The 57,671-nt window shown below is 36.3% G+C and carries 53 protein-coding genes and 6 pseudogenes (1 of these 59 running past the window's edge); 53 read left to right on the forward strand and 6 right to left on the reverse strand.

Annotated features, from left to right (window positions below; translation table 11 throughout):
• The first annotated feature begins 211 nt into the window (after positions 1 to 211).
• The 8 genes and pseudogenes from CP366_RS03640 to pepT all read left to right on the forward strand — a co-directional run bounded on the left by CP366_RS03640 (position 212) and on the right by pepT (position 7,485).
• A pseudogene (locus CP366_RS03640) lies at positions 212 to 660 on the forward strand (GNAT family N-acetyltransferase).
• Between the two features lie 16 nt (positions 661 to 676).
• Entirely contained in the window at positions 677 to 1,291 is a 615-nt protein-coding gene (locus CP366_RS03645) for a sugar O-acetyltransferase (RefSeq protein ID WP_005719579.1), read from the forward strand.
• A 181-nt stretch (positions 1,292 to 1,472) separates the two neighbouring features.
• Positions 1,473 to 2,543, forward strand: a complete 1,071-nt coding sequence (locus CP366_RS03650) for a serine hydrolase (protein WP_005722311.1) — start codon at positions 1,473 to 1,475, stop codon at positions 2,541 to 2,543.
• A gap of 65 nt (positions 2,544 to 2,608) precedes the next feature.
• Positions 2,609 to 3,439 (forward strand): pyridoxamine kinase, encoded by an 831-nt coding sequence (locus CP366_RS03655; RefSeq protein ID WP_089147946.1) that lies wholly within the window; start codon positions 2,609 to 2,611, stop codon positions 3,437 to 3,439.
• Between the two features lie 2 nt (positions 3,440 to 3,441).
• Complete coding sequence (locus CP366_RS03660; RefSeq protein WP_089147911.1) at positions 3,442 to 4,008, forward strand: ECF transporter S component; 567 nt, start codon at positions 3,442 to 3,444, stop codon at positions 4,006 to 4,008.
• Between the two features lie 74 nt (positions 4,009 to 4,082).
• Positions 4,083 to 5,288 (forward strand): L,D-transpeptidase family protein, encoded by a 1,206-nt coding sequence (locus CP366_RS03665; RefSeq protein WP_013086342.1) that lies wholly within the window; start codon positions 4,083 to 4,085, stop codon positions 5,286 to 5,288.
• Positions 5,289 to 5,733: 445 nt separating this feature from the next.
• Positions 5,734 to 6,189, forward strand: a complete 456-nt coding sequence (locus CP366_RS03670; RefSeq protein ID WP_089143509.1) for a GNAT family N-acetyltransferase — start codon at positions 5,734 to 5,736, stop codon at positions 6,187 to 6,189.
• Positions 6,190 to 6,201: 12 nt separating this feature from the next.
• A complete protein-coding gene (gene pepT, locus CP366_RS03675; RefSeq protein WP_005723045.1) occupies positions 6,202 to 7,485 on the forward strand; it encodes a peptidase T in 1,284 nt (427 codons plus the stop codon).
• A gap of 352 nt (positions 7,486 to 7,837) precedes the next feature.
• Here pepT and CP366_RS03680 read toward each other — a convergent pair whose 3' ends face one another.
• Complete coding sequence (locus tag CP366_RS03680) at positions 7,838 to 9,100, reverse strand: replication-associated recombination protein A (RefSeq protein WP_089147912.1); 1,263 nt, start codon at positions 9,098 to 9,100, stop codon at positions 7,838 to 7,840.
• A gap of 141 nt (positions 9,101 to 9,241) precedes the next feature.
• Between CP366_RS03680 and spx the strand changes: the two genes are divergently transcribed.
• Complete coding sequence (spx, locus tag CP366_RS03685) at positions 9,242 to 9,643, forward strand: transcriptional regulator Spx (RefSeq protein ID WP_023488757.1); 402 nt, start codon at positions 9,242 to 9,244, stop codon at positions 9,641 to 9,643.
• A 64-nt stretch (positions 9,644 to 9,707) separates the two neighbouring features.
• Here the strand turns inward: spx and CP366_RS11120 are convergent.
• A pseudogene (locus CP366_RS11120) lies at positions 9,708 to 9,893 on the reverse strand (hypothetical protein); the annotation flags it as partial.
• On the opposite strand from CP366_RS11120, the pseudogene CP366_RS03690 reads away from it, so the two are divergent.
• Positions 9,873 to 11,213: pseudogene (locus tag CP366_RS03690) on the forward strand (alpha-amylase family glycosyl hydrolase); the annotation flags it as partial. The pseudogenes CP366_RS11120 and CP366_RS03690 sit on opposite strands and share 21 nt — an antisense overlap.
• Before the next feature lie 177 nt (positions 11,214 to 11,390).
• Positions 11,391 to 11,828 carry a hypothetical protein gene (locus CP366_RS03695; protein ID WP_023488760.1) on the forward strand — a complete coding sequence of 146 codons (438 nt, stop codon included), beginning with the start codon at positions 11,391 to 11,393 and terminating at the stop codon, positions 11,826 to 11,828.
• A 268-nt stretch (positions 11,829 to 12,096) separates the two neighbouring features.
• Here CP366_RS03695 and CP366_RS03700 read toward each other — a convergent pair whose 3' ends face one another.
• Positions 12,097 to 13,374 (reverse strand): extracellular solute-binding protein, encoded by a 1,278-nt coding sequence (locus CP366_RS03700; protein WP_089147914.1) that lies wholly within the window; start codon positions 13,372 to 13,374, stop codon positions 12,097 to 12,099.
• A gap of 361 nt (positions 13,375 to 13,735) precedes the next feature.
• On the opposite strand from CP366_RS03700, the gene CP366_RS03705 reads away from it, so the two are divergent.
• The 14 genes and pseudogenes from CP366_RS03705 to CP366_RS03765 all read left to right on the forward strand — a co-directional run bounded on the left by CP366_RS03705 (position 13,736) and on the right by CP366_RS03765 (position 28,401).
• Positions 13,736 to 14,101 (forward strand): pyridoxamine 5'-phosphate oxidase family protein, encoded by a 366-nt coding sequence (locus tag CP366_RS03705; protein WP_089147120.1) that lies wholly within the window; start codon positions 13,736 to 13,738, stop codon positions 14,099 to 14,101.
• A gap of 103 nt (positions 14,102 to 14,204) precedes the next feature.
• Entirely contained in the window at positions 14,205 to 15,431 is a 1,227-nt protein-coding gene (locus CP366_RS03710; protein ID WP_089147915.1) for a metallophosphoesterase, read from the forward strand.
• 34 nt (positions 15,432 to 15,465) lie between these two features.
• Positions 15,466 to 15,624 carry an LPXTG cell wall anchor domain-containing protein gene (locus tag CP366_RS03715; RefSeq protein ID WP_005719604.1) on the forward strand — a complete coding sequence of 53 codons (159 nt, stop codon included), beginning with the start codon at positions 15,466 to 15,468 and terminating at the stop codon, positions 15,622 to 15,624.
• A 145-nt stretch (positions 15,625 to 15,769) separates the two neighbouring features.
• Positions 15,770 to 17,863 carry an SLAP domain-containing protein gene (locus CP366_RS03720; protein ID WP_089147916.1) on the forward strand — a complete coding sequence of 698 codons (2,094 nt, stop codon included), beginning with the start codon at positions 15,770 to 15,772 and terminating at the stop codon, positions 17,861 to 17,863.
• A gap of 138 nt (positions 17,864 to 18,001) precedes the next feature.
• Positions 18,002 to 21,220: a type I restriction-modification system endonuclease gene (hsdR, locus tag CP366_RS03725; RefSeq protein WP_089147917.1), complete on the forward strand. Its 3,219-nt coding sequence runs from the start codon at positions 18,002 to 18,004 to the stop codon at positions 21,218 to 21,220.
• A gap of 95 nt (positions 21,221 to 21,315) precedes the next feature.
• The gene (locus CP366_RS03730; protein ID WP_089147918.1) at positions 21,316 to 22,617 is read left to right on the forward strand and encodes an ATP/GTP-binding protein; all 1,302 of its coding nucleotides are present in this window, start codon (positions 21,316 to 21,318) and stop codon (positions 22,615 to 22,617) included.
• Positions 22,598 to 23,179 (forward strand): RloB family protein, encoded by a 582-nt coding sequence (locus CP366_RS03735; RefSeq protein ID WP_089147919.1) that lies wholly within the window; start codon positions 22,598 to 22,600, stop codon positions 23,177 to 23,179. Before CP366_RS03730 ends, CP366_RS03735 begins: the two co-directional genes overlap by 20 nt.
• A 14-nt stretch (positions 23,180 to 23,193) precedes the next feature.
• Positions 23,194 to 24,645 (forward strand): N-6 DNA methylase, encoded by a 1,452-nt coding sequence (locus CP366_RS03740; RefSeq protein ID WP_089147920.1) that lies wholly within the window; start codon positions 23,194 to 23,196, stop codon positions 24,643 to 24,645.
• Positions 24,635 to 24,812: pseudogene (locus tag CP366_RS11125) on the forward strand (restriction endonuclease subunit S); the annotation flags it as partial. The gene CP366_RS03740 and the pseudogene CP366_RS11125, both read left to right, overlap by 11 nt.
• 8 nt (positions 24,813 to 24,820) lie before the next feature.
• Positions 24,821 to 25,399: a restriction endonuclease subunit S gene (locus CP366_RS03745; protein WP_369823051.1), complete on the forward strand. Its 579-nt coding sequence runs from the start codon at positions 24,821 to 24,823 to the stop codon at positions 25,397 to 25,399.
• 236 nt (positions 25,400 to 25,635) lie between these two features.
• On the forward strand, positions 25,636 to 26,322 hold the full coding sequence (locus tag CP366_RS03750; RefSeq protein WP_089147947.1) for a restriction endonuclease subunit S: 687 nt from the start codon (positions 25,636 to 25,638) through the stop codon (positions 26,320 to 26,322).
• Between the two features lie 131 nt (positions 26,323 to 26,453).
• Entirely contained in the window at positions 26,454 to 27,077 is a 624-nt protein-coding gene (locus CP366_RS03755) for a TIR domain-containing protein (protein ID WP_098043577.1), read from the forward strand.
• A 10-nt stretch (positions 27,078 to 27,087) separates the two neighbouring features.
• Positions 27,088 to 27,516, forward strand: coding sequence for a hypothetical protein (locus tag CP366_RS03760; protein WP_013086359.1), 429 nt, complete (start codon positions 27,088 to 27,090; stop codon positions 27,514 to 27,516).
• A gap of 33 nt (positions 27,517 to 27,549) precedes the next feature.
• The gene (locus tag CP366_RS03765; protein ID WP_013086360.1) at positions 27,550 to 28,401 is read left to right on the forward strand and encodes a hypothetical protein; all 852 of its coding nucleotides are present in this window, start codon (positions 27,550 to 27,552) and stop codon (positions 28,399 to 28,401) included.
• An 81-nt stretch (positions 28,402 to 28,482) separates the two neighbouring features.
• On the opposite strand, the gene CP366_RS03770 is transcribed toward CP366_RS03765, so the two are convergent.
• Positions 28,483 to 29,403, reverse strand: coding sequence for a hypothetical protein (locus CP366_RS03770; protein ID WP_089147922.1), 921 nt, complete (start codon positions 29,401 to 29,403; stop codon positions 28,483 to 28,485).
• Positions 29,404 to 29,532: 129 nt separating this feature from the next.
• Between CP366_RS03770 and CP366_RS03775 the strand changes: the two genes are divergently transcribed.
• The 5 genes from CP366_RS03775 to CP366_RS03795 all read left to right on the forward strand — a co-directional run bounded on the left by CP366_RS03775 (position 29,533) and on the right by CP366_RS03795 (position 33,860).
• On the forward strand, positions 29,533 to 31,320 hold the full coding sequence (locus CP366_RS03775; protein WP_089147923.1) for a DUF262 domain-containing protein: 1,788 nt from the start codon (positions 29,533 to 29,535) through the stop codon (positions 31,318 to 31,320).
• 39 nt (positions 31,321 to 31,359) lie between these two features.
• The gene (locus CP366_RS03780) at positions 31,360 to 31,848 is read left to right on the forward strand and encodes a DUF3841 domain-containing protein (protein ID WP_089147924.1); all 489 of its coding nucleotides are present in this window, start codon (positions 31,360 to 31,362) and stop codon (positions 31,846 to 31,848) included.
• 211 nt (positions 31,849 to 32,059) lie between these two features.
• Positions 32,060 to 32,755 (forward strand): DUF6557 family protein, encoded by a 696-nt coding sequence (locus CP366_RS03785; protein WP_089147925.1) that lies wholly within the window; start codon positions 32,060 to 32,062, stop codon positions 32,753 to 32,755.
• A gap of 8 nt (positions 32,756 to 32,763) precedes the next feature.
• Positions 32,764 to 33,339 carry a tetratricopeptide repeat protein gene (locus tag CP366_RS03790; RefSeq protein WP_054832822.1) on the forward strand — a complete coding sequence of 192 codons (576 nt, stop codon included), beginning with the start codon at positions 32,764 to 32,766 and terminating at the stop codon, positions 33,337 to 33,339.
• Positions 33,340 to 33,413: 74 nt separating this feature from the next.
• Positions 33,414 to 33,860 carry an HIRAN domain-containing protein gene (locus CP366_RS03795; protein ID WP_089147926.1) on the forward strand — a complete coding sequence of 149 codons (447 nt, stop codon included), beginning with the start codon at positions 33,414 to 33,416 and terminating at the stop codon, positions 33,858 to 33,860.
• A gap of 36 nt (positions 33,861 to 33,896) precedes the next feature.
• Here CP366_RS03795 and CP366_RS03800 read toward each other — a convergent pair whose 3' ends face one another.
• Positions 33,897 to 34,109 carry a hypothetical protein gene (locus CP366_RS03800; RefSeq protein ID WP_089147927.1) on the reverse strand — a complete coding sequence of 71 codons (213 nt, stop codon included), beginning with the start codon at positions 34,107 to 34,109 and terminating at the stop codon, positions 33,897 to 33,899.
• Between the two features lie 174 nt (positions 34,110 to 34,283).
• Between CP366_RS03800 and CP366_RS03805 the strand changes: the two genes are divergently transcribed.
• The 20 genes and pseudogenes from CP366_RS03805 to CP366_RS03890 all read left to right on the forward strand — a co-directional run bounded on the left by CP366_RS03805 (position 34,284) and on the right by CP366_RS03890 (position 52,524).
• Positions 34,284 to 35,312 (forward strand): hypothetical protein, encoded by a 1,029-nt coding sequence (locus tag CP366_RS03805; protein ID WP_061204712.1) that lies wholly within the window; start codon positions 34,284 to 34,286, stop codon positions 35,310 to 35,312.
• A gap of 1 nt (position 35,313) precedes the next feature.
• Positions 35,314 to 35,886 carry an AAA family ATPase gene (locus tag CP366_RS03810; RefSeq protein WP_089147948.1) on the forward strand — a complete coding sequence of 191 codons (573 nt, stop codon included), beginning with the start codon at positions 35,314 to 35,316 and terminating at the stop codon, positions 35,884 to 35,886.
• Between the two features lie 40 nt (positions 35,887 to 35,926).
• Positions 35,927 to 36,181: a hypothetical protein gene (locus CP366_RS10885; protein ID WP_233197967.1), complete on the forward strand. Its 255-nt coding sequence runs from the start codon at positions 35,927 to 35,929 to the stop codon at positions 36,179 to 36,181.
• Complete coding sequence (locus tag CP366_RS10895) at positions 36,085 to 36,507, forward strand: tetratricopeptide repeat protein (RefSeq protein WP_369823052.1); 423 nt, start codon at positions 36,085 to 36,087, stop codon at positions 36,505 to 36,507. Before CP366_RS10885 ends, CP366_RS10895 begins: the two co-directional genes overlap by 97 nt.
• 269 nt (positions 36,508 to 36,776) lie before the next feature.
• Entirely contained in the window at positions 36,777 to 36,914 is a 138-nt protein-coding gene (locus CP366_RS03820; RefSeq protein ID WP_233186520.1) for a hypothetical protein, read from the forward strand.
• A 184-nt stretch (positions 36,915 to 37,098) separates the two neighbouring features.
• Positions 37,099 to 37,233: a hypothetical protein gene (locus tag CP366_RS11055; RefSeq protein ID WP_255404449.1), complete on the forward strand. Its 135-nt coding sequence runs from the start codon at positions 37,099 to 37,101 to the stop codon at positions 37,231 to 37,233.
• Positions 37,178 to 37,588, forward strand: a complete 411-nt coding sequence (locus tag CP366_RS10755) for a hypothetical protein (protein ID WP_167309361.1) — start codon at positions 37,178 to 37,180, stop codon at positions 37,586 to 37,588. The genes CP366_RS11055 and CP366_RS10755 overlap by 56 nt, the downstream gene beginning before the upstream one ends.
• Positions 37,589 to 38,203: 615 nt before the next feature.
• Entirely contained in the window at positions 38,204 to 40,126 is a 1,923-nt protein-coding gene (tet(W), locus tag CP366_RS03835) for a tetracycline resistance ribosomal protection protein Tet(W) (protein WP_089147928.1), read from the forward strand.
• A 2-nt stretch (positions 40,127 to 40,128) separates the two neighbouring features.
• Positions 40,129 to 40,326 carry a helix-turn-helix domain-containing protein gene (locus tag CP366_RS03840; protein ID WP_001909500.1) on the forward strand — a complete coding sequence of 66 codons (198 nt, stop codon included), beginning with the start codon at positions 40,129 to 40,131 and terminating at the stop codon, positions 40,324 to 40,326.
• 131 nt (positions 40,327 to 40,457) lie between these two features.
• The gene (locus CP366_RS10900) at positions 40,458 to 40,649 is read left to right on the forward strand and encodes a hypothetical protein (RefSeq protein WP_000841357.1); all 192 of its coding nucleotides are present in this window, start codon (positions 40,458 to 40,460) and stop codon (positions 40,647 to 40,649) included.
• Between the two features lie 646 nt (positions 40,650 to 41,295).
• Positions 41,296 to 41,694: a plasmid mobilization relaxosome protein MobC gene (locus tag CP366_RS03850; RefSeq protein WP_001126628.1), complete on the forward strand. Its 399-nt coding sequence runs from the start codon at positions 41,296 to 41,298 to the stop codon at positions 41,692 to 41,694.
• A pseudogene (locus CP366_RS11130) lies at positions 41,666 to 42,583 on the forward strand (relaxase/mobilization nuclease domain-containing protein); the annotation flags it as partial. The gene CP366_RS03850 and the pseudogene CP366_RS11130, both read left to right, overlap by 29 nt.
• Positions 42,566 to 43,459, forward strand: a pseudogene (locus tag CP366_RS11135) (DUF4368 domain-containing protein); the annotation flags it as partial. The pseudogenes CP366_RS11130 and CP366_RS11135, both read left to right, overlap by 18 nt.
• A 135-nt stretch (positions 43,460 to 43,594) precedes the next feature.
• On the forward strand, positions 43,595 to 44,737 hold the full coding sequence (locus tag CP366_RS03860) for a phosphatidylserine decarboxylase family protein (RefSeq protein ID WP_233197970.1): 1,143 nt from the start codon (positions 43,595 to 43,597) through the stop codon (positions 44,735 to 44,737).
• Positions 44,738 to 44,873: 136 nt separating this feature from the next.
• On the forward strand, positions 44,874 to 45,209 hold the full coding sequence (locus tag CP366_RS03865; protein ID WP_005719623.1) for a hypothetical protein: 336 nt from the start codon (positions 44,874 to 44,876) through the stop codon (positions 45,207 to 45,209).
• Positions 45,209 to 46,891, forward strand: a complete 1,683-nt coding sequence (locus CP366_RS03870) for a formate--tetrahydrofolate ligase (RefSeq protein WP_089147929.1) — start codon at positions 45,209 to 45,211, stop codon at positions 46,889 to 46,891. The genes CP366_RS03865 and CP366_RS03870 overlap by 1 nt, the downstream gene beginning before the upstream one ends.
• 5 nt (positions 46,892 to 46,896) lie before the next feature.
• Complete coding sequence (gene lspA / locus CP366_RS03875; protein WP_013086376.1) at positions 46,897 to 47,361, forward strand: signal peptidase II; 465 nt, start codon at positions 46,897 to 46,899, stop codon at positions 47,359 to 47,361.
• The gene (locus CP366_RS03880; RefSeq protein ID WP_005719627.1) at positions 47,354 to 48,265 is read left to right on the forward strand and encodes an RluA family pseudouridine synthase; all 912 of its coding nucleotides are present in this window, start codon (positions 47,354 to 47,356) and stop codon (positions 48,263 to 48,265) included. Before lspA ends, CP366_RS03880 begins: the two co-directional genes overlap by 8 nt.
• A 4-nt stretch (positions 48,266 to 48,269) precedes the next feature.
• Complete coding sequence (locus CP366_RS03885; protein ID WP_068813643.1) at positions 48,270 to 49,325, forward strand: carbamoyl phosphate synthase small subunit; 1,056 nt, start codon at positions 48,270 to 48,272, stop codon at positions 49,323 to 49,325.
• Between the two features lie 4 nt (positions 49,326 to 49,329).
• A complete protein-coding gene (locus tag CP366_RS03890; protein ID WP_089147930.1) occupies positions 49,330 to 52,524 on the forward strand; it encodes a carbamoyl phosphate synthase large subunit in 3,195 nt (1,064 codons plus the stop codon).
• A gap of 74 nt (positions 52,525 to 52,598) precedes the next feature.
• On the opposite strand, the gene CP366_RS03895 is transcribed toward CP366_RS03890, so the two are convergent.
• Positions 52,599 to 54,290: an NFACT family protein gene (locus CP366_RS03895; protein ID WP_089147931.1), complete on the reverse strand. Its 1,692-nt coding sequence runs from the start codon at positions 54,288 to 54,290 to the stop codon at positions 52,599 to 52,601.
• 282 nt (positions 54,291 to 54,572) lie between these two features.
• Between CP366_RS03895 and CP366_RS03900 the strand changes: the two genes are divergently transcribed.
• The 3 genes from CP366_RS03900 to CP366_RS03910 all read left to right on the forward strand — a co-directional run.
• Positions 54,573 to 54,989, forward strand: a complete 417-nt coding sequence (locus CP366_RS03900) for a MarR family transcriptional regulator (RefSeq protein ID WP_005719632.1) — start codon at positions 54,573 to 54,575, stop codon at positions 54,987 to 54,989.
• Between the two features lie 69 nt (positions 54,990 to 55,058).
• A complete protein-coding gene (locus CP366_RS03905) occupies positions 55,059 to 55,937 on the forward strand; it encodes a DegV family protein (RefSeq protein ID WP_013086380.1) in 879 nt (292 codons plus the stop codon).
• A 336-nt stretch (positions 55,938 to 56,273) separates the two neighbouring features.
• On the forward strand, positions 56,274 to 57,671 hold the 5' portion of the coding sequence (locus CP366_RS03910; RefSeq protein ID WP_089147932.1) for a DNA mismatch repair protein MutS. Its footprint extends 480 nt past the window's final position; only the first 1,398 of its 1,878 coding nucleotides appear in the window; its start codon is at positions 56,274 to 56,276; its stop codon lies off the right edge, out of view.

A 57,671-nucleotide genomic window follows, 5' to 3' on the forward strand; every position in this document is an offset into this window, starting at 1 on the left:
CTTGAGCAAAATCTTTGGTAAAATCATTCATGAAGGAGTTCTTCTTTCTGTATGTGTTTTTTTGTTCAAACCAATCATACGAGAAAGGAACTCCTTTTTCTAATGTTTAAAGAAATAAATTTAAGGAATCATTCATCCTTACACAAACTATTTTACAGTCTCTAGAATATGAGTAGAAAGAGAAAAATTTTAAATTAATTGGAAAATAATCATGGAAATTAAAGAGATAAAATCTAATAAGAAGCAGTATATAGACTTACTTTTGTTAGCTGATGAACAAGAGAGTATGATTGATCGCTATTTAGAACGTGGAATTATGTATATCTTGATTGATAAAGGAAAAGTTAGATCTGAATGTGTTATTACGGTTGAAAATGGTAATACAGTAGAAATAAAAAATATAGCCACTTATCCAGAAGATCAAGGTAAAGGGTATGCTAAACATTTGATTAATTTTATTGCTAAGAAGTATCAAAATAAATATCAAATTTTGCAAGTTGGAACGGGTGATAGCCCCTTAACTATTCCTTTTTATGAAAAATGTGGTTTTAAACGCTCAGGTAAGATCAAAGATTTTTTGTAAAAAATTATGATCATCCGATTTTTGAAGCTGGACATCAGCTAGTAGACATGATTTATTTAAGTAAGCGATTAAATTAGAAAGTAGGCTTTATCGATGGAAGAAAATACTAAAAAAATGTTGGCAGGCAAACCATATCGCCCAGATACTGAAGAACTGAAAAAGATTTCCAGTTTAGCTCATCGCTTATCACGTGATTACAACATGACTACTGATGAAGATGAGGTAGAACGGAAAGCAATTATCGATCGTCTTTTTCCGAATCATGGTCAAAATGTATATTTACAAGGACCAATTGAAGTGGATTATGGCCAATTTACACACTTAGGAGATAATTTTTATTCTAATTTCAATTTGACTATTTTGGATACTTGTCCCGTAACAATTGGAAATAATGTAATGTGTGGACCTAACGTAACATTTGCGACTCCATTGCATCCTTTGTTGCCAACTCAAAGAAATGCTCGCAAGCAATCAGACGGAAAAATAGCCGATATTGAATATGGAGCAGCTATCACTGTTGGCGATAATTGTTGGTTAGCCAGCAATGTTACTGTTTGTCCCGGCGTAAAAATTGGTAAAAATTGTGTTATTGGAGCTGGATCGGTAGTTACTAAAGATATTCCAGATAATTCATTGGCACTAGGGGTACCGGCTAAAGTAATACGTCAGATTACTGATCAAGACCATTTAAATAATTATCCATATTAGAAAAAGAAAATGTATACGTTCTCATTGATTCTTTATCAAAATTGTAACCCCAATGAAAAAAATAAATGCTAATATTATGGATAGAATTTACATAACATTGCTGGGGGAATTTAAAACGAAACGTATTAATTTAAAAAAAACATTAATCAAATCAACCATTTGGTTAACTATAGCTGCTTCAATGCCTGTTGGAATGGCAATTGCTAATGCCAATAGCTCGACAGTTCAGGCAGCAAGTTATAACAAAACTGAAATGCGGAGCTTTGTTAGAAATACATTAGCTAGTTATTATGCTCGTGGTACCGTAGTTATAGTAAAAGATGGACAACCACAACAAATTTCTTATGGTTACGGTTATTATGGCAAGCGATTAGGTGCGGGAAACAGTAAGGTAGTTTATCCTGTTTGTTCTTTGCAAAAAGTAATTACCGGCGCAATTATCACTCAATTAATTTCTGCAGGGAAGTTTACACAGTATACTAAGATCTCTAAGTGGTATCCTAATTTAAAAGGTGCTGATAATATTACCGTCGGCAACTTGATGACGCATACTTCTGGATTGACAGCAGCTGATACTGAAGTAAATAGAGGACGTGTTTATTCAGAAGCTGATGCAATTAATTGGGTTGTTAATAAGCTAAACTCAACTACGCAAAATCAACCTGGTAATTTTTCATACAATAATACCAACTATATTTTGTTAGCTGGAATTATACGTCAAGAAACTGGACAAAGCTACAAGCAAAATGTGCAGGAACGAATTATTAATAAGCTTGGCTTAAAGCGAACTTATTTCTTGGAAGATATTCCAGCCGGGATGACGGATGGTATCTCATATACCTGGAATCAAAAGAATTACCAATGGGCTCAATATGTTAAAAAGACTCAAGCTTCTCAATTGGTAGGTGCTGGTAATTTGTTCTCAGCTCCAATGGACTATTACCGTATTCAACTTGGTTTAACCAATGGGCAAATTTTGAGTCGAACAGACTTTGATTATATGACTCATTTAACATCACGTTCATCAAATGGTTATTCAGGTGGTTTATATATGAAAAATAATGATAACTTGAAGTTAGCATATGGTAACTTATATAATACTCACTTTGGTAACTGGATTCAGATGACTACAGATAATCAAAATGGTTTGATTATGTTCTTAAATCAAACTCAAAATGATGAAAACAGAAATAAACAAATTGGTTATCAAATTTTGAATCATATCAAGGCTAATACATTTAGCGCAAAATAAAATTTTTCCTGCTTTAAACTTCATGTTAAGCTTAAAGCAGGATTTTTTTGATTGGAGTAAAAAAGATGGTTAATGGTGGCGTATTAGTTAGCCAAGATTTATCTTGTGCTGGTCAAGTATCACTTAGTGCAGCTTTACCCGTTTTAGGAGCATGTGGCTTGAGCCCGACCGTATTGCCTACTGCAATTTTGTCTACACATACGGGTGGCTTTGGTGAGAATACTTTTTTAAGTTTGAATAATGAAATGGCTAAGATTATGGCCCATTGGCAAAAGGTTGGTTTTGATTTTTCAGCTGTATACTTAGGCTATTTGGGCAAAAGTGCATTAGATTTTTGGACAGAAAAGATTAGCTATTTTAAACAAAAAAATAAATTGATCTTGATTGATCCAGTAATGGGTGATCACGGTCAACTTTATCGTGGCATTGATGAAAACTATGTAATAAAGATGCGAAATCTAGTTAAGTCGGCTACGATTTTAACGCCGAATATGACAGAAGCAGCATTTTTATTAGGCAAAAAGGCAACTAGTAATTCATTGAAAACAGCAACAGAATTTGCGGCTGAATTATCTAGTCAATTTGGTGTCCCGAATGTCATAATTACCGGTATTTCACTTAATAAGGAAAAAATTGCGGAAGTTGGAATTACAGCCGATCATAGTTGGTCTTTAATTCAGAAAAAACTCCCAGGTAATTATTTTGGTACGGGAGATTTGTTTGCAAGTGCATTTTTTGCTGCTGTAATGCATAAAGAAAATTTAGAAAAAGCGTGTTCAATTGCGGCCGATTTTGTTGCACAAGCAATCAGGGAAACACCCAAGCAAGATTCACGTCTAGGACCAAATTATGCAGCAGCTTTACCAGATTTACTGAAGAGATGGAGTAATAATTAATAATGCAGATATTTAGAGAAAACAAGAATTCTTTACAAGCTTTAGTTTTAACGGGACTTTTTGCGGCAATTATTTATATTGGGATCTGGGTGTTAAGAATCCCCGTTCCTGCTATGGTAGGACGCCCATTTATTCATTTTGGAAATACGCTAACTGCTGTAGCAATTTTATATTTAGGTTATCGTAATGGCATGATTGCGGGAATTATTGGTCTAGGTGGTTTTGATTTGTTAAATGGCTATGCCGCAACATCATGGTTAACTATGCTTGAGGTAGTAGTAGTGGCTTCGGTTTTGACAGCAGTTTATCGAGGAATGCACTATCAAGATAGTAAAAGAAATATTATTATTTTAGGTATTATTGCAGGGGTAACTAAGATATTCACTACTTATTGCGTTTCGATTGTTGAAGCTTTAATGGTGGGGACGAGCTTTAAAGTAGCGTTAGTTGGAGCCTTTGTTAGTTTGTCTGCAACTGTAATCAATTCAATTTCTACTGCAATTTGTACACCAATTTTATATTTTGCTTTGCGGGATGCTAGTCGTCTAATTATAAAAAAGGTTAGATAAATCAATAGATTTTACACGAAATCTGCAAGGTGCTATATTAAAGATATTATTACTGACATAAAAGGTAGGATAGTATGAACGAAGACCTAAAGAAAAAGAATAAACGAAACAATATTATTATTTTAACGATTGCAGTTTTAATTATCGTTGGGGTAATCGCGGGTTTTGGCATTCATAATCACCGTGTGGCAACACAAGCTGCAGCAGAAAAATATGCTAAAACTCACTTTAACCCTAATGTTACAATCGATGGAGTTAAAGTAGGAAAGCTAACCGTTACTAAGGCAATGGCTAAAGTTAACCAAAAAGCTAAAAATCAAGTTGAGTTAAAAAATAACGAACTGGTTTATAGCTATAACACTACAGTCCAATCATTAGATGAGTCCGAGACAAAGGCCTTTTTTAAGAAGCAACAAACTAAAACTCCATCGACTCAGACTTATAAGTTTACTACTAGTAATTTAGCTACAGCTAAAAAGAAACTAACTGACTTAAGCAAAGCAGAGATTACTTATAAAATTAATGGCAAAAATTATCAATTAAAGGCCAAAGATTTATTGAATAATGTGACTTATCGAGATAATCGCTATCAATTTGGTGATACTAGTAAATTAACGACTAAGTTAAATCAAATTGATAAAGAAGTTTCAACATTACACAAGAGCTATAAATTTACAGTGCCAAAGGGCAATAAAGTTAAAGGCAAAACGATAACGGTAAAGAATAAGACTTGGGGTTGGGGCGTTTATGTTAAAAAGACGCAACGCTTACTTCTCGAAGCATTTGCCAAAGGCCAAAAAAACTTTGATGGTGCAGATGCACTTTACGGTTTAGGCTACAGCACTTATCCTCACGGCTATGGTTATTCAAATAAAGAGATTGGTGATACTTATGCTGTTGTATCATTGAAAAAGCAAGAAGTATGGTTGATCAAAAAGGGTAAACTGGCCGTTCATCTTCGTGATGTTGTTACCGGTACTATGGAAGGTTCTAAGGGTGATCAAACTCCGCGTGGGGTGTGGTATATCCACTATAAGGAATCACCAAGTACATTGCGCGGGACCAATGATGATGGTTCAAGTTATGCTTCTCCAGTTAAGTATTGGATGCCATTTACCTTAAGTGGCTGTGGTTTTCACGATGCCTCTTGGCGGACTGATTGGAGCAAGACCGCTTACCTAAAGGGTGGCTCACATGGTTGTGTTAATGTTAAACCAAGTGAGATTCGAAGCGTTTGGAACAATATTAAAAAGGGCGAACCTGTAATTATTTACGAATAACATGTTTAAGGGATCCATTAAGTTGGATCCTTTTTTATGAAACAATTTTTATAAGGTGAAAAGCTATTTGATTACTTGGAAAAACAGCTAAATGTAAACAATAAACGTGAAACATGGCTCTGAAGCCCGATATTATCGCGATTGTGGATAAAAATATAGGTAATTCACATCTATTACTAACTCAATTAATATTTTTTTGAAAAAGAGTAGAAAGATGAACCTTTGTTTGATATAATTTCTATACGAACTAATGGTCTGAAAATAGAAAGATGAGATGATAATAGCTATGATGCAACAAGAGGAATTAGAATCACAGGAAGAAAAAGTTAAGTTTTTTGATGAAGACTGGTTGAATTGGAACTAAAATCTTTAAATGTATAATTCACTTCTGTATAATTAAAGAAAAATAAAAATTTATTAACTCTTTCACCTAAAGGAGTAAATTATGCAAGTAAGAACTAGATGTTTTCAAAGTTTAGATTACGAAGATTTGTGCCGGGTTCATGATGCGGCTCGTTTGCAAGAAATGAAAATAGGCGGAGTGGAGAAATATTTTATTCCGTTTAAGGAAGCACCATACTGGTATAATTTCTTTGATTCTGAGATTAGGATTGTAGAAGTTAATAATGAATTTGCTGGCTTTGCTGCGTATAAGCCACATAATTTAGCTTATTTTTATATTGATCCTCAATTTCAACGACGTGGTATTGGTGATCATTTGTTAGCTTCAGTGTTACCAAATATTAGACGGCCGATTAGGCTAGAAGTCTTTAGCGCAAATATAGCAGCTAAAGCGCTGTATGCAAAGCATGGTTTTAAAATTATCAAAACAGTTAAAGAGCCGTGGTGGTCAGACCCCAAGTCTGAGCCAGTTTCAAGTGATACGATGGAATTAGTGTAAGAGGCAATATTAATGAGTTTTTATAATTTAGATTATGAAGAAAAACGGTTTATTCAGTTAGCTAAAAAGAATACTCGCTCATATTATGAACATCATGATCAGATTCCTTCCTCACCTGGCCAAGTTGAGCTGGCCAAGGAACTAGTAAAGGAAATGAAAGAGCTTGGGCTTGATGCTTACTATAATGAAAAAACAGCTTTTGCAATTGGAAAGTTAAGTGCAAACACAGCAGAAAAGGTAACGCCTATTGGCTTCTTTGCTCACGTGGATACTGCAGACTTTAACGCAGTTAATATTAAGCCACAAATTCACGAAAATTATGATGGTCAGAAAATTATCCTAGATGAGAAAGATAATATTGTTCTTGATCCAACTGAGTTTCCAGACTTATTAAATCTAAAAGGACAAACCTTAATTACTTCTGATGGTCATACTTTGCTAGGAGTTGATGATAAGGCTGGAATCACTGGGGCATTAGCAATGCTTAAATATTTAACTGAACATCCTGAAATTGAACACGGTGATGTTTTTGTTGCTTTTGGTCCAGACGAAGAAATTGGCTGTGGTGGTCAATATTTTGATCCAGCTGATTTTCCTAATGTAGAATTCGCTTATACATTAGACAATGGGCGGCCAGGAGATTTTGAATACGATACCTTTAATGCGTCAGAGATTACGATCCATATTAAAGGGACTGTAGTTCACCCTGGTGAAGCATATGGTCTGATGGTTAACGCAACAACTTTGATGAATGATTTTTTGTCTAATTTACCTCAGGATCAAGTGCCTGAAAAGTCACGTAATCATGATGGTTATTTCTTGGTTCTACATGCTCAAAGCAATGTTGATCATGCCGATATTAGCATGATTATTCGTGATTTTGATCAAAGTGAATATAACCGTAAAGAACAGTTTATTCGCGATCTAGTTAAAAAGATGAACAAAAAGTATGGCAATAGATTTACTGTAAATATTCGTGAGCAATATGAAAATATCTACAACTATATTAAGGACAAGCCATATATTGTAAATCTGGCTCTTGATGCTTATCGCAAGTCTGGACTAAAGCCAAATGTACAATCCTTTAGAGGTGGAACTGATGGAAACTTTATTTCGCCTAAAGGAATTCCTACACCTAACTTATTTAATGGTGGTGGCAATTATCATGGCCGATACGAATATGTGACTGTTGAGCAGATTGATAAATTAGCCGAAGTGTTGACTAATATTGTGACTGAACATTTGCGTCAAACTCGCACTGGTAGGAATGAAAAGCCACTAGAAAAATATTGGTAGATTTAATAGCCGTTTTATTTAACAAATTAATACTGTAGCATTAGGATATAAGTGGCTAGATGAAATATCCTTCCTCCTTAGAAGTGATAAATACCGTTTTCTTCATTGATAATCTTGCTACATATTGCAGTGACGCTGTATTTGCGCCGCTGCTTTTTTGTTATTATTGGTAATAAAATACGTAAAAAGTACGTAAAGTTTTTTCGATTAGCATTTAACAAATAACTTAAATAGAACTACCATATAGGTGGCTGGACGAGAATCTTCTCTCGTAGAAGCAATTAATAAACCAATTTTCTTCATTTATAATCTAACCAAAAAGGACAGGGATGCTCAATTGCATTGCTGTCCTTTATTTTTGATAATCTTCGCCGTAAATATAACGATGTAATTTTAGGTATTGCTCATATAATCTGCGTTCATTTTGATTGTCTTTTGGGAAATAATATTGTTTGCCTTTGAGTCCCTTGGGCATATAATTTTGCTTGGCGATTTGATGCGGAGCTTGAAAAGGTGACTCAGCTAGGCCAGCTCCCGTGATTTCTTTAGCGTGTTTATAATGAAAGTCACGCAAACTATTAGGCATGGGATACCGATTGGGATGATCACTATCTTGATCAAGTCTTTCCCAAATTTCCTCAAATGCTCCTGATTTTGGCGAAATACACATTAACATTGTTGCAAACATTAGTGGATATTTAGCTTTAGGCATTCCTATCTTTTCAGCTTGATTAGCTGCAGTAACAATTTGAGTTACTTGTTGCGGATTAGCTAAGCCAATATAAGTATATGGAATCTCACGCAGACGCCGTACAACCGAAGCTAAATCTCCATTTTTTAGCAAAATAGCAAGATAATAAAGTGCAGCATCTGTGTCAGAGCCAGCCATAGAGTCAGAATATGCAGCTAAATAATCGTAATGTTTAGTGGCTTTCTTATCATAGCTAAAGAATTGCTGCTTAGTAACCGATTTAACATTTGCTAAGGTGATCTTTTTAGGATTAAGTGCATGAACAGTCTCTAAAATGTTTAAAGCAATTCGTAGGTCGCCATCAGCTGCGGCTGCTATCAAATTTAACGAATTTTTTTCAACTTGGTGATCTACTAATTTAAGGACCTTAGTACATGCCTTGTTCAAAACAGCTGCAATATCGTCTTCTGTTAGAGGATTGAACTCAAAGATTTGACAACGTGACCGCACAGCTGGCACAATCGACATAATTGGATTTTCAGTGGTAGAGCCAACAAGTAAAACGTGACCATTTTCTAAATGAGGTAATAAAAAATCTTGTAGATTTTTGGTCATACGGTGGATTTCATCAATTAAAAGAACGAAGGTCTGATACTTATAAGCATTAATAATGTTGTTCAACTGTGCTTTATTATCAATTGAAGCATTAAAGGAAGCAAAGGGATAATCGTTCTCTTTAGCAATAATTTGAGCTAAGCTTGTCTTTCCGGTACCAGGAGGCCCCCAGAGAAGTAAAGAAATATTAACATGCTGCTTGATAATATTTCTTAAAGCCTTTCCTGGTCCCAGCAACTCACTTTGGCCTACCATATCCGCCAGTGTTTGCGGCCTCATTTGTTCGGCAATTGGTGTTTTAAAATTCATCAAATTCCTTCTTTCAGTAAGGTAAGTATACTATTTTCTACAATTTTTTTGTAAAAATAGCTTGCACTATCAAAAAGTAAGTTGTACAATAGAACTAATGTACGAGAAGTTAACGAGTTTTTTTAGAAAGAGGCGTATTGTATGATTACTCTTTATATGTCAACAAGTAGTGCATCTTCACGTAAGGCGAGAGCATGGCTTAACAAATATCATCTTTCTTTCAAGGAAAAGAACGTCTTTAAGGAATTATCTAAAGAAGATGTCCTTCATCTGTTGTCTTTAACTGAAAATGGAACTGAGGATATTTTATCTACTCGTTCACAGTCTTTCAAACAATTAAAGAATAAGTTGAATGAAGACTTGTCATTGTCTAAAATGGTTGATTTAATTACTCAGAATCCAGGATTATTAAAGAGACCTATTATTGCAGACGACCATCGGATGCAGGTGGGCTATAATGAAGAAGATATTCGGCAGTTCTTGCCTCGTGATATCAGAAAAGCTGAATTAATTGAGGCACAACGGATTGCTAATGCTGCTTAAATAAGACAAAAAACGATGAATTTACCTTTGTGGGTGATTCATCGCTTTATTTTGCTCTAAATTTTTATTTAGCTGAACCTGGGCGTTGCTTCTTGGCTACTTTTTTACCCATAGTCATGTTGTCATTATATCCCCATACCCAAACTGCAATAAATGAAACTATAATTGAAACAGCACTGGCAATTAGGAAAGTATAGAAACTATTTAGTTGAGTAGGATGGGCCGGGTTGAAAAAGCTTTGGCAGGAGACGAAAAGTACCGCAAATTCTTTTATTTAAGGAAAGCTAAGCCTGACGGCTCCTTGCCTAATAATTGGCAAAGTAAGTTTGGTGGACCAGCTTGGGCAAAATTTGGTGATACGGATTATTATTACCTACATTTATATGATCCAACTCAGGCAGATCTCGATTGGCATAACCCAGAAGTTCGTCAAGAATTGTTCAAAGTAATTAACTTCTGGCGTTCAAAGGGAGTACATGGTTTCCGTTTTGACGTAATTAACGTGACCGGTAAGGATGAAAAGTTAGTTGATTCAACTGGTGATCCAAGTCAGGAAAAGAGTCTTTATACTGATACAGCAGTAGTGCATCAATATTTAAAAGAAATGAATCGCTCTACTTTTGGTCAAGATCCTGACTCAATTACGGTGGGTGAAATGTCTTCAACTACTATTGCTAATTCGATTGAGTACTCTAAGCCGAGTGAGCATGAATTGTCCATGGTCTTTACTTTCCATCATTTAAAAGTCGATTATAAAAATGGTGAAAAGTGGTCTAAAGAGCCGTTTGATTTCATGAAATTAAAGCACTTATTTACCGAATGGCAAGAAAAAATGGATCAAGGTGGCGGTTGGAATGCTTTGTTCTGGAACAATCATGACCAGCCGTGGGCCCTTAACCGTTTTGGTGATACTGGTAAATATCGAGAGAAATCTGCCGAAATGCTTGCTACTGCGACACATTGTATGCGCGGAACTCCTTACATTTATATGGGCGAAGAAATAGGAATGATGGATCCACATTATTCTTCAATTCATGATTATGTAGATGTTGAAGCTAAAAATGCTTTTGCGGCATTGAAACAAAAGGGAATAAGCGATGATGAAGCATTTGCAATAGTAAAAACTAAAGCACGAGATAACTCTCGTGTGCCGATGCACTGGGATGATAGTAAATTTGCTGGCTTTAGTGAATCAAAGCCATGGCTTTTACCAACAGATCAAGATAGAATTAATGTTGAAAAAGAATTACACGAGGGTGAAATTTTTGCTTACTATCAAAAATTGATCAAGTTGCGTAAGCACGAACAACTGATTTCTGATGGCCATATTAGAATGTTTTTAAAAGATGATCCACAAATTTTTGCCTATGAACGTTTTTTGAAGGATGAAGCTAAAAAAATATTAGTTTTCACTAATTTCTATGGTACTGATCATGTAGCACCATTGCCTGAACAATATCAAAATAAGAATTATCAACTCGTATTGAGCAATTATTCTGCACAAGATGGCAAACTAAGAGAGAATATCTCATTGAAGCCATATGAAGCTTTAGTAATTAAAATTAATTAGACTAGTATAATTAATTGTGTTAAGGTGAAAATGTTCGTGAAGATTTCGATTTACGGACGAGGAATTCGCGAGAAGTCATGATTTTCAGGTCATGGCTTCTTTTTTTGCATAATAAGCAAAATTATGTAAAGTAATTGACAGCTTGCTTATAATAGATAGTAGAGAGAAGGAAAAACGATGTTAGTTGATTCTGATAGTTTTATTTCAGTTGAAAAGAAGCTAGTCAAACAAGGCAAGTTGCAAAAATTTGAAAAAGAAAATGGTCCAGTTACCAGTTTAATGATGATTAGTAAAGGAAGAATTGCGGACGATATGCGTTATCAGTTAGTCGAGAATTTGGCACATCATCCATTACATATAGTCTACAAGGCCTCATTTGATCAATATGATGAAACCCTGAATTGTATTTTCGATCGACAAACTAAAAAGCCAATCACAGGTTTATGGTACACGCCGCAAAGAAGAGACTTTACTGAACCGCCTAAGAAAATGGTCCAGCTTTTTATCAGTGAAATTGTAAATAATTTGACTGATTCAACAGGAATAGATTTGCCAATCTGGGTCTTTATCAATGATAAGGCACATTTGGCAGTTACTAAGAAAGATTTGAGTTAAGAAAAAAATCAGTGCGAACCCTATGTGAACATAAAAATGTGGGAGTTTCGCACTGATTTTGTTTTGTATTTTATGTGTTAACTCTTCTTTATATATTTTTGACATAGTATAATAGTTGATGAAGCCAAATATTTAGGATTGGATTTTATCCTAGTACTAAATATTGCGGTCGCACTCTATGTGAGTGCTTAAATTAAATTCAACTCTTGCAAATGCAAAAAAGCATCCCTAATCAAAATAGAGAAGGGGGGATGCTTTTTTAATATCATTATTGACGCCAAGCGCTATCTAATTTTTGTTGACCAGCCTTAATTTGAGCATTAACATTTTGATGCTTATTTGCAGCAATTAAAATATTTTCCATAATTTGATTCATACCATTATAAGCAGAGTCAGAATTCTTAGCTACAGGAACACTGTAGAGATGCTTCATTGAATCCTTTAAGACACTTGGCAATTTCATCTTGCTGTATAAGTATTCCTTACTATTTAAGACATTATCGTTAACAGGAATATAGCCAGTCTCATTAGCCCAAGTTAATTGGCTAGATTTGCTAGTCAAAAACTTCATATATTTCATGGCAGCATTTTTTTGTGCTTTTGAAGCATGGTTAAAGACATAAAGATCAGTCCCTTGAGAAATAGTGTATTCACCGGGACGAGGAGCAACGCCGTACGTAAACTTGTTGCCTACACCCATCTTAGTGTAGCTTTCACCAGCTGAAGTACCGATGTACATTGCGACTTTTTCATTAGCAAAAGGGCCGGAGAGGTAACGTTCACTACCAGCAGTTCTAAAGTAGCCATTGCGTACGCCATCTGCGTAGAAATTAATAACTTTCTTAGAGGCAGCCGAATCTAACTTGATTGAACGACCAAAAGTTTGTCCTTCATTCTTGAGACCTAGAACATAGTAGTTGGCTAAGTTATCAAAACCAGCACCAACAATTTTATGGTTGGACTTTTCATAAATTGCTTTAGAAACAGACTTAAGTTCTGCCATTGTTTTAGGTACCTTTAAACCATATTTCTTAAGTAAGGTCTTGTTATAAGTCAAGACTTCGATAGATTTGTTGAAGGGAATACCATATTGAACGCCATTAATTTGCGCACCCTTCATTAATTCAGGACGAATATTAGATTTGGCTACTGAACCCCAACCATAAGTTGAATTATTAATGTATGGAGTCAAATTGACCAACATCTTATTTTGAGCAGCTTGATAAAGCCAACCAGGATAAGCTTGAGTCATTGTTGGTAAGTTATTAGGATTTTGTTGAGTAGAAGTAATTTTCCCTTGTAACTGAGGGTAATTACCTTGATTTTCTAGCTTAACTTTGATGTTAGGATTTTCTTTTTCAAATTTATTAGTCAATTGTTTCAAAGTTTTTTGTTGTGCACCATTCATTGCGTGCCACATAGTAATTTCTGTCTTACTATTTTTAGCAGATGTAGTGCTCTTTTGATTTGAACAAGCTGCTAAAAATAATGCTGCAGTAGTTACTGCACCAATTGATAAATATTTTGTTAAGCCTTTCTTTGTCATCGAATTCTCCTCACTAAAAATAACATTAATAAAAATGAAATTTAAAATATATTTTTATTTTAATAAGCACAATATCTTGTATCACTTATTAACTAATGCAAGATAATATACTACTGGATAAAAAAATAAAATTCAACCATTGACTTTTTGCCAGCATTTATAAGCATTGATATATCAACGACTGTTTACTTAATAAAAATATTAGTAGCAAGAGAAATTGAATTAAAAACACATTTTATTAAATACAATATCTTGTGTATGATAAATGTAAGAATCAATTAAGCTAAGGCAAAATAATAGCTATTTTCTAGCAAATAGCTTATAATTAATAATGAAGTTAAGAAAAGAAAGGTCGAATTTTATGAAAAAATTAGATACTACTAAGCTTACTGATGAACAAATTGAATTTTTTAACTCACACTTACCATACATGGCAACTGTGAATGCTAACGGTGTGCCACAAGTTGGTCCTAAGGCTTCACTTAAGGCAATTGATGCTTCAACTATTCAATATCTTGAAAAGACTAAGTCAACTGCTTATGCAAACTTGAAGAATGGTTCAGTAGCAGCTATTGTTGTCGCTGATGTTCCTACTCATAAGGCATTTCGTGTTTTAGGACATGCTGAAATTCATGAAGGCGACGATTACGCTAAGAAGATCGTTTCAGGCACTGATACTCCTGAAGCATTCGTAGTTAACATTAAGATCGAAGAAGTCGACGCTTAATTCAATATTTTATCGCAATGAGGCATCCCTAGCAGGGATGCCTTTTTTGTTGGTATAATGATGAGTAGTTAAAGTGAAAATAGATTTTTGAAAAAGGTAAATTGTGATTACTAGTAAAAAGAAGCCAATTCTTTGGTTATTATCAGATACACATCTAATTGCAGATAGTTTACATGATGATGGTCTTGCTTTTCAGCATATGCGCAACACTAGTGCAGGTAAAGACTTAGATTATCAGGAGATTGCTTTGACCGCGTTTGTACGTAAAGTAATCCAAGAGAAGCCCACTGCAGTGATAATTACTGGTGATGTAACCTTTAATGGCGCTAAAATATCAGGAGAACGTTTAGCTAATATTTTTAAGCCATTAACTAAAAATAAAATTGCATTCTTAGTTTTACCAGGAAATCATGATATTTTTGACGGCTGGGCTCGCAAGTTTAAAGGTGATCATGAAGATTACACCCCGCAAATTAGCTCAGCTATTTGGAAAGAGATCTTTGCTGCTTCTTATCATTATGCTTTACATGAAGATCCTGATTCACTGGCTTATAGCGTTAATCTGAATAAGCAGTATCGACTAATATTGGCTGACTCAAATATTTATGGCAAGCAGGAATCACAAACTCATCCGATTACTAACGGTCGAATTTCAGAATCTCAAATGAACTGGATTGAAAAAGAATTAATTGATGCGCAGCAAAAGCAGCAACAAGTGCTATTCTTTATGCATCATAATCTGTATCGCCATAATAAAGTAATCTATCAGGGATATATTCTTGATAATGCACTTGCACTGCAAGGTTTATTACAAAAATATAATGTAAAAGCAGTCTTTTCTGGCCATATGCACGCACAGAATATTATTGGTCCGTTTGCTAATCGACCAATTGCGGAGGTAGCAGGAGCTTGTTTTTGTATGACTAAGCAGGAATATGGTCAGCTATATTTAGACGAAGCGGGGATGCAATATCAGGTGCATTCCTTCAAAATGGAATCGTGGTTAACTGCAGAAGAAAAGCAAAAAGTGCCAACAGATTTTTCGCAATATTTGAAGCATTTGTTTTTTAGTTTGGATGAAAAGCAACTAAATCAGATTGCGCAAGCTTTACCAGATAAAAATGATGCTAACGTGGTCATAAAATTTATAGATCAATTGAATTGGAACTTTTTTGTAGGTGAAAGTAATTATTCTGCAGCCCAAAAGAAAGAAATTGTTAATTCACGAGAATATCATTTGATTGCCAAATATTTACCTGGTTTTAAGCGCTACGTTGATTCATTTTTACAGGTAGAGCAAAGTAGCCATAAACTGAAGCTTAAGTGGTAGTGAGATTAGTTGCTGTAAAACGGAAACTTCTATTATGAAAAACGATACAGTAGAACAAATTACACCGAGATCAGCCTCTAAGTCTGTTTTACCAGCAACCGGTAGGCAAGATAGTGATCTTTCATGGTTAGGGTTATTACTGTCTGGCTTGAGTTTAAGTGGATTATGGACTCGTAAGAAGAAAACAAAATAAAAATCGAAGGAGATTGAGACACTGGGTTTCGATCTCTTTTTTGATAGGCTCAATATCAAGGAATAAATAACTATAACTGCTATAATGGGGATATGAGTACTAACTAATCAAATCTTAACTGCATTTATTAGATCGAAGGTTCATTATGAAAATCAATAAAAAACTTATCTTAATTTCTACTGCGTTATTGGCTGTGTCTCCAATTGCCGCAGCACCACTAACTTCAAACGTTCAAACATCAGTTACCGCAGCTACTAAAAGCAATGCAACTGGCTCCTTAAAAGTCATTGATTCACATGTTATGTTGTACAATCGCTCGGGCAATTATTTGGATCATATTTCTGCACCTAAGAAAGGCAGCACGATTAAATATTATGGAAAACCATTTTTTAAGACGGTTGATCCAGGCGACTACAGTGCTGGTGAGTTATACTATCCTTTACGCAAGAATATTTATATTTCTTCAGATTATGTAACACCAATATCTGGCCCTGCTTATTTAACGGCGATTTTTAATGCCAATATTTACAATAAGTCTGGCAAAAAAGTTGGTTTTGTCAAAAAGGGTAGCGTAGTCAAATATGCTGGTAAGTGGAAAGCTACTAGTAGTAAAGCAAAGTATTATTATGAGGCTCAAAAAGGTAAGTATCGCATCCCTTACACTAAGATTAAGGGCAAAGATTACTACTATTTAGGCTCTGGTCGTTACATCAAGGTCGCAAATATCGGTTACGTTGATGGCTATCGTCTAATCACTCAAGCCCCAATTACTGTGACCGTTAATAAGAACACTTCAACCATCACAAGATATGTTAATTCAACAGGTTGGGGTACAGATCCTAATAATATTGAATTAAAGAAGGGACAAAAGATCACAGTCGATTATGCTGGGCAATTCCCACAACAATTGACCGACTTTGATCATGATCACTATTCATACCACCGGATCAAGGGCACTAATTATTGGGTATCAGAAGATGATCTGAATTTGCCACAAGCTTTAGAGAATCATTCAGATCTTGAATTGGCCGATTCTACCAAAGTTGTCTTGGATAAAAAGATTCCTTTGTACAATGTTGACGGTGAAAAAACTAGCCAAGAGCTATCTAAACAGTTTTATACCAATACGGTTGAAGAAACTGCAATGTATAGCAACCACAAAATTAATGAAGCACTCTATCTTTGGGTACCAAGTGAAAAGAAAGCTGAACTTTTCTACCATACAACAGGTGAAGCTAATGCTAAAACTAATAAGTTAGATAATGAAGGCTATATCTTGGCTAGTAATGTCAAAAAGGTTGAGGGAGTAAAACTTACGCCAATCAACACAGCCGGTGAAGCAGAATCACAAAGCAAGGTGGCAACTAATAAGTCATCATTGTCTACTGCAATTGCCACTGCAGAAAAGGTTCAAAAGACTGATCGCTATAAATTAGCTGACTATGATAAAAAGATACAGTTCTTGACTTATTTGCAAAATGCTAAAACTGTTGTTGGTGAGACAAATGCCAGTGAAGTTGCAGTTAGTCAAGCAGAAAAGTTTTTAACTAATAGCACCAAAGCACTTGATGGTAAAAAATTACTTGTTAGACGAACTGACCAGTTAACTACTTATGAGGTTCAAAAAGTGTTGAATCTTATCTACAATTACTATCAGCCGCAAGTTACAGGCAAACTTAACGTTCAACTTTATAACAGCAAACGTAATTGGCAATATCCAACAACTCGTCCAGTATGGGATGTTACCAAGAAGAGTCCATTTTGGTTTGGCTATTCTTCAGATACCATTAGAAAGCGCAAAGTCGATATTAGCCCATTAATCACTGATGGCATTACTGTTGGCAAGAAAAAGAAATTGCAAAGTAATGCATACGTTTATACCGCTGCAGGTGTGAAAACTAGAAAGCTGTTGAAGAAGAATACTTCTTATAAGATTCAAGCCATTACAACTATTAAAGGGCAAAAATATGTCAAGATTGGTGCAAATAAATACGTTAAGTATGGCAACTTCGAAGCATCTAAGCTAAAAGTGGTCAAACGTTACTACACTGTGCAAACTGTAACACCTGTGGTAAATGCCCAGGGTAAAAAAGTTGACGAAATCAAGTCAAAGAATACCAGGACAAAGAATTATGTCCAAACTTATGGCACCAAGAGGATCAAAGGCTATGATTACATTAAGATAGGTAGTAATCGCTATACCAATATGTTGGGATTTGAATATGTTTTGGCGAAGTAGGGTTCGATTGATTATTTAGTTTATGTTAAAAGAAGCACTGTGTTGGTGCTTCTTTTTTTGTACCTACACTACTTGTTATTAAATGGGGCTTCGGGGTAGAATAAAACTATATTTACTTTAATATTTAGAGGAAAAACAATGTCTAACTTTGAAACTTCACAAAAAGATTATCAAGAATACGCAAAATTGGCTTCCAGCGCTGAAAGCTTAATTTACTCTGATCCTAGAAGTAGTTTGACAGTTTTTGGAACTTTCGGCGAACAGTTAACTAAGGAAATCATGCATTTGGATGATTTAGGTGATTGGGAATTAAACCAAAAACAACGAATTGAAAAAATGGCATATTCTAAGAATGAATATCCACCTACTGTTTTGAATGCTCTTAATTTAATCAGGTTAAGACGGAACAAGGCAGCGCATGACGATCATTTTATTGCTACCAAAAAGATTGCACTTGAAATTGATCAGAGTGCTTATTTGGTATGGAAATGGTTTTTAGAAGTTTATTCTCTGGATGAAGTTGCAGATTATGTTGAGCCACAAGATCAAAAAGCTTTAATTAAAACTCAAGAAGATAAAATCAAAACTCTCGAAGAAAAGATAAAGCAATTACAACAAAATAGGGTGCAGGAAGTCATAATTTCTCCTGAAGAGCGTGAACGCAGACGCCAGATTAACATTCAGTTTGCTAAAAAACATGAGTTAACTGAAGCAGAAACACGTCAGTTAATTGATCAACAATTGCGAGACGCGGGCTGGGAAGTAGATTCACAAAAATTGAACAATTGGACGCAGAAAACTGAACCGCAAAAAGGTCACAATATGGCAATTGCTGAATGGGTTCTACCTAATGGTCAGCGAGCAGATTATGCATTATTCAAAGGTTTGAAGTTCTACGGAATTGTTGAGGCCAAAAAGTGGGACCAAGATATTGCAGGGCAAATGGCACAGCCTAAGGAATATTCTAAAGAGGTACCGTTTAGATCAGATTATCGTCTAGTTTCAAATGAAATGGGTGATTACAAAGTTCCATTCATCTATACTGCAAATGGTCGTCCATATCTTAAACAATATCAGGAAAAATCTGGTATTTGGTTCTGGGATGCACGTAATCCTAAAGAAAGCGCATATGCTCTTGAGGAATTTCATAAGCCAGAAGATTTATCATTGAAGCTTTCTGCTAAAAATAAAGAAGAAGCAAATCAAGACTTGGTAGATGATCAAGATTTTCCTGATTTTGCACATCGTGAATATCAAATTGCTGCAATTCAAGCGATGGAAAATGCCATCAAAGATGGAAAAAAGCGTATTCTGCTTGCCATGGCAACAGGTACTGGTAAAACTAGAACGGCAATTGCTTTAATGTACAGACTACTTAAGCATAAGAGAGCTAGACGTATTCTTTACCTAGTTGACCGTAATTCATTGGGAAAGCAGACTGCCAATGCAATTAAAGATAATAAAATAGGTACGATGTCAATTTCTTCCATTTATGGATTAAAGGAATTGAGTGATAAGGCACCTGAAATATCAACAAAAATTCAAATTGCAACGGTTCAGGGTATGATCAAACGCCTATTTTTCAGTGAAGACAGTGATGATAAGCCATCCGTTGGTCAATATGATTTCATTATTGTTGATGAAGCCCACCGTGGTTATGCAGAAGATAAAGAGCTCAGCGATAAAGAATATCAATTCTATAGTCAAGAAGATTATGTTAGTCAATATAGACGTGTAGTTGATTATTTTGATGCGACTGCTATCGGAATGACTGCTACGCCAGCTTTACAAACGATTGATATTTTTGGCAAACCGGTGTATTCGTATAGCTACCAACAAGCTGTCCTTGATGGGTGGCTAGTGGACCATGATGCACCAGTAATTATTCAAACTCAATTATCTCAAGAAGGGATTCATTTTAAAAAGGGTGCCGAAGTTAGTCTTTTTGATCAGGATGAAAAAACTATCAATAAAGAAAAATTACCTGATAATATGAATTTTGATGTAAAAGACTTTAATAAGAGAGTTATCACACGTAGCTTTAATGAAGTAGTTTGTGATGAATTAGCTCAAAGATATCTTGATCCAAGTGATCCAAATTTAGGTAAAACTTTAATCTTTGCGGCAACTGATGAACATGCTGATATGGTTGTTGACTTATTAAAAAAAGCATTCAAAAAAGTGGGTAATCCTGTAGATGACGATGCTATCGAAAAAATTACTGGTTCAATTCGGCATCCTAATCAAGAAATTAAAAACTTTAAGAACGAAACCAACCCCAATATTGCAGTAACTGTAGACTTGCTAACTACGGGAATTGATGTACCACAAATTACTAGTATTGTCTTCTTAAGAAGAGTTCAATCAAGAATCCTCTATGAGCAAATGTTGGGACGGGCAACCAGGCTTTGTCCCGAAATTAATAAATCCAAATTTACGATTTATGATGCTGTCGGAATCTATGAAGCAATGAATAAAGTGACAAACATGAAGCCTGTTGTTAAAAATCCAGGACATAATGTTCACTACTTCTTAAATCACAAGGATGATTTCTTTGAGACAAATGAGGATTCCGCTCAGTATCAAGTAGATATGGCTGGTGCAGTTGAGAGAAAAATTAAGCGCTTGGATGCTACTAAACGTGATGAGTTCCAACATCTGGCTGAAATTAATTCGGTTGATCAATGGGCCCGTGAATTAAGTAAATTAGATAAGTCACAATTTTTAAAGCAATGGCCTAAGTTTGAGCAGTTAGACCACATTAGCCCAGTCAAATCCAAGCAAATAATATCTGACGCAGTGGACAAAGTAGTTAATGTAAGTCGAGGTTATGGGCATGGCAATCAAAAACCAGCGGATTATATTGATAACTTCAATAAATTCGTTAAGGAAAATGTCAATACTATTCCAGCCTTACAAGTTGTAGCTACTAGACCGAAGGATTTAACTTTTGATGAACTCAAAAATATTAAACTTAAGCTAGAGCAAAATGGTTTTAAAGAAAATGATTTGCAAAGTGCATGGAAGAACGTTAACCATGTTCAGACCACTGCTGATATTATCAGTTTCATTAGACAAGCTGCGGCTGGATCTGAGCTAATTGATCATGACGTCAGAATTCATAATGCTATGCAAAAAGTTTATGGCTTAGCTGATTGGACTATTCCTCAAAAGAAATGGTTGAAGAGAATTGAGAACCAATTAATTTCATCTACTGTATTGGGGCCAAATGCTGAGAAAGCCTTTGATGATAACTATTTCTTTAAACGTCACGGGGGTTATAAGCAAATTAAGAAGATCTTTCCAGAAAATGCTGATCAGATTATTTACGTGTTGAATGAGAATTTATATGTTTAAAAATGCCATTACTGGCATTTTTTTGCTTTTAATCACGAAAAGTTGTGATAAGAAAGGGCGTGTGCTAAACTTAAATTAACACGGAGGAATACAATATGTTAATCGAGTTCACTGTTAAAAATTATGCTTCTTTTAAAGAGCGCACTACCTTGTCTGCAGAGACAGGCAATAGACTACGTAAATTGAAAGAAACTAATACTTTCTCAAGTAAAAATCCATCATTATTAAAAAGCTTACTGTTATTTGGTCCAAACGGTTCAGGTAAGTCTCAATTGATTCAAGCTTTACAAACAATGGAAGGAATAGTAACACGTCCAACTCAAGCCGTAACTGATAAGTTAAATTATTATCCTTTTTTGTTTGATGAAAAGTCCAAGATTGAAGATACTTACTTTGAAGTGAAGCTTGAGTTAAAGAACAAGATCTATGACTATTCATTTAGTTACAATCGGGAGAGCATTACCAGTGAAGCATTAACCTTAATTAGTGGTAATAAGGAAAAAGAAATTTTTTCTCGAAATGGAAATGACATTCAAATTTCTAACAAGCTTTTGGAAGACAGCATTCCTAAGCTTAGAGATAATTCTTTATTCCTATATTTAGCACAATCTGAAAATGATGCAGATTGTATTGCTATCTATAAGTGGTTTGCTAATGATCTGATTTTTATCGGCAGCGGCTATCCTTTAAGTATTCCCGATGAACTTTTAAATTTGATGGAAGATGAATATCTCAAAAAAGAGATGATCTCATTCCTAAGCTTCGCAGATTTTAATATCTCTGACATTAGAATTAGAGAAATACCTACTAATCCTTTGAATCCACAATTACAAAAAATTGTAGAGAACTTAAGTATTGATTATCCTAAAACAACTAAAGAACTATATACAGTTCATAAGATTTATCATCAAAATAAAGTTATCAATTCTGGGGAACTACCATTAACACAGGAGTCTGTTGGTACCCGTCGCTTATTTTATATAGTGTTAGCTATGATGCTTGCTCAAATGAATGGTAACGAAAAGACAATCGTTATCGATGAATTTGATGATTCACTGCATGTTGAGCTTGCAGCTGCATTAGTTCGGATCTTTAATTCAACAGAAAATTTAAATCAGTTTATTATTACAACACATGATATTCAGCTATTGGACAGTGATTTAAGAATTGATCAAATTTATTTGTTAGATAAAGATTTCCATGGAATTAGTAATTTAAAATCAATTTTTGATTTTGAAGACGCACGTAATAAAGGTCGACATGATATTTCGTTTGCTAAGAGATACTTACAAGGCCGATTTGGTGCAGTTCCTGTAATAGATGTAGATGGTTTGCTAGATGTATTGCAAATGATTCATGAAAAATATGGGGATGAGCATGGGAAGAATAAGAAATAAGACTAAGTCTAATTCAATTATTGGAATTCTGTGTGAAGGTGAATCTGAAAAACAATATTTTACTATGCTTAAGCAGAAATATCGTTTAGCAAATATTAAAGTTAAAATAGTTGCTGCAGATTTGTCTGGTAAAAGTCTAGTAGAAAAAGCAGTTAAGTTTGGCAAATATAATCATTTAGATAAAACTTATGTTGTTTTCGATAGAGATGAGCATTCTAAAGATGAATTAAGGAAATGCGCTAAACTTGCCCGAAAAAATGATATTACTATTATGTTTTCTTCAATAGATTTTGAAATTTGGATTTTAATGCATTTTGAAAGTGTCACTCGTTCTTATACTAGAAAAGAGTTAGTACAGAAACTGTCTAAATCTGCCTATTTTAATCAAGATTATAGTCGCTTTAAAGGTAATAGTTATCGAGAGTATATTTTTGATAAAGTGCAAGATGCAGTAGATCACGCCAATAAGTTGTATCGGAAAAAGAGTGACTGGATTAATGATGATCCATTTACTAATATTCAAATATATCTACCGGAAATCTTCAAAAGAGACAATTTTTAAAGGAGCAAAATTAAGTGAACAATCAAGAAATCGTTCAAAAGTTATGGAATGAATGTAATATTTTGCGTGATGATGGTGTCAGTTACCAAGATTACATTACTGAATTAACTTATATCTTATTCTTAAAAATGAGTAAGGAACAAGGTGAACAGGATGATATCCCCAAAAAATATCAATGGGATAATCTTGTTTCAAAGGAAGGACTAGAGTTAAGTAACTTTTATCGCCAATTATTACTTGATTTAGGTAATCCTGAAGTGGTTAATAGTCCAAGAATCAATTCAATTTACGCTGATGCTTCTACTTCAATTCACAAACCTGCTGACCTGGAAAAAATAATAAAAGATATTGACGCACTTGATTGGTGGTCAGCTCGTGACGAAGGCCTTGGTGATTTGTATGAAGGTCTAATGGAGAAAAACGCCAGCGAAGTCAAATCTGGAGCAGGTCAGTATTTTACCCCACGTGTGTTGATTAACATGATGGTTAGAATGACTCAGCCTAAAATTGGAGATCGCTGTAATGACCCTGCTGCTGGTACTTTTGGCTTTATGGTAGCAGCTGACAGATATTTAAAAGATCAAACAGATGATTATTCAACCTTATCCGCAGATAAAGAAGAATTTCAAGTAAAAGAAGCTTTTTCTGGTATGGAATTAGTTGAAACCACACACCGTTTAGCCATGATGAATGAGTATCTTCATGGCATGGATGGACGATTGGAACTAGGAGATTCATTATCTTCAAATGGTAAATGGATGAAAGATTTTGACGTAGTTTTAACTAATCCGCCATTTGGTACCAAAAAGGGTAGTGACGACAGTGTAAGTCGTGACGACCTAACTTATAAGACCAGTAATAAACAATTGAACTTCCTGCAGATTATCTACAATTCACTTAAACACGATGGTAAAGCTAGAGCAGCCGTAGTTGTACCAGATAATGTATTGTTTGCGGATGGTGTTGGCGAAGCAATTAGAAAAGACTTGCTCAACAAGTGTAACTTGCATACTATCTTGAGATTGCCTACTGGGATTTTCTACGCTCAAGGTGTGCAGACTAATGTATTATTCTTTACTCGCGGTGAAAGTGACAAGGATAATACCAAGGAAACTTGGATTTATGATATGCGTCATCAGATGCGGTCATTTGGTAAGCGTAATCCATTAAATGATAAAGACTTTGCGGAATTTGAAAAGCTATTCTGCGTTGACAATCGCTCAAAGAGAAAAGAAACTTGGGATAAAGAGAAGAATCCTAATGGTAGATGGCGCAAGTTTACGATTGATGAAATTTTGAAGCGTCCTAATACTAGCCTTGATATTTCTTGGATGAATGATGAAGAAGAGCATGATGATCGTTCATTGAAAGAAATCTTAGATGAGATGAATGACAAGTCTAAGGCAATTAGGGATGCAATTGCGGAACTTAATAAGGCATTAGAAGGAATTGACGATGAAGACTAATACTTTAGATTTTGATGCACAGGCTTTAAGAGAAAAAATCTTGGATTTGGCCATGCGTGGGAAATTGGTGCCACAGGATCCTAATGATGAGCCAGCCAGTGTTTTGCTTGAGAAGATTAAGGCGGAAAAAGAGCAGCTGATTAAGGAAAAGAAGATCAAGAAAAAAGATTGGAACTTGCCTGAAAAACACAAGACTGATAATTTACCTCAAGGATGGCAAAAAACGTCACTTAAAGAAATAACGACTCCCTTTACTTTAAATGATGGTGATTGGATTCTATCTAAAAATATGATTCCTTATTCTGATGTGAAACTTATTCAATTAGGTAGTATTGGAGAAGGAAAATATATAGATAAAGGATTTAAATATATTTCGCAGGATACATTTGATGAACTAAATTGTACTGAAATAAAACCAGGATATTTATTGATAAATAGATTAATAAATAAGCAAAAAATGATGGCTACAATTTTACCAAAGATAGAAGGAAAGTTAATTACGGCAGTAGACATATGCTGGATTGCACCCTCAAGCTATTTTAATCAAGAGTTTATGATGTATCAGCTGCTAAGTCCTGCATTTCAAAATAAAGTTAATAAGTTAACGTCGGGATCAACTAGAAAAAGAATTAGTAAAGGTAATTTAACAAGTATTGAATTGTTTTTACCACCGCTAGAAGAGCAAAGTCGAATCGCTGCTAAAATAGCGCAGCTATTCGCTTTGCTTCGCAAAGTCGAATCGCTGCTAAAATAGCGCAGCTATTCGCTTTGCTTCGCAAAGTCGAATCGCTGCTAAAATAGCGCAGCTATTCGCTTTGCTTCGCAAAGTCGAATCGCTGCTAAAATAGCGCAGCTATTCGCTTTGCTTCGCAAAGTCGAATCGCTGCTAAAATAGCGCAGCTATTCGCTTTGCTTCGCAAAGTCGAATCTTCTACTCAACAATACGCAAAACTTCAGACTTTGCTGAAGTCCAAGGTGCTGGATCTGGCCATGCGCGGAAAATTAGTCAAGCAAGATCCCCATGATGAACCTGCGAGTGTGTTATTAGAGAAGATCAAAGCTGAAAAGGAGAAACTTGTTAAGGAAGGCAAGATCAAGAAGAGCAAGCCACTTCCACCGATTACTGACGATGAGAAGCCGTTCGATATTCCTAATGGTTGGGAATGGGTTAGATTGGGGGATATTGGAGCATGGGCAGCTGGTGCGACTCCATCTCGTAAACATTCTGAATACTATGGAGGAGATATTCCTTGGCTTAAAACAGGTGATCTTAACGATGGTATTGTGGAAGAAACTAGTGAGAAAATTACAGAGTTAGGTGTTAAAAATTCATCCGTAAAAATAAACAAACCCGGTAATATATTAATTGCAATGTATGGTGCAACTATTGGAAAATTAGGTATTGTAGGTAAAAAAGAATTAGTAACAAATCAGGCATGTTGTGGTTGTACCCCTTATAAAGGAATTTATAATCAGTATTTGTTTTATTATCTCTTGTCATCGAGAAAAAGATTAATTAATTTAGGAAGCGGTGGTGCACAACCAAATATTTCCAAACAAAAAATAGAAAAGTTTGCTTTCCCACTTCCACCACAATCAGAACAGAGTCGAGTCACTGCTAAAATAGAACAACTACTTCCTTTTCTTGGTAAGGTTGAATTTTCTGCCGAACAATAAATTATGTAAGAACTACAACTGTTAAGTAATTTTTGGTAAAATAGCCTTCTTTTTTAGCACAACATGTTGTATCATGATAGCTATATTAGTCACAATATGTTGTACAATGACGTGGGAAGGAGAAATATTTCATGGCACGAAAAACATTTATTTCATATAAATATTCTGAGGCAAGAGAAATAAGAGATCGTATTATTTCTTCGTTGGGAGATGACGCAACTTATTATAGAGGGGAAAGGGCTACCTCTCCTGATTTAACGGATTTTACAACAAGTACCATAAAAAATAACTTAAAGAATAAAATTTATGATACATCTGTATTAATACTTGTGATTAGTCCACATATGAATCAGAGTAAATGGATTAGTTGGGAAGTTGAATATGCGTTAAAAGATCAAAAACGAGGTAATAAATATTCTCATAGTAACGGAATTATTGGCGTGGTTAAAAATGATTATTTCGGCGATAGTACTTGGTTTACTGGTCGAGACTGTTTATCTCAAAACGTGTACCTGCGGGACATAGTCACTAGGAATAGGATTAATAGATTAAATACGTATTCCGAGTCACGATATCATTTGAATGATACTACTTGGATAAACCAAAACTCATATATTCCAATAGTTACAGAAAATACTTTTTTAAGAAATCCCAAGCAATATATAGAGGATGCCTTTGAACGAAGCCAGCGACTTTATGAATATGATATTTGTAAAATTTCAAATAAAGATAGATTACAAAGAAGTATAATTTAGGTGAAAGTCAGTGATCGAAAATAACTATGATTTAATTGAGCACTTAAAATTAATAGAACAGCAAGTGCAACGAATGGCGGATAATTCGTTTAAAATTAAGAATTGGGCTATAACGATTATAAGTGGTGGTCTTCTGTATTGGCTTAAAGGAGATGTGGCTAAGCAAGATAGTCACTGGCTGATAGGACTCATTCTGCTGGCTACATGTATGTTCTGGTGGCTTGATGCATATTATTTAACTTTAGAAAAATGTTATCGAGAATTATATCTGAAAGCGCAAAATGGAGAAGAAAGTTCATATAATTTGAGCATTAGAGAATTTTTGAATCGAAGTAACATTATGTGTACAGCTATTACCAGTAAATCTTTTACGCATACTTATTTGCTGCTTCTCTTTTTTGAAATAGCTCTTTTTATGTATAAGTATGTAAAATGGTAATTTTTAATTAAAAATTGGTGGAAGATAATATTAATGTACAGAGCATTTAATTTAACGAATTTGGAAGATTTGGAAGAATTGCAAAATATAGATTCCTTAGAAGCACAAAAGGAATATGAAGAAAGAAAAGAAGAAGTTACTCAAAATCTGTCTATTGCCAAGATTTTAAAAAGTTCAACGTACGCACAGGAAGATCATGAGAAAATAAAAATAAATGCTGATGAGATTCAGAAGAGAATATTTCCAACTTATAAGGATTATGATATTTTTTTATCTCATTCTCACAAAGATCTTGCCCTAGTTCAAAAATTTGCATATTATTTAACGCACAAAATGAGAGTTAGAGTTTTTATTGATTCTGAAGTTTGGGGATACGTAGATGATTTACTCAAGCAGGTCAATGATAAATATGCTTTAAAAGAGAAAAATCTTTATGATTATAAAATTGCCAATATCGATGCTTGTAATATTTACTTAATGCTGTCTAATGCTATTCATGACGTTATAAATGAAACAGAATGTCTATTTTTTATTAATACTCCTAATTCTATTAACGTTGATAGTAATATTGAATTACAAAATGTAGAATCACCTTGGCTATACGATGAATTAAAAACTACTTCTATGATAAAAAGACGAATACCTGATTCTATACAAGGTTATTTAGATGGGCTTGCTGCATACCGTAAAAGACATAAAAATTATACAGATTCTATTGAACCAAAGTGGATTAGAAATGTGCACAAGGAGATAGACGGTTTAACGATATTACCGAATGAAATCTTGCTAAAATGGCAAAATAAAATTGACACCTCATATTATCCTGGAGAAGAAATTTCCTCAATGCGAGATTTTTATTCAGTGTTGCATGAAAATGACATTTAATATAAGCTATGTATAGTTTATTGTTATAGTGAAATGATAAAAGTGAGATAACTTACAAAATGTTGTTATCTCACTTTTATTTTAATCAATCTTCTTAAAAAAAGTTAAGTACTTAATGTTAATCCATTCATTTTTAGATGAAAGTTCAACCCATATTTGATTGTTAATTCGTTTGATTGCTTTAACCTTATAAAGTCTATATGGTTTTACTTTAATAGCAAGTTTGACTCTTTTAGCTTTTACGATTCTTACCATAAATAGGGGATGCTTAGCTTTTAATGTAGCAACATAGCTCTTGCCTTTTAGATTAAGTGCCTTACCATTTTTTAAACTTTCGATTTGTTGTTTTAAATTAGTTGAAACTTTTGGAGTAGTCGTTTTTTCTGAACTACCTTTAGAAACTGAGAATTTGTTTTGTTCAGTATTGGTTGAAGACACGTTTGTATTAGTTGATGGTGTTTCAGCCACCTTTTCAATTTCATGAATGACTGTGACTTGAGGTGTAGGTACTTCTTGATAATTCTTTAATAGATCTACTAATTTTTGAGCTTTAGTAAGATTAGTTTTAGCATTTTCTAATTTATCTTGAGCTGCGGCATATTTTTCACCATAAGATACCATTGCATTATACGCTGTGTTGTCTTGCTTTAATAACTGCTGATAGACTTTATATGTACTTTGAACATTTTCTTTATTTTTCGCAGTTGATTCTTTTTCAAACAATTTTTGAGCTTTTTGATAATCTTCGTAAGCATTAATTGTTTTACTCTCGGCTGCATCAGCATAATCCATCATTTTCTCATACTCAGTTTCTGCTTTATTATATTCTTTTTGTGCCAATTGCACTTCAACCATCCAATTAGCCAAATCTTTATTAGCAGTGTAGATGTTGCTATTAACCTCACTGGCCTGAACTTGTTTTGGCTCTATCATCGTAATGGTACCAAACAAAATTCCTGTTGCTACCGTTGCTGAAACTAAATGTTTAGTAATTTTCTTCATCTTCCTTATATCCTCTCGTATTAATCTTAATTTATAACTCCCGATTTATACTATTCAAGTATAATAAATAGGGTAAAAAAGTACATATCAATATAGTAGATTCTTTGAATTAGGATTTGATTTAGAAACATGCAAAAGAATAGTAATAATTATGAAGTAAATAACGTCAGTATTAGTTCAATTCTTAACTGGATTGACAGTGGGGAGATTGGATTACCAGAATTACAACGTCCATTTGTCTGGCCGACTAAAAAAGTAAGGAATTTGATTGATTCACTTTATCGTGGGTATCCTATTGGATATATTGTTACTTGGAACAGCCCATCTGTAAAATTGAAGAATGGCACCTCAGCCAGTGGTAAAAAAGTAATTATTGATGGGCAACAAAGAATTACAGCCTTACGTGCTGCAATTGCAGGCGAGCCTGTTTTAACTAAAAAATTTGAAGAAATCAGAATAAAAATAGCATTTAATCCTCTTAAAGAAGAATTTCAAACTTTAAATCCAGCAATAGCTAAGGATTCAATTTGGATTGATGATATTTCGGAGATAATTAGTAATACATTCTTTTCATATGATTTTTATTCAGATTATTTTGCCAAAAATCCATCTCTAAACGATGAAGATAAGAGAAAAGTCCAGCAATCAATTGCTAAGTTAATGCAACTACAAAATTGCAGTGTCGGTAATATTGTTTTAGGTTCTAACCTTTCTATTAATGATGTCACAGAAATTTTCAATAGAATTAATTCAGCTGGAACCACACTTTCATCAGCTGATTTTGTTATGTCCAAATTGTCGGCTGATGAAGCGCACCATGGTAACGAGATCAGAAAAATTATTGATTATTTCTGTCAAATTCTTCATCAACCTGATCTACATAAAAATATTGAAAATGTTGACCCTGAATTCACGTCCAGTCTAAGTTACGACAAAATTAAATGGGTAATTAATGATCATGTTCAAATTTATAGACCGACATTCAATGATTTACTTCATGTAATGCTAGAAACTAAATTTCAACGTGGGCAATTATCTGCTATGGTTAGTCTGGTTTCTGGTCGAAACTTTAAAACTCGTGAATATGATGAAGAATCTTTGGAAGATACATATTCCACGCTTTATGATGCAGCATTTTTAGTCACAAACAAAGTTAATTTTGAAAACTACGAGATGATCCTTCAAAGCATGGGAATGATTGATCATCAAATTTTAGTTTTAAAGAGTTATGGTAATTTGAATTTTGGATACACCTTATACTTATACCTTAAAAAGAATACCAATCTTCCAGAACAAGAGATTGAACAATTAGTTAAGAAGTGGATTGTTATGTCTGCATTAATTGGAAGATATAGTGGTTCCTCTGAAACACATGCGGAAATGGATATTAAAATGATTGCTGACAATAAGGATCATGTAAAAGAAACAATTGAGTCAGTTTTGAATCAAAATTTAACTGATGACTTTTGGAACGTCAATTGTATTAATGCATTACGTGGTACTTCAACACAATCAAGTGTATGGCGTCTTTTCTTAATGGCACAAGTACGCGACAACACTGTGGGTTGGCTTGAAAATGATCAAACAGTTAGAAGTATGATTACGGGCAATGGCAATATTCACCATATTTTTCCAAAAGCATACATGAGAAAGAATGGATTTTCAGAAAGAGAATACAGCAGAGTTGCCAATTATACTTGGTTGAATCAACCTAGAAATATTCAAATAGGGGATAGGGCTCCTAAGGATTATCTTAATGATGATCAGGTCATTAGTTATGCTACTGATAAATCATTTGAAGAAAATGCCATTCCAACTATGTTGAGAAACGCAACTTTTGAAGATTATCATGAATTCATTGAAGAAAGAGTAAAGCTAATGGCTAATAAGATTCGTAAGTATTATGAGTCTTTATAAGCTTCTTAGTTAAGGATTACACTATGAAAGTATGGGACAATACAACCTTGGTCAGTGTGGTTGCAACTCAAAAAGAATGGTGTTTATTATACCAACGAAAATTTATCACAGTTACTTCATCCTCGTGATCATTTACTAGAAGATGAATTTACTAAAGCCTATCGCTGGATGGCCGAGCAGATGCAAGAAAAAATTGCGTTACCTCCTAAAAATACAACTATACCTATCTGGTGTTGGTATGCACAAGATGATCATATTGTTCCCCAAAATAGATATTATTCAAATCAAGCTTGTATCGAGTTAGAATTGCCTGCAAACAAAATTTTATTAAGCGATTTTGATCTATGGCATGTAGTTTTAATGGATGGTTTTGTACCTCCAGATGATATGGATTTTGAAAAGTATTCTAAGGAAGATGACAGAATTGAAGCTCTTCCAGAATCAAAGAAACATCAAATAATTGAACAATCGTGGCAACATATTTTTGATGTAAAAAAAGACGGTCAATGGATTCAAGGTTGCATTTAGCAAATTAACTATGATGATGTGATTAAGGTTTACCATCACCATGACAATCATCGCCTAAAAATTTTTACACCTAAAAGAAAAATATTTGGTTAACGAAAAATTCATGTGCAATATTTTAATCGTGCATGGATTTTTTCAATATAAAATGTAGTTTGATGGGCGATGAACAAATATAATCTAGTTATGATTCAATATAAGGAAGGTGATGCAGATGAAAACAGTCCAAGAGACATTGCGTGAGATGGATAAAAAAGAATTACTGCGAAAGTTTTTCTATGAGCATCCTAACAAATTGGATAGTTTTGATGATGATCTAACAATTGCTCAAGCAAAAGAAAGAGCAAATAAAGTTATTGGAAAATATATAGAACGTCTCGAAACCATGGAAGTCAAGCCAAATGATAGACAAATGATTTTTTACATGTATGAATATTTGGGTAGTTACAAATTAGACCCAAATCGTGGACTGTGTACTGTAGCTGATCTTCAAGAAAAAGGCGTTGAAGCACCCAACTATGGGATTGAATATACTCCTCAAGAAGAAATCATGGGTTACTGGGTAGCTGATACAGAAATGACACAATATTATCTTAATGATTTGATAATTGAGATTTTGTGGGATGCATCTTTTTTCGGAGTTGAACAGGAAAAATTGCCCGAGGCGGTTAAGGAGTTGGAAGCAGCCGACAAAGAAATAGATGAGGGCCTAGAGGAATCTTTTGGCTCATATGAAGAATTCGAGGACTTCATATATGGTGATGAACCACGTCCACCGAAACTGAGTAAAGAAGATGAAGTTAAAAAGCAAAAGTTAATTCAAGAAGTCAATCGCTTGCATAAAAAGTTCAATCATCATTTACATCAACAAGAGATTGATAAAATACTTAAGAATTTAGCTAAAGAATAAGGCATAAAATGGACGAGAATTTTCAAAAATCAAATGAATTATTAAATATCGGTGCTAAGGCATACCGCAAAGGTGATTATGTGACAGCACAAGAGTACTATACTCAAGCAGCTAAACTTGGAAATGTTCAAGCTATGTGCAATCTAGGTTACATTTATGAATATGGCCGCACTGGTAAGCGAGACTATGAGAAGGCTTTCTATTGTTTTAAGAAAGCTGCAGATAGTGGTAGTGCAGAAGCTTGCTATAAAGTTGGCGATATTTATTTTTATGGGGATGCAGGAGAGAAAGACTATGGTCTAGCATTCGAATATTATCAAGAAGCTGTGCAACTTCTTAATGAAACAAACGACGATGATGATATTATGTCAGATATTTATTATCGCTTGGCCTTATGCTGGTATAAAGGATATGGCACGGATCAAGATATATTAATCGCATTTCACTATATTAATGAAGCTGAATTTTATTCTTATTGTGATCGTTTTACTGATAAATTCATGTGGCAATCAATAGCTAAGAGAATTGAATTATTAAGAAGCGAGATTAAACACAGCTTGGATGAAGCATTAGAAAACAAATAACTACAACTAATACAATTATGATTTTTTATCAGGTCATTGAAAAATAAAACTCAACCATAGAAAGGACTACACCTATGCAATTCCACAATCCTAACGATACTATCCATGTTCCACCACAAAATATTTTTGAAGACTTACTTGATCAGGTCGAAAAGTTGCAAACGCAAGTGGACGAACTCAAGCGGCTTCAATATAGTAATTCCAGCAACGCACGTGACGTTTTTCTATATGGTTGTGAATTAGCTGGTAGTCAGTATCTTGATCTAGCGGATCATGTTGTGCCAAAGTTGCATGAAAATGATCCGCTAGCTTTAATGCGTGAGCCCAATAATGAATTTGACGAACACGCAATTAGCGTATACACAACTGGTGGACTTAAGCTAGGGTACTTACCTAGAAGCAACAATTTGATCTTAAGTCGTTTGATGGATGAAGGTAATCTTTTGTTTGGCAAAACCAAGACTTTTCATTGGGACGGCAAGCGTTTGTATCTTGTAGTGAAAGTTTACATGAGAGCATAATAAAAGAGCATCACATTGAAGTGGTGCCCTTTTTGCTTAAGCGATTTGTCTAGGATTTACATCATTCGCATATTCTTTTAAGTCGCGCATGCTGTATTTCTTGCCGAAGATGCTATCTTTATCAGGAACCAAACGATAGCTATTCTTTAACGTTCTCATAAATTTATTGGTGAAACCATTTTTCTTTTGACCGTAAAGCGTATGTTGATTCAGCCATTGCTCTGCTTGATTTCTTGATAGATATTTCATGAAATCTTCCTTTCCAATATTTAGAATTGCAGCTACTTTGACTGTATCCCTGTACACACTATTGTAGTGCTTTAATAGCTGAAAGTATAATGACAGCTAGAACCATTTTCTCTGGACACTTTTTAGCTGGTAAATAAATGATAAAATATTGTTGATTAGAAAGTTGAGGATGAAATGAAAAAAATCGGGAAACTATCGTTAGTTTTGTTAGCTGGCTTAGCTTTAACGGGATGCAGTCAAAACTCTAAGCAAAATACTGCACCAAAGAAAAATGCAACTATAAAAACTGCTAAAAATAATCAAAAGCCTACAAGAATGGGGCATTTATCTGCTCAGGACTTAACTCCACAAAAAACTGTTGCAGTTGTAGTTGCATATGCAGGTAATCGTTACTCTGGCAGTTGGAATAAAGTCTTGCTTAATGGCAAGCAAAATGGGATCGAAGTTGATTTGAAGAATCAATCAGATTATTCATATATGAATGAAGGTAGCGGAGTAGCCTACATGGTTTCAGAAAATGCAGGATATACTCTGAAACAAATAAATGGTAAAAATATTTATTATCTCTTTTTAAATGGTAAAAAGCTAGAATCAGTTACTATGAAAGAAATGATTGCTTATTTGAATAAACGGGATTCAGATAAGTTGGTGAATAGCTTGGCTAAAAATGCCAAAGTTAACGATGAACGTTCAGATTCTAATAATGCTTCTCCGAATTCTACTGGTAAAAAATCTAACTTGCCTGGAGATGATGGACTATTAAATGTACCAAAAGAACTACAAGGAACTTGGTATACTTATCCTGCTGATGATGACAAACTAGAAACTATTAAGATTAGTCAAAATAAAATCAATGATGGCTACAGTTCACTAGAGTTACATAAAATTAACGTTAAATTTGCTAACGAGCATTTATATAGCGACATGTCCAAGTCTTATAGAAATGCTACTAAGAATTGGGGCATGGCACAGATGATAGGGAAGAAGATCCATAACATTGATTACTTGAATGTCCGTACCTGGATGCAAGGTGCTGGTGATGGTATTTATTATGGTGCTCATACTGAAAACGGTCAGTCAGTTGTAGTTATTGGTGAGGGTGCAGGACTATGGACAAATAGTGTTGCTTGGAAGACACCGCAACTTGCACAACAGTATAAACACAAGAAATTTAGAGATTTATTCTATCAGGATGACCAATAAAATGAAAAAGATACCTTTAATCTTAATGCTAGGACCACAAGCGTCTGGTAAATCTAGTTTTATTAAGATGAATAATTTACAAAACTATACTATTTCTGGAGATGAAATTAGAATTCGCCTAAATGGGATCAATTCTAATAATGGTCACCCTCAGATAAATTTTGTCCCGCAAACAGAATCAATTGTATGGCATATTTTTTATGAAGAACTAGACACACGTTTGCAGAATAAGTTGCCAACTGTCATAGATAATACGAATCTGGCTGGTCATGGATTCAATCCAATCAGCGATATTCTGAAAAGAGTGCCAGTCGATTATCAAGTATATGTCATTGATTGTTTTAAGCCATTGCTGAATTCTAAAGATCCATTCAGTGAAAAGTCTTTGAATCATGCCTTAAAAATTCTTGCACAGCGCAATCATGATCGAGAATATTCGGTGAATATGGATATAATTAAACGATTTGTTGATTATCATAAAGATTTTAAAATACCAGATAAAGTCAAAGTGATCAGTTCTGCAGATTTGCAGCAAGCACAGGATATAATCGATATGGTGTTAAATTATCGATAAACATGTTTTTCAGAGATTTTGATATAATCAGGACAGAATAATGGATGAAGACGATAAATTCCAAAAATCAAATAAATTATTAGATATAGGCGCTGAGGCCTACCGCAATGGTGATTACCTAAAAGCACAAAAATATTATGAATATGCAGCAAAGCTAGGTAACACTCAAGCTATCTGTAATTTGGGCTATATTTATGAATATGGTCGTACACAGGGAAGCGTGATTACAAGAAGGCGTTTTACTGCTTTAAGATTGCCGCAGATGACGGTAGTGCAGAAGCCTGTTATAAAGTAGGAGATAGTTACTTCTATGGAGATGCAATAAAACAAAATTACAACTTGGCTCTTGAGTACTATATCAAAGCAGAAGATTTTGCTAATAAATCTGGTATTGATGATGATATTAAATCAGATATTTATTATCGTTTAGCGCTATGTTTGTACAAAAGGTATGGTACAGATGAAGATCCATTATCTGCATTAGAATACATAAATGAAGCTGAATATTACTCTTATTGTGACCGCTTTGAAGATAAATTCATGTGGCAATCAATAGCTAAGAGAATTGAATCACTAAGAGCTGAGATTTTACAAAGACTAGATGAATATTTAAAAAATTAATAACATCGACGAGTCGCATCCCTAAACCGGACACGGCTTTTTTAATCTGAAATTTTATTAAAAATAAGACCAAAGCTTTTGTGTTATGTTTCATTGATACAATAACTACAAACAAGATTATAATAACAATTGCTAGATAATGATGTGAAAAATTTATTAATACATAAGGAAGAATGATTGATATGACTTTGACATGAAAGAAAACACTGAAAAATAAATTACAGCAAAATGCGGATCAAGTTCAGCATTTTGGAATACGTAAATTATCTATCGGTGTCACTTCAGTGTTGTTATCAACTTTGTTTTACGTTGGTGCGATTAATACAAATACTGTACAAGCAAGTACGGTAGATAGCGGTGTGCAAACTGCGAAAGTAGTACAGAAGAAAGCAGATTCTTCTGTGTAAGCTGGTTTAAATAAAGATAAAACAGATGATGTTTCTGGTAAGGCTGCTGAACCAACTTCTCAAGAAAACGATAATACTGCAGATAATTCTGTTGAAAATCATACAGAAAATAATTTGACAGTCTCTAAACCCGAATCAACTATTAAAGCTAGACAATTAGCTGAAAGCAAAGTAAAAAATTCTAATGTTCAAACTCAAAATGGGGGTAGAGCAGCCTAGTGCAACTGCTAAGCCAATCGAAGTTCAGCCTAACCAGGATGCCAATGCTAATAAGGCAGAAATCGGTCAAGGCCAAGCTGAAGAAACTAACCTATCATGATGGTGACTTTATCATCCCCGCAGGTTATGAATTAGTAAGTATGTTACCAACCAGCTATAAATTTAAAGCTTCTGACAATGATCCAATTGATATTCATTTGAAGCATAAAGTAATAGTTATCACACCAAATGATCCAAAGCAGTCAACTGATAAGTTGCCAGATAATCCAAGTAAGAATTATCTAACTGGTGTTAGTCAAAATGATTTAAACGAAATGATCAAACGTCAAATTACGGTAGTCAGACCTGATGGCAATACCATTGATGCTAGTCAATTGATAACGCTAACGAGAACTGCGACATTAGATGAAGTAATGCTCATGTACGGTAAAGAAGCAAGCAACCGAAAACAATAGATAGACCGCCAGCACTACACTATTCCGAACCAAAGACCAAAAGATAAGCATTTTGAGAAAATCTAAACTTTTGGATTTTCCTACAATGCCGACTACGGCGGAATCCCTCCCACTCCTTATATATTTCTTTCTGTATACATTGAATTTGTATTTAGTAAAATGCAGACAACACCACGGATCGGCTTTTGGCTGGACAATTCCAACCAAACACCGCAGCAGACAGTAGAAACCATTCTGAACGTTAGGAAGCCGGTATGATTGTTACATATAAGGGAAAGAAAAATTTCTTTTAGATACTTGTTTTCCTAAAACTGATGTGATATAATTCAATTCCGGAAAAGGAGTAAAAAATATGCGGCAAGGTATTCTTAAATAAAACTATAATCAAATAGTGGGAACAAAGGATTATGATAGTCCCTTTTGTAGGGGCTTAGTTTTTTGTACCCAATTTAAGAATACTTTTGCCTTATCAATTTTGACATACACATATACAGCACTCACAAACAGGTGTATGCTGTATATGTGTATGTCCGCAAATTATCATCCCCAGTGGTAAAAGTATTTTACTGCTGGGGATTTTTATGCCCTTCGGGGCAGTAAAGGGAGGACAATCACATGAAAATAATCAATATTGGAATTCTTGCCCATGTAGACGCTGGAAAGACGACCTTGACGGAGAGCCTGCTATATGCCAGCGGAGCCATTTCAGAACCGGGGAGCGTCGAAAAAGGGACAACGAGGACGGACAGCATGTTTTTGGAGCGGCAGCGTGGGATTACCATTCAAGCGGCAGTCACTTCCTTCCAGTGGCACAGATGTAAAGTCAACATTGTGGATACGCCCGGCCACATGGATTTTTTGGCGGAGGTGTACCGCTCTTTGGCTGTTTTAGATGGGGCCATCTTGGTGATCTCCGCTAAAGATGGCGTGCAGGCCCAGACCCGTATTCTGTTCCATGCCCTGCGGAAAATGAACATTCCCACCGTTATCTTTATCAACAAGATCGACCAGGCTGGCGTTGATTTGCAGAGCGTGGTTCAGTCTGTTCGGGATAAGCTCTCCGCCGATATTATCATCAAGCAGACGGTGTCGCTGTCCCCGGAAATAGTCCTGGAGGAAAATACCGACATAGAAGCATGGGATGCGGTCATCGAAAATAACGATAAATTATTGGAAAAGTATATCGCAGGAGAACCAATCAGCCGGGAAAAACTTGTGCGGGAGGAACAGCGGCGGGTTCAAGACGCCTCCCTGTTCCCGGTCTATTATGGCAGCGCCAAAAAGGGCCTTGGCATTCAACCGTTGATGGATGCGGTGACAGGGCTGTTCCAACCGATTGGGGAACAGGGGAGCGCCGCCCTATGCGGCAGCGTTTTCAAGGTGGAGTATACAGATTGCGGCCAGCGGCGTGTCTATCTACGGCTATACAGCGGAACGCTGCGCCTGCGGGATACGGTGGCCCTGGCCGGGAGAGAAAAGCTGAAAATCACAGAGATGCGTATTCCATCCAAAGGGAAAATTGTTCGGACAGACACCGCTTATCCGGGTGAAATTGTTATCCTTCCCAGCGACAGCGTGAGGTTAAACGATGTATTAGGGGACCCAACCCGGCTCCCTCGTAAAAGGTGGCGTGAGGCCCCCCTCCCCATGCTGCGGACGTCGATTGCGCCGAAAACGGCAGCGCAAAGAGAACGGCTGCTGGACGCTCTTACGCAACTTGCGGATACTGACCCGCTTTTGCGCTGCGAGGTGGATTCCATCACCCATGAGATCATTCTTTCTTTTTTGGGCCGGGTGCAGTTGGAGGTTGTTTCCGCTTTGCTGTCGGAAAAATACAAGCTTGAAACAGTGGTAAAGGAACCCAACGTCATTTATATGGAGCGGCCGCTCAAAGCAGCCAGCCACACCATCCATATCGAGGTGCCGCCCAACCCGTTTTGGGCATCCATCGGACTGTCTGTTACACCACTCCCGCTTGGCTCCGGTGTACAATACGAGAGCCGGGTTTCGCTGGGATACTTGAACCAGAGTTTTCAAAACGCTGTCAGGGATGGTATCCGTTACGGGCTGGAGCAGGGCTTGTTCGGCTGGAACGTAACGGACTGTAAGATTTGCTTTGAATACGGGCTTTATTACAGTCCGGTCAGCACGCCGGCGGACTTCCGCTCATTGGCCCCGATTGTATTGGAACAGGCATTGAAGGAATCAGGGACGCAACTGCTGGAACCTTATCTCTCCTTCACCCTCTATGCGCCCCGGGAATATCTTTCCAGGGCTTATCATGATGCACCGAAATACTGTGCCACCATCGAAACGGTCCAGGTAAAAAAGGATGAAGTTGTCTTTACTGGCGAGATTCCCGCCCGCTGTATACAGGCATACCGTACTGATCTGGCCTCTTACACCAACGGGCAGAGCGTATGCCTTACAGAACTGAAAGGGTATCAGGCCGCTGTCGGCAAGCCAGTCATCCAGCCCCGCCGTCCAAACAGCCGCCTGGACAAGGTGCGCTATATGTTTCAGAAGATAGGGAAATGACTATGAGTAAACTTCTCCCCTATGAAACAATCGTCAAAGCCCATGAGGGCGACCCGGACGCAATCGACACCATTCTTTCCCACTATGCCGGATATATCCGCTACTGTTCCAAAGTACACGGGAAAGTCAACGCCGAAGTTGAGGAACATATAAAGCAACAGCTCATTGCCGCCCTGTTCAAATTTCGCTTTGACCGATAAACAAAGAACAAACACTGGCTGTCATTAGCGGTTTCACTCCAGCCAGTTTACAATTCATCTATTCCTAAAGGAAGCAGGTCATAGTATAATAGAACCAACGACAAATATACTTTTAGGGGAGATATAGCAATATGAAAAGTAATAAATACTTAACTATTGGCTTATTAACAGGATTTATTGTCGGTGGTTGCATAGGTGTGTTGGCATGGGCGTTTTTGCAAAATCTTTTTGCTATTTCTATTTGTGCAGGTATCGGAATGTTGATTGGAATTGTTATAGGTACATTGATTGATTATGAAAAAAATAATCATCAAGAGAAATAGAAAAAATGCACAATGCCTTAAAGGGAAAACAGGAATTTATTGTGCTATCCATCATCGGGCCAACCTGACCTGAACTTTCAAAACTGAATATCCACCGCCCATCGGCGGCCAGCGAAAGCAGTAAGTCTGAAAAAGATTTGCTGCTTTTTTCTTTATCCGTTTGGCAAAATCGCAAAGTCATCCGTAGTAGGTAGGTGAAGCCGGAAACAAAAAATTTTCTGCGGCGGTAGCCAAATCTGCATTTTCTGTATTTCTAAGGCAAAGGAAAATTTGAGAAAATTCCCGGCAAGCGGGTAGCTGGCGGCCTTTGAAATGTATCTTTAGCGGAAAGAAAGAACTGCGGGTAAAAATCGCCCCACGCCGTAAGATTTTTGCAGAAATCCGGCCAAAACAGGCGGCAGCTATACGAGTAGTAAGTGCAAGGGGAAATCTACGGCTTACTTAGAGCAAGTTTCTACCACGGTGCCAAAATCCGCAATTCTGCGGTTTTGCCCCTCGCGGGAAACTTGTTGGGGAGTGCCTTCCCCAAACCCTGCTATGCGGCTTACGCCGCAAAAATATTTCTGTCCGGCAGACAGGAAATGCCCCGAAAATAGCTAACAGACCAGCCCATTTTTTGTGATAAGTGAAAGGAGGTTTACAGCCCATGCCGAAGCGATACAACACCCCCCACCGCAGCCATGTTGTGAAAACCCGGCTGACCGATGAAGAATACGCCGACTTCACAGAACGGCTTGCGCCCTATGGTATCAGTCAGTCCGAATTTCTCCGGCAGGCCATCCGGCGCACTACCATACGCCCCGTACTCCATGTGTCGTCAGTCAATGACGAGCTGCTCTCCGCTGTCGGGAAGCTCACAGCCGAGTACGGCAGGATTGGCGGCAATCTCAACCAGATTGCCCGCACCCTCAACGAGTGGCATAGCCCCTACCCGGCTATGGCAAAGGAATTGCGGGAAGCGGCCGCCGACCTTGCCGCCCTCAAGTATGAAGTCCTAAAGAAAGTAGGTGACGCCGTTGGCAACACTCAAGCATTTAGGCTCTAAGAACGCCGACTACGGAGCCGCCGAACAATACCTGCTCTTTGAGCATGACGAATTTACTATGAAGCCCGTCCTTGATGAAAACGGCAGGCTTATCCCCCGTGAGGATTATCGCTTGTCCACGCTGAACTGCGGCGGCGAGGATTTTGCCGTTGCGTGTATGCGCTCCAATCTCCGCTATGAGAAAAATCAGCGGCGGGAGGATGTGAAAAGCCACCACTATATCATCAGCTTTGACCCACGGGACGGGCCGGACAACGGCCTGACCGTAGACCGGGCGCAGGCGTTGGGGGAGCAATTCTGTAAAGAGCATTTCCCCGGCCATCAGGCCCTTGTCTGCACCCACCCGGACGGGCATAACCACAGCGGCAACATCCATGTGCATATCGTCATTAACAGCCTGCGGATAGAGGAAGTGCCGTTCCTGCCCTACATGGACAGGCCAGCGGACACGAAAGCCGGGTGCAAGCACCGCTGCACCGACGCAGCCCTACGCTACTTCAAGTCCGAGGTCATGGAGATGTGCCACCGGGAAGGACTTTACCAAATCGACCTCTTGAACGGCAGCAAGAACCGTGTCACAGACCGGGAATATTGGGCGCAGAAAAAGGGACAGGCCGCACTGGACAAGCAGAACGCCCCCATGATTGCAGGCGGTATCACGCCCCGGCAGACCAAGTTTGAAACGAACAAGGAGAAGCTGCGGCAGACCCTACGGAAAGCCCTTGCCACCGCTGCCAGCTTTGACGAGTTTTCCTCTCTGCTGTTGCGGGAGGGTGTGACCGTCAAGGAGAGCCGGGGGCGGCTGTCCTACCTCACGCCAGACAGGACGAAGCCTATCACCGCCCGGAAGCTGGGCGGCGACTTTGACCGCACCGCCGTCCATCTGCTGGAAAACCGGGAGTACACTGGCTGTCTGATAAACTTCAAGACGGAGAAGCCCTCTTACAAGGTCAAGCACAGCGTTGAGAACCCCATCGAGAAGCAGGCTATCTTCCCAAATCACCATGAGCCGATTATCGACACGGAAACATGGGAGCGTGTGCAGGAGTTACGCAAGCAGCGAAAACGCCCGAACCGCTATGATGAAGTGGGGCTGTTCTCTGGTATGCTGTTCTGCGCCGACTGCGGCCATGTGCTGTATCAGCAGCGGTATCAGAACAAGAACCGCAAGCAGGACTGTTATATCTGCGGCAGCTACAAGAAGCGTACCCGTGACTGTACGGCACACTTTATCCGCACCGACCTTTTGACGGCGGGCGTGCTTTCCAATCTCCGGCAAGTGACGGAATACGCCGCCAGGCATGAGAGCCGCTTTGTAAAGCTGCTCATCCAGCAGAACGAAATCGGCGGCAAGAGAAAGACCGCCGCAGCCACGAAGCAGCTTGAACAGGCCCAGACACGCATTGCCGAAGTGAACCGCATTATCAAGCGGCTGTATGAGGACAATGTAAGCGGCAAAATCAGCGACGAGCGTTTCATGGAGCTGTCGGCGGACTATGAGCAGGAGCAGCGGGAACTGAAAGACCGGGCTGCCGCTTTGCAGGAGGAACTTTCCAAGTCGCAGGCCGCCACCGTCAACGCCGAGAAATTCATGGGGATTGTGAGAAAGCACCTTGCTTTTGAAGAATTGACCCCCACCCTCTTGCGGGAAATGATTGAGAAAATCGTCGTGCATGAGTGCAGCTATGACGAGAACGGCACCCGCAGGCAGGACATTGAGATTTATTACAGCTTTGTCGGCAAGATAGACTTGCCGGAAGCCTAACGCCTGACCTATCCGACACAGCCCTAAGTGCCGGATAGGAACGGCAAAATTTTTTACACTTCTATTACTTCTTTATCGCACATTAGCAAACAGGGAAGGTGATTAAGTATAGTAACTGGACAATTGGTAGTTTTAGTGAATACAATGCCCCCAGAAATTCAAGGTTATACTCCAAATCGAAATGCCAAAGCTGTTGAAGTTGTTAAACATGGTGATCACTTTGAACCTATTAAGATCACGTACATTTCACTAGGTTCAGACACTGATGATACGAAAACTGGTGATTATCCAGGAAATACAACAGGACTAGTTGGTACCCCGATTAATGCTATTTTAGACTATCCAATGGGGACTAAAGCTGGTTACGTTCTGTTTAATGATCCCAAAGTTAATGCACGATTTAGAAATATCCTTAATTATTGGGGAAGATATTTACAATCGGAAGATTCAACTTATGTGTTGAATACTTCAGACAAGGGTTGGTTATCTAATACTGCACTAAATGAGATGGCTAAAGAAGCTAAAGGTGACGATTTCTTAGATTTATTTAACTGTCGATCAAATGATGTAAAGCAAAAACTAGGTTTTAGATCATGGGATGACTTTTTCACTAGAACTTTTAAAAACGACGTTAGACCAGTAGTGAATGCTGATGATCCAAATGTAATTGCCAACGCGTGTGAATCTGCTCCATTTAGAATTGCTAGAAATGTTCCTTTGAAAAATAAGTTTTGGATCAAGGGGCAACCATATTCCTTGCTTGATCTACTTCATAATGATCCTTGGACTTCTAAATTCGAGGGTGGCACTATTTATCAGGCATTTTTAAGCGCCTTAAGCTATCACCGTTGGAACAGTCCAGTTAGTGGTAAGATTGTTAAAGCATATCACATCAATGGTAGCTACTATGGTGAAGCGTTAAGTCAAGGTTTCGAAAATCCAAATGGTGCTGCTCCAGTAGCTGCTAATGACTCACAAGCCTTTTTAACTTCAACTGCAACACGTGCTGTAATCTTTATTCAAGCTGATAACCCTAAGATAGGCCTGATGTGCTTTGTAGCCGTAGGTATGGGAGATGTATCAAACAACGAAATTACTGTTCGTATTGGACAGCATGTCAAAAAAGGTGAGCAATTGGGCATGTTCCACTTTGGTGGTTCAACACATGTCTTACTGTTTCAACCGACAGTTGATTTAGACTTTAATCTTCACGGTCAAAAACCTGGCATCGATTCAAGCAATATAAAGGTTAGAGACGAAATAGCAGTAGTAAAGTAAATAAATGTGATAGAGGATTGGACTTATATTTAATTGCTGTAAGTTCAACCCTCTTATTTTGATTAAATCTTTGATACAATAGACATGATTAAATAAATAGGGTGTGATCTAAATTCTAAAATCTAAACGGCATTTCATGTTTCTAGGAGTTGCAGGAATTATCTATTATTCTTGGCTCTTAATCGTTCTATTTATCGCCTTTATTTTGGGCTATGAAGGGAACAAAGCAATTAGTATACCTGGAATAGTAGTTGGTATCATTTTCTTACTTTTAGCAGTTTATACTTGGTCCTTTTCTTACTTGCAAAAGGGTGGAGACAAAATATTACTCAAGTTGCCATATCGTTCAAAAGTAAAAATCAATCAAATGACTTTGCTTTCAAGTTGGCGTAATTTTCAAGTTTATCAACTAAAAAGTGATTACCAAAGCTATTCTGTTTTAATGATGTCTAGAAAGAAGAATAAGCAATAATGAAATCAGATATTGAAATCGCACAAGAAACCAAAGAATTACCTATTAATGAAATAGCCGCTAAGGTAGGCTTGAAAGAGGAAGAGGAAGACTTAGAACCTTATGGTCATGATAAGGCTAAGATTACTTGGCAAGCCATTAACAGGACTCGTGCTAGTAAAAAGTTAGGTAAATTAGTATTAGTAACCTCAATTTCTCCTACTCCCGCTGGGGAAGGTAAGTCAACGATTACAATTGGCTTGGGGGATGCAATTCACAATCAGTTGCACCAGAATACGATGATCGCCTTGCGTGAACCTTCGATGGGACCTGTTTTTGGATTAAAAGGCGGTGCTACAGGTGGTGGGAAAGCACAAATCATCCCTATGGAAGATATCAACCTACACTTCACAGGAGATATGCATGCTTTAACTGCTGCAATTGACACACTTGCAGCTTTAGTTGATAACTACATCTACCAAGACAATAGCCTAAATCTTGATCCTGACCGAATTTTACTTAAGCGTGGGCTTGATGTTAATGACCGTGCTTTAAGAAAAATCACGGTTGGTCAAGGCTCTAAATTCAATGGTGTTGAGCACCAAGCTAGTTTTGCTATTACTGTTGCTAATGAATTAATGGCAATTCTCTGTTTAGCAACAGATATCAACGACTTAAAGAGTAGAATTGGTGATATGCTAGTTGGCTACACTAAAGATGATAAGCCGGTTTATGTTAAACAGTTAGGATTCCAAGGTGCAATTGCTGCACTATTGTCTAATGCGCTGAAGCCTAACTTAGTACAGACCTTGGAACACACACCAGCATTAGTGCACGGGGGGCCTTTTGCTAATATCGCGCATGGAGCCAATTCCGTCATTGCGACAAACTTGGCTTTGCATTTAAGCGACTATGTATTAACTGAGGCCGGCTTTGGTAGTGATCTTGGTGGGCAAAAGTTCATGGACTTTGTCTCAAGACATCTGGACAAGACGCCCGATGCTGCAGTAGTTGTAGCAACTGTTCGTGCATTGAAGTATCAAGCTTTAGGCTCAACTGATCACTTAGATGAAGAAAACCTAGATGCTTTAAAAGAAGGTTTTAAAAACCTCAAGCGTCATATGAACAACATGCGTTCATACAATGTGCCGGTCATCGTGTTAATCAATCGTTTTGCTTCAGATACTGACCAAGAACTCGCTTTACTTAAGCAATTAATTGAAGAACAGGCCGTTCAAGCTCAAGTGGTTACTTACCATGGTGAAGGTTCAAAAGGTGGCATTAAAGCTGCTCAAGCTGTGATTAATTTAGCTAATTCTAATGCAGCAAATTTAACTCCAACATACGCAGATAATGACGATGTTAAAGATAAAATTGAAAAAGTCGCCACTAAGATTTATCATGCAGCCGGAGTTGAATACAGCGAAAAAGCTGAAAAACAAATCGAAGAATTAAGAAAGTTAGACAAGGCTAACTTACCTGTAATTATCGCTAAAACACAATATTCATTCACTGATAATAAGAATGAATTAGGTGCTCCAACTGATTTTAAGCTTCATGTAAAGGGAATTAGTTTAAAAAATGGAGCTCGTTTTATCGTAGTCACTACTGGTCACGTGCTAGATATGCCTGGTTTACCTAAGCATCCTGCAGCCTTAGACATTGACGTTGATAACAATGGTAAAATTAGTGGATTATTCTAAAAAATATGCAATTTTTATATTTAATTATTTCATTAGTTGTCGTTCTTGCTGATCAAGGACTAAAAAATTATATTGTTGCTCATTATGCTATAGGAGAAGTACACCAGATTATTCCTGGAATTCTTTCTTTTAATTATCTACAAAATAATGGCGCGGCTTGGAACATTTTAACTGGTCAAATGTGGCTTTTTTACATTATCAGTATTATTGCCATTAGTGTTTGCTTGTATTTTCTTTTTAACAAAAAGTACAAGAATACCTTGTTTGATGTGGGTTTAGCCCTCATCTTAGGTGGAATTGTTGGTAATTTTATTGATCGTTTGCATTTAAAATATGTAGTTGATATGCTTCAGCTTGATTTTGTTCACTTCAACATTTTTAATATTGCGGATTCCGCAATTACTGTTGGAGTAATCCTTGTGTTCATTTACTTAATTTTTATTGAAGGTAAGGAAGAACAACATGACTAAAGAATATTCACTTGAAGTAAAAAACGAAAAGGGACGTTTAGATAAGTTTGTTTCAGAACAAATTCCTGATCTATCTCGAACTAGAGTTAAAGAACTGGTTAAAGACCAAAATATCCTAGTTAATGGCAAAGTCGAAAAAGTATCTTATAAGATTCAGGCGGGAGATAAAATCGAAGTTAATATTCCAGCGGTTAAACCGTTAGATGTTATACCCGAAAATATTCCACTTGATATCGTGTATGAAGACGATGATGTCATTGTAGTTAACAAGCCTCAAGGTATGGTAGTGCATCCCGCACCAGGTCATCCAGATCATACTTTAGTAAATGCGTTGTTATATCACACCAAGGCCTTAGCACAATCACCAGAAGGATTTCGTCCTGGAATTGTCCACCGGATTGATAAAGATACATCTGGTTTATTAATGATCGCTAAGACCGCCAAGGCTCGTGAATCATTAGAAGATCAATTGGCTCATAAGACTAACAAACGTCTTTATTGGGCAATTGTTCATGGTAATTTTGCGGAAGAAAATGGGGTAATTGATGCACCAATTGGTCGCAATCCATATGACCGCAAGAAAATGGCGGTAGTTGAAACAGGCAAAAAAGCTATTACTCACTTCAAGGTGCTTGAGCAGTTCAAGGATTATAGCTTAATTGAGTGTCAGCTTGAAACTGGAAGAACCCATCAAATTAGAGTTCATCTTGACTATATTGGACATCCGGTTGCAGGAGACCCATTATACGGTCCACGTAAAACCTTGAAAGGTCATGGTCAATTTTTGCATGCTAAAGTATTAGGATTTAAACATCCAAGTACTGGCGAATGGCTAGAGTTTAGTGTAGAACCACCACAAATTTTTCAAGAAACGTTGGCTCAACTAGAACAAACAAGTAAGTGATAATATGAAACGTTATTTGATTTTAGAAGATGGCAGTTCATTTCCAGGTGAAGGAATTGGTGCCAGTATTATTTCAACCGGTGAATTAGCAATTCAAACGGCTAATTTTGGCTACCAAGAAGCATTAACAGATCCTACTAATGCTGGTAAAATTTTAGTCTTTACTTCACCAATGATTGGTAATAACGGTATTAATGCCATTGATTATGAAAGTATTGATCCCGTAGTTAAAGGGATTATTGCTAACGATATTGCATTAAATATTTCAGATAGTGAAAATTTTGAAGATTTAAGTTCTTTTTTGAAAGAAAAGAATATCCCTGCAATTTTCAAAGTTGACACTCGTGCTTTAGTTCATCGCTTAATGGAAGAAGGTACAATTAAGGCTTCGATCATGGATACTAATGACGAGCATGCCTTTGATCAGATTAAAGCACTAGTTTTACCTAAAAATAAATCTGCGACTGTTTCAACTAAGAATGCATATGCATCCCCTAATGTTGGACGAACTGTAGCTGTGCTAGATCTTGGGCTAAAGCACTCAATGCTGCGTGCTTTATCTTTACGAAAAGTAAATACGACAGTTTTATCATACAGTGCCAGTCCGATTGATATTGAAAACTTACGTCCTGAAGGAATAATTATTTCAAATGGGCCAGGAAAACCAGAAGAAGTAATTAATCAGCTAACGCCAGTTTTAGATCATTTTTATGGTAAGTATCCAATTTTAGGAATCGGATTAGGTTTTTTAACTTTGAGCGATTATCTCGGCTTTGAACTGGTTCAATTACCACAAGAATTTGATGGTATTAATTATCCAGTGATTGAACAAAATAGTAATGCTATCTGGCAAACAGCGATGAATATTGACCAACTAGTGTTGCCTGATAGTGTGAAGATGAATATGAATCGTGAATACTTTGATCTACACAGTGAACTGATGGCGGGCTTCTGGAACAGTAAAGACAAATTGATCGCCACTGCTTTTAATCCTGAAGGAGCACCAGGCACTAATGATGCAGATGAAATTTTTGATTATTTTTTACAGATGATGGGGTAGTTATATGCCATTAGAAAACGATTTAGATAAAGTTTTAATTATCGGATCAGGCCCTACTTTAATCGGTAGTGTAGCAGAAATGGATCTTATGGCAACAGAAGCAATTGATGCTTTGACAGAAGAAGGCATTCAAGTTGTGCTAGTTAATCCTAATCCAGCTACAATTTCAACTGATAAAAAACCTGGTGTAACAGTCTATCTTGAACCGATGACTCTCGACTTCCTGAAAAGAATTCTACGGATGGAAGAGCCAGATGCAATTATGACAGCTTATGGTTCAACTAATGGTTTAAAGGTTGCACATAAGTTATTACAAGATGGCATTTTAGAACAAATGGGAATTCAGTTACTAACATTGAATTCGCGTGCTCTACAAATGGGGAATCAACAGAAAAAGACAGAGTTGCTTACTAAGCTACATATTGATACCGGGCAATCTTGGGAACTTAATCAGAGTATTCAGGATAATTTAGATAATGCGCTAGAAAGCATTAACGACAAAGTCACTTTTCCCGTATTAGTTACTAAGTACAACCGTTTTGTACACAACGAACATTTGCAATTTGCAAATCCTACCGATTTAATCAGTTACTTTAAAGAAGAAAAGCAAAATGATAATTTTACATGGAAGAATTATCGCTTAACTGAAGACTTATCTAGTTGGGAAGAAGTAATTGTTGACGTAATCCGTGATAAGGATGGCAATTTAGCTTTTATCAATTTTGCGGGATCTATTGAAGCTGTAGGTATTAATTCAGGTGACTCTGCAGTTGTGATGCCATCATTAACCCTAAACAATGATCATATTCAAGAGTTAAGAATAACCGTTAGAAAAATCATGTCTAATCTTGATCTCATTGGATTTGCTAGTTTTCATTTTGCGATTAAACACCATGGAACTCAAATTCGATCTAAGCTTTTGACGCTTCGTCCGCGTTTGACGCGAAGTTCTGTTTGGGCTCAAAGAATTGGAATGTATGATGTGGGATATGTCGTTAGCAAAGTTGCTATCGGTTATCGACTGAATGAGATTACCGATCCTCTATCTGGACTTAATGCCTCAATTGAACCCACCTTAGATGCAGTAGCAATTAAAATGCCATATTGGTCATTTGCTGAATCCGGTTATAACCACTATTTGCTAGGAAGTCGCATGCAAGCAAGTGGAGAAGCAATGGGTGTAGGGCGTAATTTTGAAACTGCTTTTCTGAAAGGCTTAGATGCAACTATTAATTTAGAATTGGGTTGGCATGCTTTTATAAAAGAAAAAGAAAAATCCACTGCAGATATTTTGAATGATTTGGCACATCCTGATGAATTGCATTTAGTTAAATTATTAGCCGCAATTGATCAAGATATTCCATATTCTGAATTACAAAAAGTAACACATTTGCATCCGGTTTATTATCAGAAATTGCTTCACATTGTAAGACTTGGCAAAAAGTTATTACAAGAGAAGGAGCAGCCTTCGCGTGATTTGCTGCAAGAAGCTAAAGACTATGGATTCTTTAACCCATTATTAGCTAAGATTTTACAAAAATCAGTTACTGAAGTTCGCTCTTTGATTAATAAAATTGACTTGCAGCCATCATATTTGAAGATCGACGGCTCAGCAGGTATATATAAACCTAATGTTTGTGCTTACTACAGTGCATATGATGTTCAAAATGAAGCACAAGCTTTAAATGCTGAAAAAAAGATCTTGATTTTGGGCATGTTGCCGCTTCAAGTTTCGGTTACTAGCGAGTTTGACTATATGATTGCTCACGCAGCCGATACTTTACATAAGTATGGCTATGTTACTGTGCTTCTATCAAATAATGACGAATCGATTTCATCAAGGTATAAGAATATTGACCGAGTTTATTTTGATTCCATTACAGTTGAAAATATTCTAACTGTTGCTAAAAGAGAAAATATTTCTGATGTATTAGTTCAATTTTCTGGCAAAAGAATCAGTGCATTGAGTAAAGAGTTGGAAAAATGTGGTTTGCACGTTATTGGGCAAAAGGCAAACGACGATCCACGGGATAAGATTACTACTTTGCTTGATCAACAATTTACTACCTTAAAGCGGGTCCCGGCATTAAATAAAACAACTGATACAGACCAGGTTTTCGCTTTTGCTTCTAAATATGGTTTTCCACTTTTAATTGGTGGTATGAATAAAGAAAACAAGCAAAAATCTGCAGTTGTTTATGATGTTCCTGCAATAGAGAAATATTTAGCAGAAAACCAACTTGATCAAATAACTATTTCTCGCTTTATTGAGGGACACAAATATGAGGTAACGGCTATCTCTGATGGTACCAATGTAACTTTGCCCGGTATAATTGAACATCTAGAGCAAACAGGTTCGCATGCCTCTGATTCAATTGCAGTGATTCAGCCGCAAAATTTAACCGAAGAGCAGCAAAAAAAGATTGAGCAAGAGTCAATTAAATTAATTAAGCAGCTGAAAACAAAAGGCATTTTTAATCTGCACTATTTATTCGTTGATAATGACCTATATCTATTGCAAATTAAACCATATGCAGGTCATAATGTAGCATTTTTATCAAAATCACTAGATAAGGATATCACTACTTGTGCTACAGAAGCTTTAATTGGCAAAAATTTAGCAGAGCTAGGATATCCTAATGGTCTATGGCAAAACAGCGATTTTATTCATATTAAAATGCCAGTATTTTCATTTCTTAATTATTCAAGTGGTAATACTTTCGATTCAAATATGAAATCCTCAGGTTCTGTAATGGGTCGAGATACTCAACTAGCTAAGGCTTTATACAAAGGATATGAAGCAAGTGATTTACATATTCCAAGTTATGGAACAATCTTTATTTCAGTCAGAGATGAAGACAAGAATCGCGTGACCCAACTAGCTCGCCGATTTGATCGCTTGGGTTTCAAATTAATTGCGACCGAAGGAACAGCTAATATGTTTGCGGAAGCTGGGATTACTACTGGAGTAGTGGAGAAGGTTCATAAAGACCCTAGAAATCTACTAGATAAAATTCGTCAACATAAGATCGTCATGGTTGTTAATATTACTAATTTGTCTGATGCAGCTAGCGAAGATGCATCGCGCATCAGAGATGAAGCGCTGAATACACATATTCCTGTTTTCTCAAGTATCGAAACAGCGGAATTGATTTTAGACGTTCTAGAATCATTGGCTTTAACTACTCAACCTATTTAATAAGCAAAACAAAATGCAAAGTCGATATGACTTTGCATTTATGAGAATCATTGAACTAACTAGTTCGATGATTTTTATTTTTCAATTTTTTTATTCATAATTTCCTTTTCTTCAGGAGTTACTTCAATTGAATTTTGTCCAGTGTAGATTACAAATCCTGGTTTAGCACCATTAGGCTTTTTCACACGCTTGTCTTGCACATAATCAACTTGTACGTGAGCGGAATTTTTAGCCTTAGAAAAGTAAGCTGCAATCTCAGCCGCTTCTTTAATATCTTGATCAGTAGGCTGATCATCGCGTAAGATCACATGTGAGCCTGGCATATTCTTAACATGAAACCAGTAATCAGATTTATTAGCTTTTTTAAGAGTAAGCCAATCGTTTTGATAGTTGTTTTTACCAACCAATACGTGTTTACCAGATGAAAGTTTAAATTCATTTAAATTGCGTTCAGTGATTTTCTTCCTACGCTTATTTTTCTTTTGTTTACGTAAATATCCTTGATTAATCAATTCATCTGTAATTTGATCAATATCCTGTGGATCCGCATTGTCAATAGCTGTTTGAATTGAATCAAAGTAACGAATATTATCCTTAGCAATACGAAGCTGTTCATTAATGTGCTTAATAGAATCACGTAACTTTTTGTAACGAGTAAAATACTTTTGCGCATTACGAGCAGGGGAGAGAGCAGGATCTAATTTAATCTCTAATGGAGCATTATTTTCGTAATAGTTAGGTAATGAAACTTTAGTCATTCCAGGTTTTACTTGAGCCAAATTTGCATTTAAAATTTCGCCTTTAATTCTATAGCCCTCTGAATTTTCAGCAAGATCTAATTGCTTCTCAAGTTTTTTAACTTTCTTAGTTAGTTTATTTTGCTCATTCTTAACTACACGTTCAACTTGTCCTGCACGCTGCTTAACCCAATCACGTGTTGCCTGATATTCATAAAATTCATCTAAGCCAGCATTCAGATCTGGATTAGAGCTTTCTTTCTCTAAATCTAAATGATAGGGCAAATAACAAAAAATCTTACGCTTATTTCTAGGTGTTTTTAAAATAAAAGCACGCGGATTGTCAAACTGATTAAAAAAGGTCTTAAAAGATGAATAAGTGTAATCGTCTTCAAGATAGCCTAATAATTCAGTTCGATCATCTTTATCTAAGCCATCCATTTTTTGAGCAATTTCATTAGGCTGGTTTTCACTACTTAATTGTTTAAATTCACTTTCTGATAGAGTCAACCCATTTAATCCTGGTTTTAGTGGGGGCAACTCATATTTTGCTTTTGGCAGTAAAACACGCGCTCTATTTTCATCAGGATTAATTCGCTTAAGTAAATCAATAATGTGATTGTCTTCTTGATTATAAAGGATGACATTACTATGACGTCCCATTAATTCTACAGAAAGCATGAGTTTGACTTGATCACCAAGTTCATTTCGATTACTAAAATGAAAGTTGACAATTCGACCTAAGCCAACTTGCTCAATCGATTGCAAAACTGAACCTTCTAAGTATTTTCTTAAAACCATGACAAAAATAGGTGCTTTATCAGGATTTGCAATGTTTTGTTTAGTCAAATACATTCTTGGATATTGTGCATTGGCCGAAATTAAAAATTGATAATTCTTTCTATCTTTTCTAAAAATTAAGACTAGGTCTTGATCAAATGGTTGATAAATTTTTGATAAGCGACCACCTACCAGAGTAGGGACTAAGTCTTTTAATAAACTATGGATAAATAATCCATCAAATGCCATAAATATCACCTCAAAGTTCGTGTAATATTATATCAATTTTTAGTCAGATTCTAAAATGATTATATTTATAAGTTATAGCTAATCATAATTGAAACCTGCAATACAGTAGTAAATGTTTCACGCGAGGTCTGCTATATCATTCAGTTGTATATTACAACATAAAAAGTGCATTGTATTATACAATATTGCTGATAAGTTAGCCTTTTGGTATTATCAAATGCCATATTAAATGATAAAATACAAGTATATAGTAATCTACATTGGAGAAAAAGGACTATACGAATGGATGTATTATTTTTTAGTACGATCGCAGATCAAGTGAAAAAAGAAATAAATCACAAATGTGGCTTAAATATTTCACAAACTCGAATTTTGCTATTTTTTGATGAAAACAAAAATCAAGCATTAGCGATGGGGAAGCTGGCAGAAGCGCTTAATATTTCATTATCAACCTTAAGTCGTCAATTGCAGCAAAAGAAGACTATGAGCTTTATTAATATCACTAGATCGGAAAAAGATTCAAGCAAGATTGTGAATCTAAGTGAAGCTGGCGTGACTAAAGCTAAAGAACTAAAAAAAACTCTGACTAAGATTGAAAATTTATTATTTGTCTATTTTGACAGAGATGCTGCTAATTTATTTATTAAGCAATTAAATCAAGTCGCTGATACTTCTATGACCCTAGAAAAAATGGAATAGGGTGCGTGATAGGTGCCTTTTATGCTATAATTTTTCTATGCTAAATTAGATATGGGAAGGGTTAATAAATTGAAAATTGCATTAGTTACTGACAGTACTAGTGTCTTAACTGATCAAGAAGTTAAAAATAATGATATTAATGTAGTTCCTATTCCTGTCATCGTAGGTGATAAGGAATATTCAGAAGGCGTTAATATCACTTCCACCCAGCTTTTTGAGATGGAGAGACAAGGTGCTGCTTTTCCTAAAACTTCACAGCCCAGCATGGGTCAAATGATAGAATTATGTAATAAATTACACGGAGAAGGCTATGAAGCTATTATCGCTATCACTTTGTCCAGTGGTATCTCAGGCTTTTATCAAAATATGGTAAATATGGCACATAACAATCCTGAATATAATTTATATCCATACGATTCTAAGATGACAGTTAGATTGCAAGGCTACTTGGTGTTAGCTGCCGCAAGAATGATAAAAAATGGTATGGAACCAGAGGCTATCTTAAAGAAATTAGATGAGATACGTAAGACAATTGATGAATTCTTTGTAGTAGATGATCTTAAAAACTTAAGTCGTGGTGGCCGTTTAAGCAATGCCGGTGCTTTTATTGGGACAATGCTTCAAATCAAGCCTTTGTTAACTTTTAATGATGAAGGAAAAATCGTTGCTTTTGATAAGATCAGATCATTAAAGCGTGCTGTTTCTAAGGTAGAAAAATTAACTTTAGATAAGACAGCAAATTTGCCTTATAAAGATAAGCTCCGCTTGTTTGTATTTCACTCAAATGATTTAAAGCAAGCGGAGCAAATTAAGCAATTTGTTAATGAAAACTTTCCAGATAAGCCAGTTGATGTAGCTGAATTTAGTCCAGTAATCGCTACACACTTAGGAGAGAAATCAATTGCAATTGCATGGATGGTTGATATTGATAAGCTCGAATTAAAATAAGAACAAATAGCCATAGACCATAGTACAAACTATGGTCTTTTTTGTTTACCCTTTTTACGATAATAGATTTGTAATTAAAAAATTACAGTTGAGATACTAGTGTTGAATGTCATAGTAAAATTGCTATAATAAGCAATAGTAATATGATTATCACGAAATATAGGAATTAATTTAATAACTGTTTTACTATAGTATCTATTTTAATGTTCTTTTTATGTTACAATCATTTTTAAATCAAATTATAGAAATTCGAGGAAATGCATATGTCTGCAAGCATACTTATTAAGCCATTAGTTACAATCAACGTTAAATTAAACATAAGGAAATTACATCAAATTGAAAAATATCAACAATAATCAAAACTTAAACTTTACTCAAGTTAAAGATATCTTAGCTCAACAGGCAATTACTATTGCTGCCAAAGAACAATTAAGTTCCGCCCAACCAAGTAGCAATTTACATAAAGTAGAACAACTGCTTAATGAAACAGAAGAAGCCGTGAAGATTTTGAAATTACGGCAGCACATTCCTTTTGCCAGTTCTGAGGATATCGAGCATTTAATTACTAAAGCTGAAAAAGGGCTAATCTTAACTCCTGATGATCTAGAAAAAGTAGCAGAATTTTTACGAGTAAATCGCCTACTACAACGCTTTTTAGCCAGACATGAGCAGCTAGCACCATTACTCAATGCATATGTCCAAGACATGACGCTATTGCCAGACATTGAAGATGCTATTTATACTACTATTGAACATGGTCAAGTACGCGATGAGGCAGATCGTGAACTAGCAAAAATGCGCCGCAACTTAAAGAAATCTGTTACTGAACTCAAAACTGCATTAAATCATTTTTTGACTAGTAAACCTAATCAAAAAATGATTAGAGACGCAATGATCGTTGAAAAAGAGGGCTACGCTACCATTCCAATTAAAGCAAACTACAAAAATCAATTGTCAGGGACTATTGTGGCTGTTTCTAATGGTGGACAAACCGTCTACTTTCAACCTGCTAAGGTTGTTCGTCTAAATCAGCAAATAACCAATTTAAAGGCACAAATACGTAATCTAGAACTAGCAATCTTAGGTGCTTTAACTGCAAAAATATACGACGTGAAGGATGATATTAAGCGTAACATTGAACTAATCACTTTACTAGATATGATTTTTGCTAGGGGAAAGTTTGCACAAAAATATAATTGTATTAGGCCTAAAATTAATCGTGAAAATTCTCTTGTTTTACGTGCAGTGCGGCATCCCTTGATCATTAATCCTGTTCCGTTAACCTTAGAATTAACCCAAGAAAATAGTGTTCTAATGATTACAGGACCAAATGCTGGTGGTAAAACCGTCGCGCTTAAAACCACTGGTTTGATGATTTTAATGACCGAACTAGGTCTGTTTTTACCAAGCGATAAACCATGTGATATTCCATTAATGGATGACGTTTTTACTTTAATAGGTGATCACCAGGACCTAGATAATTCTCTGAGTACTTTTTCAGCCGAAATGAAAGATATTGCCATGATTACCAAATATGCTCAATTCCATAGTTTAGTATTATTAGATGAATTAGGGACAGGGACAGATCCAAATGAAGGAAGCGCACTCGCTATTGGAATTCTACAAGAGTTGTATTTACGTGGCTGTTTAATCATGACCACAACACACTACAGCTCTATTAAGGATTTTGCTAAGCAGCATGATGGTTTTATCACAGCTGCAATGGATTTTGAC

This window comes from Lactobacillus sp. UMNPBX15 (assembly GCF_002553785.1).
In the GTDB taxonomy this organism is placed as follows: domain Bacteria; phylum Bacillota; class Bacilli; order Lactobacillales; family Lactobacillaceae; genus Lactobacillus; species Lactobacillus crispatus.

Bases quoted from the DNA above. Each gene is read 5' to 3' on its own strand.
- CP366_RS03645 (WP_005719579.1), top strand. From the start codon at position 677: ATGGAAGAAAATACTAAAAAAATGTTGGCAGGCAAACCATATCGCCCA.
- CP366_RS03650 (WP_005722311.1), top strand. From the start codon at position 1,473: ATGCCTGTTGGAATGGCAATTGCTAATGCCAATAGCTCGACAGTTCAG.
- CP366_RS03655 (WP_089147946.1), top strand. From the start codon at position 2,609: ATGGTTAATGGTGGCGTATTAGTTAGCCAAGATTTATCTTGTGCTGGT.
- CP366_RS03660 (WP_089147911.1), top strand. From the start codon at position 3,442: ATGCAGATATTTAGAGAAAACAAGAATTCTTTACAAGCTTTAGTTTTA.
- CP366_RS03665 (WP_013086342.1), top strand. From the start codon at position 4,083: ATGAACGAAGACCTAAAGAAAAAGAATAAACGAAACAATATTATTATT.
- CP366_RS03670 (WP_089143509.1), top strand. From the start codon at position 5,734: ATGCAAGTAAGAACTAGATGTTTTCAAAGTTTAGATTACGAAGATTTG.
- pepT (WP_005723045.1), top strand. From the start codon at position 6,202: ATGAGTTTTTATAATTTAGATTATGAAGAAAAACGGTTTATTCAGTTA.
- CP366_RS03680 (WP_089147912.1), bottom strand. From the start codon at position 9,100: ATGAATTTTAAAACACCAATTGCCGAACAAATGAGGCCGCAAACACTG.
- spx (WP_023488757.1), top strand. From the start codon at position 9,242: ATGATTACTCTTTATATGTCAACAAGTAGTGCATCTTCACGTAAGGCG.
- CP366_RS03695 (WP_023488760.1), top strand. From the start codon at position 11,391: ATGTTAGTTGATTCTGATAGTTTTATTTCAGTTGAAAAGAAGCTAGTC.
- CP366_RS03700 (WP_089147914.1), bottom strand. From the start codon at position 13,374: ATGACAAAGAAAGGCTTAACAAAATATTTATCAATTGGTGCAGTAACT.
- CP366_RS03705 (WP_089147120.1), top strand. From the start codon at position 13,736: ATGAAAAAATTAGATACTACTAAGCTTACTGATGAACAAATTGAATTT.
- CP366_RS03715 (WP_005719604.1), top strand. From the start codon at position 15,466: ATGAAAAACGATACAGTAGAACAAATTACACCGAGATCAGCCTCTAAG.
- CP366_RS03720 (WP_089147916.1), top strand. From the start codon at position 15,770: ATGAAAATCAATAAAAAACTTATCTTAATTTCTACTGCGTTATTGGCT.
- hsdR (WP_089147917.1), top strand. From the start codon at position 18,002: ATGTCTAACTTTGAAACTTCACAAAAAGATTATCAAGAATACGCAAAA.
- CP366_RS03730 (WP_089147918.1), top strand. From the start codon at position 21,316: ATGTTAATCGAGTTCACTGTTAAAAATTATGCTTCTTTTAAAGAGCGC.
- CP366_RS03735 (WP_089147919.1), top strand. From the start codon at position 22,598: ATGGGAAGAATAAGAAATAAGACTAAGTCTAATTCAATTATTGGAATT.
- CP366_RS03750 (WP_089147947.1), top strand. From the start codon at position 25,636: ATGCGCGGAAAATTAGTCAAGCAAGATCCCCATGATGAACCTGCGAGT.
- CP366_RS03755 (WP_098043577.1), top strand. From the start codon at position 26,454: ATGGCACGAAAAACATTTATTTCATATAAATATTCTGAGGCAAGAGAA.
- CP366_RS03765 (WP_013086360.1), top strand. From the start codon at position 27,550: ATGTACAGAGCATTTAATTTAACGAATTTGGAAGATTTGGAAGAATTG.
- CP366_RS03770 (WP_089147922.1), bottom strand. From the start codon at position 29,403: ATGAAGAAAATTACTAAACATTTAGTTTCAGCAACGGTAGCAACAGGA.
- CP366_RS03775 (WP_089147923.1), top strand. From the start codon at position 29,533: ATGCAAAAGAATAGTAATAATTATGAAGTAAATAACGTCAGTATTAGT.
- CP366_RS03785 (WP_089147925.1), top strand. From the start codon at position 32,060: ATGAAAACAGTCCAAGAGACATTGCGTGAGATGGATAAAAAAGAATTA.
- CP366_RS03790 (WP_054832822.1), top strand. From the start codon at position 32,764: ATGGACGAGAATTTTCAAAAATCAAATGAATTATTAAATATCGGTGCT.
- CP366_RS03795 (WP_089147926.1), top strand. From the start codon at position 33,414: ATGCAATTCCACAATCCTAACGATACTATCCATGTTCCACCACAAAAT.
- CP366_RS03800 (WP_089147927.1), bottom strand. From the start codon at position 34,109: ATGAAATATCTATCAAGAAATCAAGCAGAGCAATGGCTGAATCAACAT.
- CP366_RS03805 (WP_061204712.1), top strand. From the start codon at position 34,284: ATGAAAAAAATCGGGAAACTATCGTTAGTTTTGTTAGCTGGCTTAGCT.
- CP366_RS03810 (WP_089147948.1), top strand. From the start codon at position 35,314: ATGAAAAAGATACCTTTAATCTTAATGCTAGGACCACAAGCGTCTGGT.
- CP366_RS10885 (WP_233197967.1), top strand. From the start codon at position 35,927: ATGGATGAAGACGATAAATTCCAAAAATCAAATAAATTATTAGATATA.
- CP366_RS11055 (WP_255404449.1), top strand. From the start codon at position 37,099: ATGTTCAAACTCAAAATGGGGGTAGAGCAGCCTAGTGCAACTGCTAAG.
- CP366_RS10755 (WP_167309361.1), top strand. From the start codon at position 37,178: ATGCTAATAAGGCAGAAATCGGTCAAGGCCAAGCTGAAGAAACTAACC.
- CP366_RS03840 (WP_001909500.1), top strand. From the start codon at position 40,129: ATGAGTAAACTTCTCCCCTATGAAACAATCGTCAAAGCCCATGAGGGC.
- CP366_RS10900 (WP_000841357.1), top strand. From the start codon at position 40,458: ATGAAAAGTAATAAATACTTAACTATTGGCTTATTAACAGGATTTATT.
- CP366_RS03850 (WP_001126628.1), top strand. From the start codon at position 41,296: ATGCCGAAGCGATACAACACCCCCCACCGCAGCCATGTTGTGAAAACC.
- CP366_RS03865 (WP_005719623.1), top strand. From the start codon at position 44,874: ATGTTTCTAGGAGTTGCAGGAATTATCTATTATTCTTGGCTCTTAATC.
- CP366_RS03870 (WP_089147929.1), top strand. From the start codon at position 45,209: ATGAAATCAGATATTGAAATCGCACAAGAAACCAAAGAATTACCTATT.
- lspA (WP_013086376.1), top strand. From the start codon at position 46,897: ATGCAATTTTTATATTTAATTATTTCATTAGTTGTCGTTCTTGCTGAT.
- CP366_RS03880 (WP_005719627.1), top strand. From the start codon at position 47,354: ATGACTAAAGAATATTCACTTGAAGTAAAAAACGAAAAGGGACGTTTA.
- CP366_RS03885 (WP_068813643.1), top strand. From the start codon at position 48,270: ATGAAACGTTATTTGATTTTAGAAGATGGCAGTTCATTTCCAGGTGAA.
- CP366_RS03890 (WP_089147930.1), top strand. From the start codon at position 49,330: ATGCCATTAGAAAACGATTTAGATAAAGTTTTAATTATCGGATCAGGC.
- CP366_RS03895 (WP_089147931.1), bottom strand. From the start codon at position 54,290: ATGGCATTTGATGGATTATTTATCCATAGTTTATTAAAAGACTTAGTC.
- CP366_RS03900 (WP_005719632.1), top strand. From the start codon at position 54,573: ATGGATGTATTATTTTTTAGTACGATCGCAGATCAAGTGAAAAAAGAA.